Source organism: Reichenbachiella sp. MALMAid0571 (assembly GCF_040151475.1).
Lineage (GTDB): Bacteria > Bacteroidota > Bacteroidia > Cytophagales > Cyclobacteriaceae > CAXBNB01.
This window is the reverse complement of the sequence record NZ_JBDKWG010000133.1, coordinates 57,672-115,342: the sequence shown is the minus strand read 5'-3', so window position 1 is coordinate 115,342 and position 57,671 is coordinate 57,672. Positions and strand designations below refer to the sequence as shown.

Below are 57,671 nucleotides of genomic sequence, written 5' to 3'. Positions count from 1 at the left end.
TAACCTTGAAAGGTATGAGTTGCACGATTTGGCCAATGATTTGTCCAGGGTTTTCGAGGGTAATACAATTGAAAACATATTTGTGTTTTCTGCTCTTTCAAACTTCAATTCTGATTTTGAGTATCAGGATTTGAATTCTGATATGTTCAATGATCAGGTGTTTTTCAATGGTAAACTACTGTCAAGAATAGATCCACCAACTTATTCAGAAGTAAATGCTCTTTATAGTTCATCAGATGCCAGAAGAACGAAGTATTTCAGTATTAATGATGGAACTGAAACTGTTTCTTACAGAAAGGGCAATTTCCCACTGGTAAATAGTAGCTTTTTCAGGTATTCGGACATCTTGTTGCTAGGAGCAGAAGCCACTATGGTTACTAATCCTTCAGCTTCAGAGGACTTTCTAAATCAAGTCAGAAACAGAGCTGGACTTCCTGATTATGTAGAACTGGATGACGGAGCACTGGAAGAGGCAATTTTTACCGAAAGAAGACGAGAATTATATGGAGAAGGGCAAGACTTCTTTGATTTGGTGAGATTTGGTAAAGTATCTGAGAAGGTATCTACTATATCTCCTGCTGATGTCAGAGATGGGATAATTTACTGGCCTATTTCAAGTGAAGCATTTGATAACAATGCTTTGATGACTCAAAATCCTTTTTGGAATTAACTAAAATAGTACGAATATGAAAAATATATTTAAAGGAAAATTATTGCTCGTACTTGCAGTTGTGATTACTTCATGTACAGAGGACTATTTTATAGAATCCGGTACTGCTTCAGGAGTGGTTAATATGACAAGCTACGATTATTTGAGTGCACATCCGAACAATTTTTCAGAGCTGGTGAAGGTCATAGATCAGACAGATAGAAAAGCACTTGTCAATCAAGACAATGTCACATTGTTCGCTTTGCAAAATGAATCAATTCTTAACTACCTGGGTAGTATGGATTACGGTTCAGTTGCAGAAGCAAATGTGGATGATTTAGACTCTTTACTTCAGAAGTACATCATAGTGGATGCTAAAATGCTACGAAATAGCATTACCTCGGGACTTGGTGACGATGTAGTCACTGCCAATGCTATCAACATGAATGTGAAAATAGTATCTGGAGAATACAAAGGTGTTCAGAATGTAGGAGCTAAAAACATTATATACACTGATGCTGACTTATATGCCAGTTTGAAAGCAGATAAAAAGAGTACTACATCGGCAGAAGTGTTGGTTACCTCCGGTGATATTCAGACTACAAACGGTGTGGTTCATGTCTTAGATCATGAACATAAGTTTGGGTTTTAAATAAATTTTATATGAAAAAAAATATATTTAATATGAAGAAAATATTACTATTCATTTTACTTTCCGCCAGTATATCAAACCTGATATATGCACAGGGAAAAATTGTGAAAGGAAGGGTAACCGGAGAAGAAGGTGAAGGCCTTCCGGGAGTTTCAGTGATCATATCACCTAATGGTGGAGGTGCTGCTACTGACATAGAGGGCTATTACCAGTTGTCCTTGCCTGCTGGAGCCACTGCATTGGAGTTTAGATACATTGGATATGCCAGCCAGGTGATTACTATTGGTGCTCAATCTGTAATAGATGTAGCGATGGCTTCTGATGCAGAGCAACTCGACGAAGTTGTAATCGAAGTGGCTTATGGAGAACAAAAAGCGAAAGACAATGTAGGCTCCATTTCCAATATCAAAATGTCTGACCTGGCGGGTTCTCAGGTTGCTGAGAATATGGAAGGGATGTTGCAGGGTAGGGTTGCAGGTGTAAACGTTCAGGTAAACACAGGTGAACCTGGTGCTGCTCCGGTGGTGATCATCAGAGGGCTTTCGGCGGTGACTCGTGGAGGAAGCGAAGTAGCCAGTGAGCCGCTTTACGTGGTAGATGGTATTCCTATTTTATCACAAGCAACGAGTGAATTTAATGTTACAGGAACCAACGTACTTGCAGACATTGATCCCAATGATATAGAGAATATCACAGTACTTAAAGATGCTTCTGCAGCCGCCATTTATGGATCGAGGGCAGCCAATGGTGTTATTTTGGTCACTACAAAAAAAGGAAAACGTGGAAAACCACAAATTACCCTGTCATCTTTGGTAGGTATTAGTTTGGTGCCACAGTTGATCAATACTGCAGGAGGTGCCTTAGAAAGGAGACAAAAAGTGGCTTTGTACGACAGGTACAATCCTAACTTACCGTTACCTGCTATTTTGTCTGATAGCTTAAATCCTTATTACAATAATTCTACAGACTGGCAAAGGGAAGTTTATTCCATGGGTAAAACTGAAAATTACAATGCATCGATCAGAGGAGCAGGTGATTTTGGTAACTACAGTTTGAGTATGGGACATTTTATCAACAAAGGGATTGCCATCAATAGCCAGTTTCAAAGATCAAATATGTTGCTCAACAGTACATTTTTTGGTCTTGACAGAAAGTTGTCAATCAACTCTGTGGTTGGGATATCCCGAACCAACAATTCCAGACGACTTTCTCTTGCAGAGCCTGGATTTACCTCTTCCTTACTTCCTGCTCCTGACTCTCCGATCTTAGACGGTTTTAGTGATCAGGTGAAGTATGATGATAGAAATATCAACAACAGAATTCGAACCAACCTGAATATTTCTTATGAGTTTCTCAAAAATTTTACTTTCAAAACATCAGGAGGTTTGGATTATTCCAGATCAATGAGGGATGAGAAATATCCTGAAAGAATTGTGATAGCGGATGGAGGAGATGGTATTGACAGAACCTCAGAGTCGTCTTTGGGTGAAACACAAAATCTAATCTGGGACAATACGGTTACGTATAAAAATACCATCAACGACCACCATTATATTGATTTCTTGGTTGGGCAGGGAGTGCAATACACTAAATCTGAATCTACGGTAGCATCTGCCAATACCAGTCAGGAAAGTATAGCTGAAAATGTAAATGCTCCGGTAGCAGTGGCAGACGGAGGATCTAATTATTCTGCTAATGCCATATTATCTTATTTCTCCAGAATAAACTATATTTTCAACGACAGGTATTTGATCTCTGGTTCATTGAGAACAGATGGTTCTTCCAAGTTTGGTGAAAATAACAAATGGGGAGTATTTCCTTCAGGAGCTATAGGATGGACTTTTTCAAACGAGTCTTTTATGGATATTCCATTTCTGACTTTTGGAAAGTTACGTGCCAGTGTAGGACTCTCTGGTGGACAGTTTAGTGAGGATTACTTAGCCCTTGGTATTTTGGAGCCAACTGCTGGTTATGGAGGAAACGGTGGATTTAACCCGGTATGGACAGATGGTTACAAAAACTCAGAACTTACTTGGGAACAAACCACTATGTTTGATTATGGGTTGGATTTAGAACTGTTTGATGGTAAAATAAGTTTGGTATTTGATTACTATCATAAACTTACCAAAGGACTTCTATTGACTACAGATTTGCCAAATACATCCGGATATGTTCAGATCTTTAAAAATGCAGCCGATGTATTGAATCAAGGAGTTGAAGTAACATTAAATACTGTAAACATTCAAAATGAAGAATTTTCATGGTCAACCAATTTCAACTTTGCTTATAATAAAAACAGAGTAACCGCCATTGCCGGAGGTAATGAAGACATTATCAGAGATCAAGGTAGAGGTTCTATCATCAGGGTAGGACGCCCTTTAAATGGAATGTTTCAGTTTATTTCTGATGGTACTTATCAAAGTGAAGAAGAAGTGCCTGTCAATCCTGAAAATGGTGCCAAACTCAAAGGATGGGATGGAAAGGATTTAGTAGCTGGAGACAGAAGAATCATTGACCAAAACAAAGATTTTGTAATCAACGAAAAAGACAGGGTATATAGTGGCGACCCTAACCCAGACTGGGTAGGAGGATTTAGCAATAATTTCACATACCAAGGATTTTACCTCAATACACTGTGCTCATTTGTAGTAGGTAGAGATATCGTAAACACTGCCCAGCTTGATAGATTTCAGTTTGGTTCTGGTTTCGCTGGTGGAAATATTTCTGATCTGTCACAGTACAGTATTTGGAATCAGCCAGGTGATCAGACCAAATACCCAAGCGTAAATCCATGGAATCAGGTAGCACAAGTATTTGACAATGATGCCGCCTTTATTGAAGATGGATCTTACTTCAGAATTCAAACGATCACTTTCGGCTACAATTTCCCAAGAACCATTTTGGACAAGTTGAGCTTACGAAGCTTGAAGACCTACGCCACTTTAAATAATGTAGCCATTTTCCAGGACTATAGTGGTCCGGATGCAGAGGCAGTTTCACTTTCAGGTTATGACAATTCCGGTGGTTATCCTAAACCTCGCTACGCATTGTTTGGAATAATTGTAGGCTTATAAAATATAATTTTATGAAAAGTTTAAATATCAAAATATCAATTTTATTTCTGTTGTCATTAGCTGTCGCACCTTCATGCGATGACATTCTGGATCAGAGACCAATAAACGCTGTTACACAGAAGCAATTTTGGAGAAACAACAACGATGCTCAACTGGCAGTCACCAGTATTTATTCTATACTAAGAAGTTCCCTTGAGGGTCTAACTAAAACTGATGTACCTACATCAGCAAGAGGAAGTTCCTGGGGAGATTATATGATTTATGGAGACTCAAGGTCAGGAGATTGGGTAAATCCGGCTGACAATGATTCAGATTGGAAAAATATCATTGCCAACAACCTCAGAGCATTCCCTACACTTAGAGATTTGCATAACTGGAGGCTGTTTTACAGGGTGATAGAAGAGTGTAATCTCGTACTGGAAAATGTACCTGGTATTGTAAATAACATTACTGATGAGCAGAAAAAGCTGGCAATTGCCCATGCTCATTTTGTAAGAGGGTTCGTGTATTTTTATATGGTAAGGATCTGGGGAGATGTTCCATTGAATTTGAAGTCTGAGAACATTGAACCACTTGGCAGAACCGATATGAATATCATATTGGAACAGGCAGCTGACGATTTGAGGCTATCATTGGAAGATCTTCCTGAAGAGTATTTGGTGGATGGTGTTCCTGATCGATGCAAATCGAAAACTACGGCCACTAGTGGAGCTGCCAATGCTGTTTTGGCTCATGTATATATGTGGCAGGGAGAATATGCAAAAGCAGTTGACGCCATTGATGCTATTGAAAAAAGCAATGTTTACAGGTTGATGGAAACCGAAGAATTCCGTGAATTGTTTGATGAAGGCTGTAGCGATGAAGGCATATTCGAAATATTTTACTCATTTGAAAGCGGAGAGAGCCTGGGTTACTATGGCTCAGCTGTGAATTGGTATTTTATCCAACCATTTACTACAAGAGAGAATGGTTCTTTTGGAATTCCTAAGAGTAAGATTTTGGAAATGTACACTGACCTGAGTGACAAGAGAATTCCACAATTTTTTATGAGTATTGGCCCTCAGCCAAATTATGAAATCAATGCCAATCCTTTGGCTAATGATGAAAACAGGGTAATGTTTGCTAAGTATCAAAAAGCACCAAATTTCACTGCGCAGTACGATCATAACATCATGCTGTTTCGATACGGAGGAATTCTATTGCTCAGGGCTGAGGCAGCTGCCCGTCTTGGTGATACTGCAGATGCGTTGTTGCACATGAATATGGTAAGGGAAAGAGCGGGACTTGACGATTATGAGAACACTGATCAAGACCAACTAATTGGCGAGATACTTCAGGAACGAAGACGCGAATTGACAGGTGAATCTCATCGCTATTATGATCTGATGAGAAATGGCATCATACATGAGTTTACCGGATTCATTTCAGAAAATGACGAAAAAAATGGAGCGGCATTTTGGCCGGTGGCAGACGAAGCTTTCCTTAGCAACCCATCTATGACTCAAAATTCATTTTGGGAGTAAAATTCTAATAATTTAAGAGAGATATCAATATGAAAAAGAACTTAAATATAATAGCAATAGCCCTGGTGCTTCTGGCAGGCAGTTTAATGAGTTGTCAGGATGACTATTACTTTGATGGCGGATTGTCAGATGGTAAATTAAATGTTTCTACTTATGATTTTTTAGTAGAGAAGCAAAGGTACTTTGATACCCTGCTTTGGGTGATAGACGAAAACAATTTGAAAGACCTTGTGAATGCTGAGAATAGTACATTTTTTGCTCCTCAAAATGGAGCATTCAAACTGTTTATTGACAAACTTGAATTGGATCCGGTACCTAAATCACTGGAAGAACTTCCAGCTTCAGTAAAGGATACTTTGGGCTTATTGCTCAAGAAATACATGATTTCTGAAGAAGTGATGAGGGTTGATATTCCTGAAAAAGGAAAAATTGAGACAACAAATGCCAATGGTGAACCTGTTAGCGTGTTTTTTGCAAATAGTCCCAGAGGTGGTATTCCGGGATATGGGCCTAAAAGTGTAGTTTATAGTGCCACAGTGCAGGTTCCTAACATTAATACGGGAATACTTGAAGAACAGGAGCGATTTTCAGTGATGAGTACTACCGATCTGGAATCAACCAATGGTGTGGTACATATAGTCTCTGTTAGTTACACATTCGGATTTTAAATTAGAATAACATGAAAAGAATATTATATACTTTCATAACCCTTTGCACCATAGGTATATGGGGTTGTGAAGAGCCGGAAACGCAAGGTACCTTGTCTGTAGATATCAAGTATAAAGATAAGAAACAGACCATTGTCACCAGCTTAGGAGATGAATTGGGGGAGTTTCTGTCTTCTAAATCTTCTCTACCTATAAAATTTGAGATTGAAAGCGTAACCGCCGAGAATGGTTCTTCTACAGATGCGCTGTTTGAGTTGATCGAAGTACCTGTTTACACTCAGGCCATCACAGGAAATGAGTCTGCTGAAGCATTGGCATTGAAAACCAAAATAGCAAGTCTGCCCGCTGTAAGCGTGGGAGAATATACAGGTAAGCTTATAGTAAGAGAAGGCAATAACATAGCAGCTGACAAATATCATTTCAATATTAAGGTCACTAATGTATCAGGTTCAGCCATACTGGATGATGCCTTAATCTTAGAAGTAAAAGATTTTGATATCATTGGATTTAGCGATTTTCAAAGCGGAGTTCCTGTAATTGAGCGTATTGCAGATTCTCCTAATCAGATTCTATTTACAGCCTACGATGAAAATTCCGTTGTTATACCTGCTGATTCAATAGATTTTGTAGCCGAGAGGGCAAAGGGTTTCAAAGGCATTTTTGTTGACGATACCGCAGAAGGTGAACTTTGGGAAGTTGATTTTCCAGTCCGTCCTGCAGATACTTATGTTTATCTAAATGAAGACCAACGGTACATCAATTTTGCACTTGGTAAGCCTGGTAGTTACAAAGTCACTTTTTACAAATAAAATATTTGAGATATGAGATTTAAAGTTTTACTCACAATATCGTGCCTGATGTTTGCAATAGGTAATGTATTTTCACAAAGTACACCTAAGTTTTTAATCATCAGTTTGGATGGTATCAATCCAAAGGCTTGGGAAGTAGCACATACACCCAATATAGATTTGTTGATACAAAACGCCACATATACCTATTCAGGTCTTACGCTGGCTCCTACTTATAATTCTACGACCTGGTCGTCTTTACTTACTGGTGTATGGCCGGCTAAACATAAGGTTGAACAGCCGACTTTTACTCAAAATGATTATGCCACTTACCCACATTTCTTTGACTATATAGAAGCAGCAGGCATCAAAACGGCTTCATTTGTAAGCAATGATTCTATAGCAACACAAATACCATCCAACATTAGTCACAATGTGTCTTTTGATTCTGATGATGAAGTAGTTGCTGAGGCATCTGATTATATAAAATCGAATCAGGATGTGGGTGCATTTTTTGTTCAATTGGATCAGGTGTTTCATGAAGCTTATGGTGAAGGCAAAGGCTTTGACGCCAGAAGAGCTGAGTATATCAAAGCTATCCAATATTATGATGAACAGGTTGGCACTGTTATCAGTTCTTTGGCAGCCAGATCAAGCTATCAGAATGAAAACTGGATGATTGTTTTAACCACCAACCATGGAGGAACAATTGACGGAAAAATTGGTGGAAAGAGTTTGGATGAAATTTCTCCATTTATTTTTATCAGTGGTGATTTTGTTCGAAACAGAGAGTTTATTCTCGATATTTTAGATGCAGAAAAAGGCAAGGATAATGCAGTGTTTTTAAGACCTGGAATTAATGAATATGTCAAAATTGATAAGACTGGCACCAAGCTTGAAAATATGAATGATTTCACCGTTGAATTGAGAGTGAAGCCAAAAGATGCCAGTTCTGATCCAAGTATTATCGGAGATAAAGACTGGAACAGTGGTGGTAACCCGGGTTGGGTGTTGGCAAGAGGAGGATCTTCCTGGCAATTCAATGTAGCAGATCAGAATGGAAACAGAAAGGATATTGATTTGGATGCATCCAAATGGCCTATTGAAGATGATTTGTGGCATCATTTGGTGCTTAGTTTTGATAAGGATGGAGATGCGATTCTTTACACAGATGGTTTGGAGTCTGGTAGGACACCTTTGGGGTATGGTGACGATGCTTCTATCAGAAGCCCTTATGATTATCTGGCATTGGGTGAAGATGGTACATTAGCTTACGCCAATGGGAGTAATCAATGGAAAGGGGTATATGATGAAGTAAGGATTTTTGACAAGGTACTTGATCCTGCGACTATAGCTGCCTGGAAAGATGAAAAAAATATAGAAAACAGACACCCGGACTGGGATCATATTATTGCTTATTGGAAATTTGATGAACATGAAGGAAAAAAAGTAGTTGATTCGAGCGGTAATGGGTATGATGGTGAGCTGGTCGGGACAAAAAGAGTACCTGCAAACGGATCTATTACTCATGTGGATATCGCTACAACCTTATTGTCACACTTGGGAGTTGATATAGATTCTGATTGGGGCTTAGATGGAAATATTGTTGATTTGGTAATTCCTAACATTGTATTGGGGACTGATGTAAGAATGGAGACGAAAGATGTTGCTATCTATCCTAATCCGGCGAGTGACAGGCTTAATTTTCATTTTAGTGAAACCTTGAAGCCCGGTAATGAAGTGACTGTTTCTGTTTTTAATTTGAATGGTGAAAAAATCCAATTTGAATCATTGACCACAGGATATTCTGATATTTCACTTGATGTTTCTTCTCACAACAAAGGTTATTACCTGTACCATATTCAGGGAAAGACCTTCAGTTACAAAGGGAAATTTGTTATTAAAAATTAAACGGAATTATTATGAAAAAATATACGATACTGTTATTGGTAATAACATCATTTTCAATGAGTTGTACCGAAGATAAACTGTCTGAGCATGAGTTTACGGATCAGCAAATAGCAGCAAAAAATTTAGCGGGTGACTGGGGTGCAGCGTTTAATATTGTGGCTCCTGATATAGAGTCAGCTGATGCCATCCGTTTGTTGACACTATTATTTACCGTAGATGAGAATGGAAATCCTGATAAGTTTTTGTCTGACGGATCATTGTCCACATTCGGAAACAAAACAGGAAGTTGGGCCTGGGCTGATGGTACTACTACTACCGATGTAGTGCTTACTGAAGTAGGTCCAATCACTTCATTTACTATTAGCTACTCTGATAATATTGATACAATCACTATTCTATTCAATGCTGTAAATGCAACAGGAAGAGGTGATGCCATAGGGAGCTATCAAGTGTCATTTCAAAGATTATAATTATTTACAATAACCAACCTAAGTTACGATTCTCAAGCAACTACTTTCAAGTATGTTGTTTGAGAATTTTTAGTTTAAATCGTTATCATCAGTTATAAGGTTTATTGATTTATAAAAAATGAATAGTTTCCAAAACGGCAAATCTGAAGTTGTAGTAATAGGAGCAGGAACAATTGGGTGTGCCATTACCTACTATCTTGCAAAAAAAAGTGTAAAAGTAAGGTTGCTTGAAAGAAATACAATTGGCTCTGGAAACACCAGCCTTGCTGCTTCTTTACTCACCAAAATCCGAAGCAAACCTGATATCATACCCCTGGTACAGGAAACTTATCATGCGATGGATAGCCTGAATGATGAAATTGAAAACAAATTAGACATTCAGATGGTTGGTAGTTTGCACCTAGCTGCTTCGGATAAAAGTGTTGAGGATTTGGATCAATTGACTTCTATTGCTGATGATTTCAATATTTCACACTCTTACATTTCAAAATCAGAGATGCAGGCTATGGTGCCATGGCTAAAAACGGATGAAATCATAAAGGCTTCTTTTATGCCGGATGATGCATTTATGGATGCTTATGTTTTGACAAATGCCTTTGCGGAAGCAGCCAGAAAGCATGGAGCAGTCATACAACAATACACTAATATAGAAGGGTTGGTACAAGAGGGTGACTGTATAAAGGGAGTGAAAACCAAAGATGGAATAATAGAATGTGATTATGTTGTTGATGCTGCAGGTGCCTGGTCTAATCTACTTTCCTTACAAGTAGGAATAGGATTGCCGGTGACTCCAGTAAGGAGTAACTATTGGATTACTTCTGCCAACCCTCAATTGTTTCCTGCAACTCAACCGATTGTGATATTGCCGGATGCCTCTGCTTATACCAGACCGGAATCGGGTGCTTTGTTGTTTGGATTAAGGGAATCAAAATCGGTGCATTTCAATCCGGAAAAATTACCATCCGATCTGACTGGTTATGTTTTTGGGGATCCTGAAGACCGATGGAATATCCTTTTAGAACAAGGAGAACGGTTGCAAAGATTTTTTCCAAAATTCGATGAAATAGAAATAGCACATTATATAGCTGGTGTATCGACTTATACCCCTGATGGGATGTTTGTTTTAGGTGGGCTACCTCAGATTAAGGGTTTTCTGGCTGCTACCGGGTGTTCGGGAGCCGGAGTAGCAGTATCAGGAGGCATGGGCAGAATAATTAGTGAAATCATTACAGGCACAAACCCATATTGCGATATCAATCCTTTTAAAATTGATCGGTTTGGGGCTTTAAATCCTTTGAGCGAAGAGTTCAGGCAGAGATGTGCTGATGCCAGATCTCATAAAAAGTCTGGATGACTTTAAATTGATCATTTATTTGATTGAAATATGGCCTGTTTTAAGCTGGTTAGATTTCAACTCCAGCACAAGGTTGTATATTCCCGGAGGAATGTCTTTCACATCAAAAGTCATTTTCTCTTCCAAAATCATTTTCTGCTTGGAAATTTTTTTGCCCGTGTTGTCATAAAGAATAGCTACTGCTTTTTGGCCTGATTTATTGCCTGAATAGATGAGATTCAAACTCTGTCCATCATTTGATGGATTTGGATATACCATTAAATTTCTTGCTTCTAAATTATCTGACAATGAGGCAATAACAGGTTCTACGCAAGTCACTCCAACAATTTCTCCATCGAGCTTCCAGTCGGGATCGATTGGGATGCATAGGTATTCCAACGCTGTGGCAACAACATCCACTTGTCTGGGTGTTTCAGAATAATCATATTCTATAATAGTTTCACTATCAGTAGCATCTTCCCAGATAGCTCCTGTGAGAGATCCGTCTAATTTTGAGCTACTTAAGTCCGCCACGGTGGTGACATTTTCTCCATCTACCAACCTCCAATAACCAATCAGGTTGTCGTACTTACTATGAGTATTATCTAACTTTTTACATTTCCAGGTGTCTATATCAGTTGCGTCCAGAATATTGTTAAAAACCCTGACTTCAGCAATGTAACCTTTATAATCATAGGCTTTCAAACCATCAGCTCCTATCGAAAATGGTAATCCGGTAGTAATATCACCAATATTGGTCAATGACTTACTTCCTGCCAATGTCCCGTCCTCATATATTTTTAAATCTCCATCTCGGTCAAAAGTGGCACTTAGTGTATGCCATTCATTGTCCGATACATTATTTCCATTTATATCCACACGGTTGCTGAATCCTCCATCACCGACATTTACTTTCCAGGTGCCACTACTAAAAGAGAACACAAAACCCTTGTTGCGACCTGTGCCCCAGTCTTTATTTCCAACTATGCTTACATCTGCTGCAGTTGCGGTTCTGATCCGTACTTCTACAGAAAAATCCTGAGAGGTACCAAAATCTAAAAGAGGCGACTCAGGTATTTGAATGTAATCGTTATTTCCATCGAAGTATAATTCCACAGGGTCATTTAAGCAATTTTCAACGGGTTCTATTATTTTTTCTTCACCAGGAGATTTTTCTGTTTTTTTCTTCTCTACATTGTCACCACTTGCTATAAAGAAAATATTGCGTTCTTCTATAGAATTTCCCCCATGACTTTGACCCAATCCACCATGATCGGTAGTCAAAAGTATCAGCCAATTTTCATTGTCTCTTTTGGGCCTGGATGCCAGTGCCTCAAGCATTTTTCCTATAGAAGTATCTACAGCCTCAAGTGTTGAAACATATTGAGGTACGTCTGATGAAAAACCGTATCCATGACCAGCACCATCTGGAGAATCCAAATGGACAAACAAAAGGTCTGGGTTTCCAAACTTTAGGTAAGAAATCACTTTTGCTTCAGTATCTGCAGAGCCAGTTGTGTTGATAGTTTCGTCGGCATAATTGCCTACAATTGAATTGTTAATCGGACTCCATTCGCATACAGAAACAGTAAACAGTTGTCGGTTGAAATCTTCTATGTACTTGAACAAAGGAGGGTAAGTACTGTAGTTGCTGCCGGAAAAGGAATTGTCATTTACTCCGTGCTTGTTTTGCCATACTCCGGTGAGAATATTTGACCACCCTGGCCCACTGGAGGTAGTGCCTTCATTCAGTGCATCCCATGAGTAAGTGCCATTGGCCGTTAATGCATCTATGTTGGGAGTATTTGCAAATTGGATGGCATCTGGCCTGGCCCCATCTAATCCGAAAATCAAAACCTTGTTTACTTTTTGAGCCTGAACAGCGCAAAGATTAGAAATAATGGTGATGAGTAAAATAAATAGCTTTTTCATAAAAGTATTAAGGTTCACTTCGTACGTATTGTTCATCTCTCTTAATATATACTGATATAGGAAAAAATTGACTTTGAGGTAGGTTGATTTGTCTTTTTTCAAGATAAAAACAATAAAATATAATAGAAACCTAAAGGTAAGTATATTTACATATATTATATATGTGTTTTAAAAATTTACTAATATTCAAAATACAATTAATACTATTTTATCGATAAAATGTAAAATATAAACTTTATTTTTCTACGAATTAAGATTTTTTTTAAAGTTTGATTATTAAATATTAGATTGGTCAAGATGATAAATATTAATTAATATTTAGTTTCATTAATTAATGGAAGGTTGACTGCCTTACTGTTCAGATTACTGTGATCACTACAATGGATGGTACAAATGTTTTGTACGAAAAAAAATGAAATGGAATTAATAAGAGAGCAATCACAAGAATTTCTGATCCTGGTTCAAGAGATCAAAGACAAAGGCTATAAAATGCATGAAATTTCCCAAATTCTGGGACTTCACCCTCCTGTTTTGTCTGGTTTGTGCAAAACAGTAATTCCTGCCATTATCAAACCCAAAGTAAAATCACATTCGGATGAAGTGGCAATTGACAAAGCTTTTGATTTGGTCAATAATATTTCAAAGGAAAAGACCATAAGAAATATTTCTTCTTATATCAAAACACTTAAATCAGTTTCGAATGAAACTGTCATAAATCAGAATTCACAATTTTATGATCCATACAAGAAAGTTATAGCCAATTCTTATGAAACAATAAATTCTCATTTTTTAGGATTGTACGATTGTTTCACTCTTTCTTCTAATTCTAATACCATAAAGCATGAACCTTTGCTTGTGAGTAACAACAGTTTGAAAAAACATGTGGAAGTTTACAAAGGGAATCAGCATTCACAGTACCCATTTGAAGGTTTCATGTTCCTATGTGGCAGCCACATGATCAGCATGCATTTGATTGACTCAAGAGACGATATACAAGAAACTGGTTTGATTCAATTGATTCAACCGTTTACGCGAAAGTTTAAATTGTTGAGGGGAATCTATTTGTCTTTGGGTTTTTCTAAATCTCCAATTGCCAGAAGAATTATTCTAACCAAAGCCAAATCGGAATGCAGCTTGGATGAGTTCAACGAAATTCCTACCAAATACTACCAGAAAGACGATTATCCTACAGATATCAGCAAGGAAATAATAGACTACATAAGTGGTGAAAATGACCTGGTAGAATGCTTGATCTTACCTCATCCCACGTTTGATGTTCAGGACCTTGTAAGAGAAAAAAGTATGGTATCCAAGTTCAGAGCTGAGTTATAATTTAATCTCTTTAATGTTGAGAAAAATCAAGTAGGTTAAATGCTTCTTGAATTTTAATGGTACTTTTTCAGGTGGAGTATTTATTTACCTGTTCTGCTATTATTAACTTTAGCCATATACCTGGCTTTGATGTGTTAAAATTACTTTACTAATAGTAAATAAACATAACATTAATTTAATATATATTCAATTTTTGGAATGAAAATTGATTAGTTTTGTTGTAGCATGAAGTGGTTTATTATACTGAAGGAATTAAAATACAGGAAAGCCAATTTCTCATTGGCTTTGTTAGCTTTAGTGCTTGCTGTGGCTCTTTTTGTGTCGTTTTTCACTTTAGGTCAAGCCTTAAAAAAAGAGACGATCAGACTGACTCGGGATATGGGTTTCAACCTGAGTATTATTCCTGAAGCTACAGACATGAACGACTATTGGATAAGTGGCTATTCTAAGGTCACAATGCCTCAGGAATATATTAAATCTTTGGTTCAATTTAAGGATTTATCTTACGCCCACCTTACCGCCACTTTACATCATACCATCCAGTGGAAAGACAAAGATGTAATTCTTACGGGAGTTTCTCCTGAGTTGGAAGTTGAAGGCAATCGAAAGAAAACCCCAATGTTGTTTTTGGTGCCGGAAAATTCTGTGTATTTGGGCTTTGAACTGGCCACTCAGTTTGGTGTTTCTCCCGGTGATAGTATTGATGTTTTGGGTAAGCAGTTTTTTGTGGAAAAAACACTGGTGGAAACAGGAAGCCAGGAAGATATAAAAATATATATGGACTTACCGGAACTGCAAAAGCTGGTAAACATGGAGGGAAGGATAAACGAAATCAAGGCACTTAACTGCTTGTGTTTAGCTGAAGGAGTAGATCCTACGGAATACCTGCGAAAGCAACTTGGGCAGGTACTTCCCAAAGCCAAAGTGATTGTAAATAAAACCATTGCCAATGCCCGTAAACAACAGCGGCATACTATTGAAAACTACTTTGCTGTAATTTTACCAATTGTGATCATTGTTTGTTTTATCTGGATAGCGGCCTTGGCAGTAATCAATGTAAATGACAGGAGACAGGAGATAGGAATATTCCGTGCGGTTGGTTTCGGATCTTTTTCTATTGCATGGTTGTTTATAGGAAAATCTCTGATTATTGGTGTTTTAGCGGCCATTTTGGGGTATGTTATTGGTGTGGTATTGTCAATGCAACTTGGTCCGGATATTTTCAAAATTACTGCATCCTCTATTCAAATGGACTACACTTTGCTGCTATGGTCATTGTTGATTGCTCCGGTTGGAGCTGCTGTGGCTACTATTATACCATCATTGTTGGCTATTTTGCAAGACCCTTCAACTACTCTTAGTCATGAATGAGATTGTAAGTCTTCATAACCTGGAGAAATCCTACATAAAGGATGGTCATCAAACTCAGGCACTTAGAAGTATTGATCTTAGTGTGGAAAAAGGAGATTTTGTGCTGGTGAAAGGAGCAAGCGGTAGTGGGAAAACAACCATGTTGTTGGTTTTGGGTGGTATGTTACAACCAACTAGTGGAAAAGTTCAAATTTCAGGAAAGAATCTTTATGAGTTACCTGAAAAGCAGAAAATAAGATTTAGAGCAAATAATATTGGTTTCATATTTCAGATGTTTCACCTGATACCTTATCTCAATGTCAGGGAAAATATCTTACTCAACAATGAAATTGGAATTGATAAGATTAGTGAACAGGAACTGATTGACCTGACAGACGAACTTGGTATAAATCACCGCCTGAGACATTATCCATCGGAATTGAGTGCAGGGGAAAAACAAAGGGTTGCTTTGGCACGAGCCTTGATCAAAAAACCAGAATTGATCCTGGCCGATGAGCCAACAGGAAATCTCGATGCTGAAAATTCACAAATTGTACTGGAAAAATTAAAAGAATATTGTAGCAAGGGAGGGACTGTAATTATGGTGACCCATGACGATTATCCTGAAGTTTATGCTAATAAAAAAATAATCATTGACCAAAAGACCGAAAACATCAATACAATATGAAAAATATACTACGCAATAGCTACATCATGTTAATTGCACTATTGTTGGCTTGTAAGGGACAAGGTAATAAAGAAGCTGCCGAAGAACTAACTATGTATTGTGCAGCAGGTATGAAACCAGCTGTAGAACAGATTGCTAAGGCTTATCAAAAAGAATATGGTGTGAACGTGAATCTACAATATGGTGGTTCCGGCACTCTTCTATCAAATATATTGGTTGCCAACCAGGGAGATCTTTATCTGGCAGCAGATGAGAGTTATATCCAAAAGGCACAGGAAAAAGGATTGCTCGATGAAACACAACCTTTGGCCTATTTGAAACCAGTGATTGCAGTGAAAGCAAACAATCCGTTAAAAATAAAATCACTTGCTGATCTGAAAAATAAAGACATCAAACTGGCGATTGCCAATCCTGAAGCTGCCTCAATTGGCAAGGTATTAAAGAAAATATTGACTCAAAGTGGTGAATGGGAAGAATTTAAGCCATTCATTGAAGTGATGAAGCCAACAGTGAACGAAGTGGCAAATGATGTTAAAATAGGAACAGTAGATGCTGGAATTATTTGGGATGCGGTAGCCAATCAGTACCCTGAATTAGAATACATAGAAGTACCTGAGTGGCAGAAATATACACAACAGGTAACCTTTGGAGTATTGAAATCCACAAAGAACCCGACAGCCGCTTTAAAATTCATGAGGTATTTGTCTGCACGTGATAAGGGTTTAACAACTTTTTCCTCTTTAGGTTATGAACCTATAGAAGGAGATGTTTGGAATGAAAAGCCAGAGATTTTATTTTATAGTGGTGGGGTTAATAGATTGGCTGTGGACAAAACCATTCAGGAATTTGAAAAGAGAGAAGGAGTAGAAGTGGTAAGGGTATATAATGGATGTGGTATTTTGGTTTCTCAAATCAGATCTGGCCAGAAGCCTGATGCTTATTTATCTTGCGATGTGACCTTTATGGACCAGGTGGAAGACTCTTTTCAGGAAATCAACAATGTGTCATCAACTGACATAGTTATAGTTACCGATATTGATAATAGTAAAAAGATAGTTGACTTGGAAAGTCTTACAAGATCTGGATTGAAATTGGGTGTTTGCAATCCCAAACAAAGTGCCTTGGGAGCACTTACTGTCAACATGCTGGATAAAGTAGGATTGACGGAGGATATAATGAAAAATGTAGTGGTTCAAACTCCGACAGCAGATTTGCTTGTCAATCAGCTTAGAACAGGAGCACTAGATGCTGCTATAGTATATGCTGCCAATGTTGCACAGGTTCTTGATAAAGTCACCGTTGTAAAGATAGAAAGGAAAGAAGCTACTGCCACTCAAAATATTGGTATTAACACCAGTTCCAAGTACAAATACCTCACAAGAAGGCTATATCAAAAAATCACGAGTGAAACTTCTCAACAGTCTTATTTGGCTAACGGATTCAGTTGGATTAGTCCTGAAAAGCAGCTTCTTCAATGATAAAAAACAAACAATCAGATACTTTTAAAGTACGCTCCGACCTTCCGTTTTATTTGATAATGGGAGTAATAGGAAGTGTGTATATCGTACTGATTGTTGGAATGATTCTGGCAGACCTTACTTACACTTCCGGGAATCATTTGTTAGAGGCATTGAAAAGTGAGGAAATACAGTATGCCATCAAATTGAGCTTGTTTTCATGCACAGCAACTATGATTATCTCAGTAATAGTTGCTATTCCCATTGGGTATGCGTTGGCAAAGTTTGATTTTTTTGGAAAAAAAATTCTTGATGCTATTATAGATATTCCTATCATTTTGCCGCCATTGGTCATTGGTCTGAGTTTGTTGATTTTGTTTCAAACTGCACCTGGTAAGTTTATCGAAGAATACGTTACTATTACCTATGCCATTCCCAGTATCATATTGGCTCAGTTTATGGTGGCATGTGCCTTTGCGGTACGTACCATGGCCATTACTTTCAGTAGGATCAACCAACGTCAGGAGCATGTAGCACTCACGTTGGGATGTAACAGAGGACAAACATTTTGGTACGTTGTGTTGCCTCAGGCTAAAGAAGGAATATTGGCTGCCGCATCACTGGCCTGGGCCAGGGCGATGGGTGAGTTTGGTCCGATACTTATATTCTCTGGTGCTACCAGGATGAAAACCGAAGTGCTTTCTACGACAGTTTTCCTGGAAATGTCTGTTGGGAATATTGAAGCAGCAGTTGCCGTATCTCTTTTGATGATAATTGCAGGCTTTTTGATTCTGATGATTATCAGGCTTTCAGGAGGTAGTGAGAAAATTAAAAATCACAGACTGGCATGATCGTAGGAACGAACATATATATCAGGCAAGGTAATTTTGAATTGAATGATTTATCATTTTCCATAGAAACAGGGGAATATGCATGCCTGATTGGTCAGACCGGAACAGGAAAAACAACCATACTTGAAGCTATATGCGGATTGAAAAATGTAAAATCCGGAAAGTTTGAGCTGGATGGTAAAGACATTACCTTCTTAAAACCAGCTGAACGTAAGATTGGGTTTGTACCACAAGATGGTGCTTTATTTGAAACTATGACCGTTTCTGAAAATATTGCTTTTGCATTGAAAATAAGAAAATGGTCAAAAGCAGATCGGGCAAAGCGAGCTGACGAGCTAGCAGAGTTGTTGTCTATTGGGCATTTACTTAACCGAAAGCCAATCAACTTGAGTGGAGGTGAAAAACAAAGGGTAGCACTGGGTAGGGCTTTGAGTTTTTACCCTGCCATTATATGCCTCGACGAACCAATGAGTGCATTGGATGATAAAACAAAAAGGAATCTTTATAGTCTCATTGAGGACATCAGGAAGGAAGTAACCTTTACGGCATTGCACATTACCCATAATATAGAAGAAGTTGAACATCTGGCGGATAAGGTCTTACACTTGAAAGACGATGAGTTATCGACCTATAAAAAAGTTGATTTTTTAGAAAATAAAGATGAATTGATATTTAACAGGCCTTTAGTTGAAAAATGAAGATAAAAATAAAATATACCGCCCAACTGAAAAAAGAAGCAGGTACCGGAGAAGAATGGAAGGACATGGAAGTGTCTGTTGAAATGGAAGACTTGCTAAAAGAACTAGTGAAAGGAAAAAATGAAAAGTTTCAGAATATTTTATTTGACGAAAACAACCACAGGAGACAGTCAATTTTGGTGATCCATAACAACGAGCAGGTAGTCTCAAATCAGGCAATGGAATTGAGTGAAAACGATGAAATATTGATAATGTCACCAATAGCCGGAGGATAATTATGACGCAATTGACGGACAAAGAAAAGGCAGTTTATGAGTGGCAACTTACTGTGCCTGGGTTTGGAGAGGAAGGGCAAAAAAAGTTGAAAGAAGCGACCGTACTCATTTCAAGGGTAGGAGGTCTAGGAAGTGTAGTAGCGTATGAACTGGCTGCAGCCGGAATTGGAAAAATGGTGTTGGCTCATGGCGGAAATGTCAAACCCAGTGACCTCAATCGCCAGTTGCTGATGACTGATTCGTGGTTGGGTAAACCAAGGGTGGATTCTGCCAAACGACGGTTGCTTGAGTTGAATCCAAGGTTGGAAATTGAAACTGTCAATGCCAATGTAAGTGAGGAAAATGCAGCAGAGTTGGTGTCAAAAGTGGATGTGATAGTTGATTGTGCTCCATTATTCGAAGAACGTTTCTTAATGAACCGAGAGGCGGTAAAGCAAAAGAAACCTTTGGTGGATTGTGCCATGTATGAACTGGAAGCACAGATTATGACCATTTTACCCGGACAAAGCGCATGTTTATCGTGCCTTTATCCTGATTGGCCAAAAGCCTGGAAGCGTGAGTTTCCTGTTTTTGGAGCGGTTTCGGGTGCGGTGGCATGCCTGGGAGCTATGGAAGCCATCAAAGTTATTGCAGGGTTGGGAGAAGTATTATCCGGAAATTTGTTGAGCATGGATTTGCGTGACATGTCATTTTATAAAACTAAAATAAACAGGCGGGACAACTGTCCGATCTGTAGTTAATAGTATTCAAACTTAATCATATTGATGATGAACTTTCAAAGAATTACTTTACTGTTTGCAGTCCTTACACTTGCACTCTCAGCTTGTGAGACTCCCTACGTTACAACGGAAAACGATTGGCCTCAGTACCAACGAGACAACTACAGGAGTGCTGCCACCAATGTTAACATCAAGGTGAAAAATCTGAGCCAGGCCTGGGAGTATAATTCTGTGCAGGAGCCTGTACCAGCGTGGTTTGGTCCTGCCAAATGGGATGCTTATGCCAAGGTAATTGCCTTGCCCTCTATGAGGAATTACGATCCGGTTTTTCATCCGGTAATTGTCCGAGACAATGTGTACTTTGGTTCTACCGCTGATGATGGGTTACATGCTTTGGATGTAAAGACAGGTGTAGAAAAATGGGTATTTCCTGCTGGTGCACCAATTAGAATAGCACCTGCCTACAACGACGGTAAGTTGTATTTTGGAGCTGATGACGGATATGCTTATTGTATCTCTGCCAAAGATGGTAAGTTGATTTGGAAATATAGTCCCTCCGAAGGGGAACAAAACCTGTTGCACAATGACAGAATGATATCAAGATGGCCGGTACGCACCGGTGTAATCATAGAAGAAGGTACTGCCTATTTTGCCGCTTCGATGTTGCCGTGGCAGGTATCCTATGTTTGTGCAGTTGATGCCAAAACGGGAAAACCTACAGGGGAAGGGAGGTATGTGAAAGAGTTCAACGACCTGACGATGGAAGGGCCAATTGTTTCTTCCGGTGAAAAAATCATTATTCCTCAGGGAAGAATATCTCCATTAATTTTCAAAAGAAAAACAGGTGAGAAAGAAGGAACACTGCCGGGAAGTGGGGGGTGTTTTGTATTGATCACTCCTGAAAAGAATATCATCCACAACCCAAATTCGAAGAAGAATTTTATGATGGAGACTTCCACTGCCGAAATGGTAAAGGAGCCATCAGTAATGAGCTATGAGCATGGCAAGGGAATGGTTATTTCAGGAGACACGGCTTATATCATGGCAGATTACTCTATTTCTGCTTTTCATAGAAAAAACAAAAAGACACTTTGGGTAAATAAAAAATATGGTGCGTTGAGCATAGTAAAGGGTGGTAATGCACTATACGTTGGAGGTGTGGATACGGTCTATGCGGTCAACCCTCAGAGCGGTGAGACCATGTGGAAGCAAAAAGTGACCGGGATGACTTATGGCTTGGCTTTGGCAGACAGTGCCGTTTTTGCCAGTACCAATGAGGGCAACATGTATTGCTTTCGGCCAACAGAAGGTAAAATATTTTCTGATAAAGCAATGGTTTCAGAGAAAGTGGATACCTCTACACTCAAAATGCTTAATAAACCAAGGCTACAAGAGGCGCAAAAAGTCTTTTTCGAAGAAGTTGAAAAAGGGTTTCAACTTGAGAAAAGTCCTTTGGCCAATTTTACCAAAAAAGATGAAGCTATCATTAGATATCGAACGCTCAGGCCTTCACCAACTATAGTACATTATGGAGTTGATGAATTGTCGCAGGTGGCACAGAGTGAAGTGAAAAAAACGGAACACGAAATTAAGTTAAAAGGTTTAAGAAAAAACTACAGCTATAATTATAGAATTACTGTCGAGGAAAATGGTGTTGAGCATGTGACCAGGGCATTTGAATTGGATAATTTTTTTAATCATCACAAATTTAGCATAGCTGACGATATCAACCCGTTTATCGGAAGCAAGTTTCAGAAAGCAGCCAGTGAGGAGGCTGCTAAATTGTTGAAAGACAATAATTCACAAGGCATGTGCTTGGTTTTTGGTTTTGATGGTGGAGAGTTGGCTTTCGAAATAGCCAAGCAAGGTGGCTATCATGTTATTGGTGTTGAGTCTCCTGAGTACGTGAATGGAGCGAGATTGACATTGCTAAAACATGGAGTTTACGGTAAAAAAATATCTATTTGGTCATCTGATCAACTGGACAAATTACCTAAAGAGTTTGCTAACCTGGTAGTGGCAAGTAAGTCAGTGTCAAAATATGAGAAGGAAATATCGGATGCGGTGATTCCTAAAGGAGTGGTTATGATCCGTTCTTCGGAGTTGAATAAGTCAGGCAAGGAGGACAAGGTGTTTGTCTTTGCAAGTTATTCTCAAGATGAAGAAGAAAAAACCTGGACAAAATTGAAGAAACCAAAGCTGGAAGATTCCGGTGTTTGGTCTCATCAATATGGTAAACCGGATAACTCGGCTTACGGAGGTGAAAGCCTCTGGGGAGCCACTACCACTTCCGATTTTCAAGAGAAGTGGATTGGCCGTCCGGGCCCACGTTTTCAATCTGACAGAAATGCAAGGAAAACCTCTCCCTTGGCCATTAATGGACGCCTATTCGTTCAGGGGTTAGAAAGAATTGCAGCGATAGACTCCTACAATGGAACTTTCCTTTGGACCAACAGTCAGCCTGATTTTCGACGTTTCAATGTACCAAGGGATTGTAGCAACTGGTCGGCAGATGATGATTTTCTATACACTGCTGTGGGCAAGTATTGTCATAAGGTGGATGCAGCTACTGGTAAGGCGGTTAATAGTATTGTGGTATCTCCACGAACAAGTACCGGAGAGCAATTCGACTGGGGTTATCTTGCAAATATTGAAGGACAAATTATTGGGAGTGCAGTTAAGCCAAATAATATCTATACAGAATTTACAGGTGGAGAGAGTTGGTATGACGCTATCAAGGGAGATTTGGCCCGAAAGGTATCAAGCGACAATTTGTTTTCCCTTGACAAATCCAACAATCAATTGCAGTGGCAGTACGAAGGTGGCATGATCATCAATTCTACCATCACCTTGAGTGACGACAAAGCATTTTTTGTAGAGTGTCGTGATTCAAGAATAATGAGTTCTGACAACCGAAGGTTGGATTTAGAGAAACTAAACAACAAGCTTTATATGGTGGCTTTGGATGTGAGATCAGGAGAGAAGCTGTGGGAACAAAAACTTGATGTAGTTGCCGGAATTACCGTTTTCTTCCTAGTTCACAGTGCTGATAAATTGGTATTGTCCTCTTCCAATAGTGGTAAATATCATATATATACTTTTGATGCAGAAAATGGAAAACCAGGTTGGACAGAAGAAATGAGCTGGTACAGTGGTGACCATGGAGGACACATGTCCAAACCAGCAATTACCGGAGGTAAATTGATCATGAGACCTGCTGTTTTTGACCTGCAAACTGGCAAGCGTCTGCCAAATGATATGCCTAAGGGTGGTCACGGTTGTGGAAGTTACGCTTGTACCGATCAGTCTCTGTTTTACAGAGGCGGGAGTGTAACGATGTGGAACAGTGAGAGCAATGATTTATCAAAATGGGAGCGTCTGCGTCCTGATTGCTGGATCAGTACCATTCCTGCCGATGGAATGATTTTGTCTCCGGAAGGAGGGGGAGGGTGCAGTTGCGGTTCCTGGCTGGAAACCTCGATTGCTTTTGCTCCGAAATCCCGTGCACCCATCATGTTCGATACCAAAGGGAAAAGTGAATATGTAGATGAATTGGAATTGAAAATGGTGCTGCGTGAAGGACAAAAAGGAATGATACGATACACTCTGGACGGGTCTGTTCCGGATAAAAACTCGACTGTTTATAATGAGCCTATTACTTTGAAGTTTAAATCAGAAGTGACTGCCACTATTTACGATGAAACAGGTGAAAATATAATAGATATCCGTCGCAAAAAGTTTAAACGTAATTTTCCTGCACCTGCCATTACAGTGGGTAAGGAAATTATAGAAGGTAAAATGAAAGTTGTGATTAAATCCGAAAGCACTACAGGCAAAACAGTATTTACGCTTGATGGTTCTAAGCCAACGGTCGATTCTCAGGAATATGAAAAGGAACTCTTACTTGCAGATTCTACAGTTGTCAATGCCATCACTTTTTGGAAAAATGATGAAGGAGTCTGGGTCTCAGGTGAACCTCGTCTGTTTAAAGTAGCAATTCCTGTTTTGAAAAAATCAGTAAATATGGATGGATTGGTGTCAGGTATTTCTTATCAATATTATCAGGGTGCGTTTAAGTCTGTTAATGATTTTGGGTCATTAAGCGTACTCAAAGAAGGTGTAGAACCAATGGTATCACTTGCACCAAAATTGAGAGATGAAAACTTTGCTTTGAGATATACAGGGTTTATCAAAGTAGAGAAAAGAGGTATTTACAACTTTGCAACCGTTAGCGACGATGGTAGCACAGTGCTTATTGGAAATGACCTGGTGGTAGATGCCGATGGTTCACATTCAGCAAAATTCATTTCGGGAGAGGTAGCCTTAGAAGCAGGATTGCATCCGATTATCATTAATTATTTTCAGGGAACCGAAGGTAATGCACTGTCACTGCATTATGAAGGGCCGGGTCTTGAAAAACAGGAAGTACCAGCCGAAGCTCTATTTTACCAGAGTAATAAGGAAGTACAATAAGTCTATTTACACAGATAAGCCGATATGAAAAAGAGAGAAAAAAGCATTGCAAATAAAAGGTTGTTGCTTGTAGGTGGTGCTATGATTCTGCTGGTGAGTATGGCTTGTCGCTTCAATATCAGGGAAATTGGGTTTGCTGAAATAGCTCCCAATCCCTATATTATGTATTATTTCTATGATGCCCAAACTAAGAAGGGTGAAGTTTTACAATTCGAAAAAAGTGCAGAAAAAATCTTTCAGTATTCCAATGTAAAATCTAAAGCGGTAAGCATTTCTGACAAAGGGGATCCAATATTGAATTACTTATCAGAAAAAAAGGACAGGATCTTTCCAACAACAGTGTTATTGTCACCTGATGGTAATTCAGTTGAGTTGCCTGTGCCAAAGGATGGGAGTTCGATTGAAGGTTTGTTGAGGTCGATAGTCAACTCCTCTTTTAGAAGCAATATAAAATCCATGCTGGTGCGCAAATATGCTGTGGTTTTACTGTTAAGTGGAGTGGATGTTAAGGAAAATCAGGTGGCATCAGAATTTGCCAAAAGAGACGTGTCCGAACTGGAGAAAATCATGCCCCGTATGCCCAAGCTGATTAAAGAAGGGCCTGAGCTGGTGACTCTTTCAAGAGATGAAATGGAAAAGGAAACCACACTATTGTGGAGCTTGGGAATTGATGCATCAAAAGTAAAGCGGCCAATGGCAGTGATCATTTACGGAAGAGGCCGGATAATGGGTGACGTGATTCCTTATGAAGAGATCCAATCTAATTCTATTTTTAAGCTACTGAACATAATAGGTGCAGATTGTGAATGTGGGTTGGATCGAAAATGGATGTTAGGCAAACTCATCCCAATGACCTGGGATCCACATCTCCGAACGGAGCTGTATGGCCTTTTAAAGTTTGATGTAGAAAATCCCATGATCCTGTCTGAAATGAGTCAGATCATTTCCATAGAAGCAACCAAGTCCGGTGGCAATACTGAAGACTTAGAACTGTTTCAACCTAAGGAATATAGTTTAAGTGAAGATGTTTCGTTATCATCCATACCGGAAGTTAATCATATAAGCAGTGACGGCACTGAAAATGAAGTGGAATATGACAGTAAGCTTATGAATTCCGGATTGTATGCCATACTTGGATTGGTGGTTATAGTGCTTGTTGGAGGCATTATTTTGATAATAAAAAAGAGAAGGCAGTAGAGTTATTTTAGACATCAAAAACGGGTTTCTTAATTTCCGGTTAAGGATTTTCACTTCTTTGTAATTTGTGAATACACAAAAAGGATGAAGCACCCTATACACTAATGGTTCATTCATTCAAATTTTCTGTCTCTCCTCTAATTTTTTTGAACATTATAATTTTTTTCCAATTATCGATGGAAATAAACCATTCATCGAATTTTTTCAATTAATACTATTTGAGCTTGTATTTTTACAAAAAAAAGTATATTAATGATTCAATATGTCGCAATATTGCGTTTATAAAGACATTTGTTTTATTTGTAAATACTTATTTTTGCTTGCAATAATCCAACTAGACAAGTCTGCGAATCAGAACGTTACAGATTTATAACCATGAGAAAACTGACCTTATTCCTATTTTTGGCATTTGTGACCCTTTTGTCATTTAAGTCTTTAGCTCAAACCTATGCTACTCTTCCATTTACTGATGATTTTGAATCTGGTTCATTAGGGGCTTCATGGTCTACTACCAGTAGCAATGCCGGACAGGTGTTAGTTACAGGTAATGACTCACCCAATGGTAATTATCACATGACCATGGACACAGACGAAGATAACGAATATAGCACAAATGAAGCATGGTTGCATGTAGATCTGTCGGGATTGACAATTGTAGATTTGTCCTTTGCTTGGAAAGAATTTGGTGATGAAGATAATACAACAGATGGGGTATACTTCTCGGATGATGGTGGAAGTAATTTTACGAAGGTATATTCACTCACCGGAGGAAATAACACCTATCAGACCATCAATTTGGATGTAGATGATTTGGCAAGCAGTAATGCACTTAGCCTGAATGCGACATTTGTTATTAAGTTTCAGCAATACGACAACTGGCCAATTGACGATGACGGTTTCGCTTTCGATGACGTTAGCGTGACAACTCCTGTATATGCTACACTTCCATTTACTGACGACTTTGAATCAGGGTCATTAGGAGCTTCTTGGTCCACTACGAGTAGTAATGTTGGACAGGTATTAATTACAGGCAATGACTCGCCCAATGGTAGTTATCACATGACTATGGATGTAAGCAGTAATAATAATTACAGTACCAATGAAGCCTGGTTGTACTTAGATCTTTCAGGAAAAACTACTGTCGACTTGTCTTTTGAATGGAAGAATTTCGGTGACGAAGAGCATACTGAAGATGGAGTATTCTTTTCCGATGATGGTGGGAGTAGTTTTACTAAGGTATACTCACTTGTTGGTGGTAGCACGAGTTACGAGACTATTGAACTTGACATATCGGCTCTGGTGACTGCAAATGACCTTAGTCTTAGTTCTACATTTGTAGTGAAATTCCAACAATACGATAACTATGGTATTGCAAGTGATGGTTTTGCTTTTGATGATATTAGCGTTACAGGAACGGGTTCCGGTTCTTCCAGCAAAACCTGGTATTCTTACGAATCTGGAGATTTTGATAACCCTTATACTTGGACTCTGGATCCTTCAGGAACTACCTATGACAATGGTTTAGAAGAATACCCTTCCGCAGGAGAAGAAATTGTTATCCTAAATGGCTTTACCGTAACTGCAAATATTTCAGGTCAAAACCTGTCTTCTACCACGATTGAAGCCGGGGGTATTTTGGATATGGCTACTACTACAGGACAAAATCTGGGGGTAATATCCGGAGAAGGTACATTGAGGGTTAAAGGTACCGCATTGCCTTCCGGTACTTACACAGATTTTGTATCCACACTTGGTGGCACCATAGAATACTACGACACAACTGGAGATTTACCTACTGACCAGACTGAATACAACAACCTGAAAATGACCAATAGTTCAGGTAGTACCACTTTTACGCTAGTAAGTGATTTGACTGTGAATGGTACTTTTTCAATATCTAGCACAGATGATTTAGGAACCACAACATGGCAAATCAACGATAATTCTGGTACGCAACGCACTATTACGTTAAATGGAGATTTAAATGTAGCCGCATCTGGACGTATCACCGTTGGAGCTGGAAATGAAAACAGCACGAGCCAACATGACCTTTTTATGTATGGCAATATTACAAATGAAGGTGTTATAAAATTTTATGATCCAACAGATGGTGAGTTAGACGAAAATGATTACGGTGATTCTTACCCAATCCCTGATAATCAGGATGATGATTTACATAGAAATGAACTTCAGGGAAATGCTGTTAAGGTAACATTTTCATCTAATACTGACCAAACAGTAACCTGTAACAATACAACAGATTTTTATCGATTTATTGTAGATAAGGGAACCGGGCAACAGGCCATTGTTACAGTAAACTCAACGGACACCGATTATTTCCGCTTGTTTGGGCCATCAAATATAGCTACAGTTACGGGTGGTGGTGTTTCAGCCGATGAGGAAGTTTCCGCCAATGCCCTGTCAATTGTGAACGGTACCCTGGAGCTAACGGGTAGCATCGATATTCCAAACCTTTGTCTTGGCCTGGGTACATCGGATTATTTCCCAATACCGACATCTGGCGCACTATGGTTAAATGGCGATGATGTTACCATTCAGCTTTCCGATCTTAACCCTGCAGGAACCAATAGGGACTGTAGGATCTTGATGAGTGGACTTTTGCGTGTTACGGCAGGCACCCTAAATGGAGGGTTTTCGAAAGGACTTGGATCTCAGGGTGGGGGGGCTTATCTGCAAGAAGGAGGTACTGTTACAGTGTGGCAATTTAGACCCAGGGCTCTTGGAGGCGATATCATTTTTTCCTTCAACATGACAGGGGGTACGCTCAATGTGGGTTATAATTATGCACTTTCTGGTGCTACAATTGACCAATATACGGACGCCTACCATAGATTTGATATGGCACTCGCCAGCAGTACATTTCAAATGTCTGGAGGGATTTTAAATGTGGCGAAACCAACTAACAACAATAACAGCAATGGTGGTTTGTTTCAGGTGACTTCATCCGAAGGAAATTACAATGTTACAGGTGGAACAGTTAACCTCTATACAGGTGAGCAGGCAAGCGGAGCATCATATCCTGGCTATATCAATACTACAGCCCCACTTTATAATCTTAATATTTATGAGGAATCCAGCACTACTCAAAACACACAACTTCAGTCCAACCTTGTAGTCTTAAACAACTTTACTATCAATACCAGCAACTCTCCATCCTTTATTAATAACGACTATAATGTAACGGTAGGTGGAAATTTTACTATTAATTCAGGAACGACTTATACACCAGGAACTGGGGTAACGACATTGAATGGAACGGGAGCACAAATCTGGACTCACAATGGGACAATTACCAGTCTGCCTAGCGTGGTGATGAACAAAGTCGGTGGCACACTGACCCTGGCAGGTACTCAGACTTTTCCTAATATTACCACAGCCTTAACCCTCACATCGGGAACACTTGCAGATGGAGGAAAGACGCTCACTGTGAGCGGAACAGGGGTTCTTACGAATAATGCTACGCATTCCGGAACTGGCCTTATTAACTATACAAGTACAGCTGCCACAATAAATGGTAGCAATGGTACCTTCGGAAATTTAACTATTGCCACAAGTGCAACCATTGCCACTACAGGCAAGCAAACGATTAGTGGAAATCTGCGCCTTACAAACACAAATACTACACTTAATATCGCTTCGAATGCCTTAGTGGTCAATGGAGGTATTTATAGTGATGGAACTACCGGTGTTGGGTTTGGTACAAATAAAAGAATTTTGACCAGTGGCCTCCACAATGCAGGGGGCTTAACGAGGCAAGGTGCTGCTGGAGATTTAATATTCCCAGTAGGTACCAGCGCAGGCTATACTCCGAATACCATTAACGCAACGGCATCAGTGCATGGTAAAATTACAGTAAGACCAGTTAACAGCACTCACCCTATAGTAACAACATCTAGCCAGAGCGTAAGGTATTATTGGAGGGTGACTAGTTCTGGATATACGGGAATCACAGGGGTTATTCATAAATCATATAATTACGGTTCTGCAACAGAGGATGGAGCTACTTATCGGGCAGCTCGTTATGATCCAGCTACCTATGCGTGGGGATATGCAAACACTACTTTTACAACAGGTAGCGCACCTCCAATACCTAATTTTAGCACGGGAACGAGTTGGACGGGAGTAACTGGAGATCAGCTGGATGGAGAATACACGGCTGGAAATTTAGCTGCCTTTGGTACTGTAACAGCATATTTTAGTCGCCAAACTGGCAATTGGAATGTAAGCTCCACCTGGAGTACAGACAAAACTTTGAAGCACACAGGAGCCGTAGCATCCAGCAATCCGACCTCTTGCTCCTATTGTCCTGTAGTGATTGGTGACGGGGCATCTGCAAACCATACGGTAACCGCAGTTGCAAACAGTACATGCGGCACGCTCAGCATAAGTACGGGTTCTACACTTGATGCAAGTACGTTTACCGGGCACAACTTTGGAACGAGCATCGGGGGAGCAGTTCTTGGAAGGGGTACGCTACGTATTGCTGCTGCGGTTTTCCCAGCCGGGGATTTTACTAATTTTCTTGGAGAAAATGGAGGAACGGTGGAATGGTACGGCACATCAAAAACCCTCCCTACAGCTGGCCCTGCACCACAAAGCCTTCCATTGACTAAGTATTATAATCTAATCCTGAATCCTAATTCTGGTCAAACAATCATTCTACCTGCTACAGATCTGACTGTTTATAATAATTGGACGCAGCAGACAGGTACAGGCACTGTAAGAAATAATGGAGCAAGGACACTTGCTATTGGTGGGAATTTAACAGTATCGAGCGGTACATTTAGTCTGACAAATTCTGGCAATACAACCATAACAGTAGAAGGAAATGTATCTAATAGCGGAACATTTAGTACAACGAGTGGCACACACACATTATCTGTTATTGGAGGGTTTACCAATAATGGTACGGTTAATTTTCGCAATACTGGCACAGTAGCCCTTACATTTACCGGAAGTAGTAATACGAGTTTTACTGGTGCAGGTACACCAACTACAACTTTATCTACGCTTACGATCAACAAAGGAACATCAGCAACGCCAACTTTGACTTTCAATGTTCCTGGCACGGTTAACACCACTGCCGCTACAGGAGGCTGGCTTACCATTACTAACGGTACATTTAATTGGGCAACATCAAATACTACCAGCTTAAGCTCCACTTCTTATACAATTCAACCAACTGCTAAATTAACCGTAAGCGCAGGAACGGTTAATACTACGAGTGGGGATAATGATGCTTATGACTTATTTCTGAATGGTGCCCTGGAAGTTTCTGGAACAGGTATATTAAATATTGGTAATACAAGTGTGAATGGAAATAATGTTGACTTGGAGTATGGCTCTGCCGGAGTGCCGTCAATCATAGTATCCACTTCACAATCGATGTGGGTAAAAGGATCAATCAGACGGTCATCATCCACTTTAACAGGAGCACTTTCATATACTCAAACAGGCGGAACAGTTACAGTGGGTGGTATCAGTTCTTCTGATGTGGACAATAGAGGTGTTTTTGAAGTAGCTAACAATGCCGGAAGTAATTTTACTTTAACCGGAAGCAGTACATTGAATGTTCAAAGACAAACCGGAGGAACAAGCTATACGGATTTGTATATTAATCCTAAAACCAGTAATATTTCCACTACCAGTACAATAACGGTTGGACTTGGTTCAGCAGGGACTACTCAAAGTAATTTCAGGATTAATGTAGCTCCGAGTATTGGAAATTTTAGCATACAAAATGGAGGTGGCAGTAATGCACAAACGGTGAATATGTTCTCGAATGGACTGATTGTCGGAGGAACATTAACTGTTCCTACTCCTTCTGTGTTGAATACCAATTCTCTGGATGTTACCATTTCAGGAGATTTGGTATGTACAGGTACCTATACTGGTGGTACAAACAATACTACATTTAACGGATCAGGAGCACAATCTGCCACCTTATCTGCTTTAACTACCTTTAATGATTTGACAATTAGTAAAGCTGAGGGATCAATTCTTACATTGGACGGGACATCTCCAACTTTGCAGAATCTTTATATTTACTCTGGTATTTTGGATTTAGATGAACCAACCCAAAATCTATTGGTACAAAAGAATATAACAAATAATAGTTCTCAGACAGGAACAGGAACTGTCCTGATTGAATCTACCAATGAAATTAGCAATACAATTACGAGTAATTCAGGATTTTTTACTAACCTGACGTTGGGTGGAACAGCTACAACAAAAACAGTGACAGTAAATGGTGATATGACGATAGAAGGTGTACTTAATTTTGATCATGACAATCGTTATTTATTTATCAAATCTAACCGCCTGACCTTCGGTGAAAGTGCTAGTATAACAGGTGCAGATGAAGATGAGTTTATTAAAACAAATGGAGTTACCAGTGATTTGGGAATAACAAAAAATTGGGCTACAGGATTGGCAAAAAGTTTTATATACGAAATAGGAACTTCTACCAATTATACACCTGCTTCTTATTTATTTGCCAGTGTTACTGCATCCGGATCACTCACAGTTGTGCCAGTGAATAGCGTTCACCTTACTTATAATCAAAGTAGTAACGAAAAAATACTAAACTATAATTGGATTGTATCTCGGGATGCCAGTTTGGACTTTACACTTGTTGGTGTACATACCTATTCATATCCTTCGGAATTAATAGCTTACGATGATGATCCTGATACTGATATTGGTGTTTTAGCTGCCGGTTATTTGGATCCTAATAGTGATCCCTTGGGATGGGAAACCAATGGTCACGGTGGTATTGCTACTAGTACTAACATGATATTTACTAATTTATTGGCTAGTAACCTTCCACCCTTGGGTGGTACTTATGATTATTCTGTAGGTACGTCCAAAAATGAAGTGGATGCAGAAGCAGATGAGGAAACATTACCCAACCCTATATTACCTCTTTATAGCAGGTTATCTGTTTCTAATGTGGCCGATACAGATATAGGTGGAACTTGGATATCTGCTAGTAATTGGACATTTGATTCAAGTGGCGACCCCTTAGGTATGAGTCCCTCTGTTCTGGTACCAAAAGGAATTCCGGTTGTTATTTTGGACGGAACCAGAATCAATATATCAGATGCCAATACCAGAGGTTCTAAAGCCTACAAGTCAACCATTGATGGAATTCTAAATGTGGGTACTGTAACTGGTCATAACTTGGGTATTATAAGTGGTACGGGTACTATGAGGGTACTGACCAATACCTTTCCTGCTGGAAATTACACGGATTTTGTGGCATCTGGCGGAGGTACCATAGAGTATGCTGGTACAATGACAATGAACAACAGGGATACCTACAACAACCTAAAAATTATGGAAGGGTCATTTGCCACGGTGACAATGACCGCTTCTGACCTTACTGTTAATGGAAAGGTTACCATTCCTTCTGGTACAACGTTACAAAACAGAACCAACGATGCAGATATATCTGTTATGGGAGGTTGGAATAATAGTGGTACTTATAATGCTGGTGATGGAACTACTACAATCAAAGGATTGCTGGACAATGCCGGAATCATAAATGCTGATAATGGGAATATTCGGGTAGAGGGTGACTGGGACAATAGTGGAACTTTCAATGCCGACAATAGTACAGTTATCTTTGGAGGATCCAATGCACAGATAACCACGGGGGCACTTACATTCAATAACCTTACCATGGATAAGTCATCCAATACTTATACTCCGGGTAACATAATTACTGTAAATAAAGCATTGACTATGGCCTCAGGAATCCTTACGTCAAATTCGTTTCCCGCTTCTCCGGCGAGATTACAACTTACGGCCACAGCAACAACGTCGGGAGGGTCGTCATCCAGTTTTGTAGATGGTCAAATTCAAAAAGCAATGAATAGTGGAACGGATTTTACTTATCCAACCGGAAATAATTCAAGATACCAGCCTGTAATACTTGAAAATACATCAGCAACGGATACCTGGACTATATCTTATGTAGGAAGTGACCCCACTTCAGGTGGATATAACAAGAATGCATTTGATGATGAGGTATTTAAAAAAATAAGCCAATATGAGTATTGGCAAGTAGCGAGGGCAGGATCTGCTGCAGCTGATATGACATTGTCTTATGGATCTGGTAGTTATGCCAGTGGGGTTGGTGTGGGAGCTCTGGATAAATTAAGCATAGTTCACTGGGATGGATCTGAATGGGTGGCTGCCAGTGGAGAGGGCACAGACCAGTCAGGTGATGAATTTTCAGGTTCTTTTACAGTATATCAGCAAAGTGCCTTTAGTCCACAAACTTTCGGTAGTAGCGACGAAGAATCGGGGCTGCCTGTTACCTGGTTGTCTTTTAGTGGCAAGCGAGAGTCTGCTGGCATAGGGTTGTTATGGCAAACAGCAACGGAAATCAACAACGATCATTTTGATGTTGAGAGGTCTGAGGATGGTGTTACTTTCGAAGTGATAGGATCTAAGAAAGGAGCTGGAAATACCAATTTAGTTCAGTCTTATCAGTTTTTGGATACAGAAGTATCAGTTTTTACTCAATATTATTATCGCATAAAACAGGTCGATTATGATGGACAATTTTCTTATAGTTCTACGATAGTGGTACTTCCTGTTACTACTTCTGTTCGTTGGGGCATATACCCGAATCCGGCAGAACAAGGTGTGGATTTGACTTTGGCAGAATTGACTTCTTCGGTACAGCGTTCTGAAAAAATAAGGATGCAAGTGGTTACAAACGATGGCCGTGTTATATTAAGTGCCAGTGGTGCACTGGAAGAGTTGAATGAAGAGATGAATAAGGCATTGAACCAAAGTGCAGAGGGGATGTTCTTTGTTCAAATAGTCGATGGAGACTACTATCAGATGTTTAAAGTAGTTAGAAAATAACACTATAGCCTTCTGAAAGAAAAAATCCACATTACTTTCATGCTTACATTTTTACTTCTGCCTTTACAAGGCCGGGTGTAGTATTATACAAATTTTCACTTAATTTTGCGACCTTAATTTTAATGTGACAATATGTATTTAAGCGAGCAGGAAATAGTAAGGCGACAAGCCAGAGAAGAACTTCTTGAATTGGGAACAAATCCCTATCCATCAGAATTGTTTGAAGTGAATGTAACAACTAAGAACATTCATGAAAACTATGAAAGAAGTAAAACTGACTATAAGAATATTTCCATCGCAGGAAGGCTAATGAGCCGACGTATTATGGGTTCAGCTTCTTTTGCCGAAATACAAGATTCCAAAGGCCGTATTCAGATTTATCTCCGAAGGGATGACATCTGCCCGGGTGAGGATAAAACGCTTTACAACACCATTTTCAAAAAGAAAATGGATATAGGAGATATTATTGGAATACAGGGCTTTGTGTTCACTACTGAAGTTGGGGAAATTTCAATTCACGTCAATAAGCTGACTCTTTTAACTAAATCTCTAAAGCCACTTCCTATAGTGAAAGAAGCAAAGGACGATCAGGGTAATATGAAAACCTATGACGCTTTTACCGATTCAGAATTGAGATACCGTCAACGTTATGTGGATTTGATAGTAAACCCACAAGTCAAAGATACATTTATCAAGCGAACCCAGTTGGTCAATTCCATGCGTGAGTTTTTGTCAGGAAATGGCTATTTAGAAGTAGAAACACCTATTCTTCAGCCATTGTATGGTGGAGCAGCTGCCCGGCCATTTAAAACCCATCACAATACATTGGATATGACCTTGTATTTGAGAATTGCCAATGAATTGTACCTCAAGAGGTTGATTGTAGGTGGGTTCGATGGGGTTTTTGAGTTTTCTAAAGATTTTAGAAATGAAGGAATGTCCAGATTTCACAATCCTGAGTTCACTCAGGTAGAATTGTATGTAGCCTACAAAGACTACAATTGGATGATGGACTTAGTAGAGGAAATGGTCGAAAAAGTAGCGATAGATTTACATGGTACTACTGAAGTGCAGGTTGGTGAGCATGTGTTGAATTTTCAGAGGCCGTGGAAAAGATTTACCATGTTTGAAGCCATAGAGCATTTTACGGGAATAGATATTTCCGAAATGGATGAAACTGAATTGAGGGCAACTGCCAAAAAGCTAGAAGTTACTGTTGATGAAACCATGGGTAAAGGCAAGTTGATAGATGAAATTTTTGGAGAAAAGTGTGAAGGAAAGTTGATACAACCGACCTTTATTACAGATTATCCGGTGGAGATGTCTCCATTAGCGAAAAAGCACAGGTCTAAAGAAGGACTGGTTGAAAGATTTGAAGCAATTGCCAATGGCAAAGAAATATGCAACGCATTCTCTGAATTGAATGATCCAATAGACCAAAGAAAAAGATTTGAAGAGCAGCTTGAACTAGGAAAGAGGGGAGATGATGAGGCAATGGTTTTGGATGAGGACTTTCTGCGGGCTCTTGAATATGGAATGCCACCTACAGCTGGCCTTGGTGTAGGTATTGATCGTTTGTCAATGATCATGACCAACTCAAATTCAATTCAGGATGTGTTATTTTTTCCTCAAATGAAACCAGAGAAGAAAGATCAATACCTTACAGACTCTCAATATCAGGCTTTGGGAGTGAGGACGGAACTGATCCCTGTTTTACAGAAAGTGGGTATGATATCTATTGATGCTTTCAAGGAAGCAAAGGACAGCAAACTTTTCAATGATGTTTGCGGAACAAAGAAGAAACTGAAGTTGAATGATGTGAAAAATCCTACATTGGAAGAGGTGCAGGGCTGGATCGAAAAAGCAGGGTAAGGAAGAAACGAAGTAGAAAAGAAAAAGCCTCAAATATTTATTTGAGGCTTTTTCTTTGAAATCATAAAAATGAATGAGTTTACCATCCGGTATATTCTCTTTTTACAAATTGGTTGGCATCATCGAAGTTCTTGATCTTCATAGATGGGCCATCCCAGACAAGCTTAATACCCCTACCCGGATAATTGAAGTCTTTGCCATCTGCTGTTGGCGTTCTCAAATCAAAACTTCTAAGCGCAAGGTTACCCATTAGAATGCTCTCCGTTAATGGCCCTGCTATATCAAAGTCTGAACTACATTCTTTTTCCTTATATCCGGCAATACAAGCATTTACCCACTGTAGATAATGACCTTCGGGTACACGTGCTATGGTTTCAGGTACATTGATGTACTCGTTTACATCAGTTGGTAACAGCCTTGGTTTTTTACCATATACATCACACATCATTTTTCCTTTTGTACCAATCATAAGTACTCCGTTACCTCCGTCACCCATTAGTTCGTTCGGCCCTAATTCTTCAGGTCTGGCTGGTTGAATGCCACCATCCATCCAGTGAAGTTTAACAGCTGATTTTTCATCTCTTTCAGGAAATTCCAGAATGGTATGCGACGAAGGAGGACAACTTTCGGGACTATATACACGTCCCCATACTCCTACGTAGCTGGTTCCTACACTACATTCCACACTTGTTGGATAGCCTAGTTGCAACGTTTTGAAAGCTGGCTCAATAATGTGGCATGCCATATCTCCAAGTGCCCCGGTACCATAATCCCACCATCCTCTCCAGTTAAATGGCAGTAAGCCATCTACATAGTCTTTACGTGGAGCAGTTCCTTGCCATAATTCCCAATCCAGTTCTTTGGGTATTTTACTTTTTTTCGATGGCCAGGCTATTCCTTGAGGCCATACAGGCCTGTTTGTCCAGCAATACACTGTGTGTACATCTCCTATCAGGTTTGCATTATACCATTCCTGCATTTTACGCACACCATCACCTGAAGCTCCCTGATTACCCATTTGAGTAACTACTTTGTATTTTTGCGCAGCTTCTGTTAACTGTCTGGCTTCAAATATATCATGTGTCAGAGGCTTTTGCACATATACATGTTTGCCCAATTGCATTGCAGCAAGAGCCTGAGCTCCATGCATGTGATCCGGAGTGGAAACTGATACAGCATCAATGTTGTTTTTTTCTTTTTCCAACATGATGCGGTAGTCCTTGTAATACTTTGCATCAGGGAAATTCTCTCTACTTGTTTTTGCTTCCCTGTCATCTACATCACATAAAAATGCAATTTTCACGTTGGGGCTTTTTGCAAAATTGACAATATCTGATTTTCCTTTACCGCCGGCTCCAATCCCAGCGATATATAGAGTGTCAGACGGAGCTACAAATCCATTTCCTCCAAGTACAGACCTGGGTACAATGGTAAAAGCTGCTCCGGCAATACCGAGGCTTTTAATGAATTTTCTTCGTGAATCCGAAGTAGTTAATTTCTTGTTTTTATTGTTTTCCATTTATGAATTGTGATTTTATAGAAAGAAGCGATTAAGATAATAATGTAATTTATTTATAACAAAGCTTCATGCAAATAAGATGCCTTAATAGGATTAATTAAGCCATTATTTTGGCCAATAATCAAAAAAATGGAACAAAGAGTATATATATTATTAGAGGTATAATGGTTTCATTTTGAGTTCATGACAAATGTCCTGCCGGCATGTGCTGTTTCAAATTTTTCAATAAATCCTCGGTCCTGTAGGGTTACAAAACACGTCTTTCCTTCCGATCCTCCGAAAGCGATATTTGATGGTTTTTTACCTTTAAGGGTTACTTCGTTAATTTTTTCTCCTGATGGGGATAAAATAAGAATCGTTCCTTTTCCATGTCTGGTTATATAAAGGTTGCCTTCAACATCACAACGCATACCGTCCATCCCAAAGTCTTTCACCTTTGCCAATAATCTTTTGTTCGAAATATCACCAGTTTTGCTAAGATCGTAAGCCCAAATATTTCTCTGGACACTTTCGTTGACATATAACGTTTTTTCGTCCGGACTCACTTCTATTCCATTAGTTGTACCCATATTGGTTTCCAGTAGTGTGAATGTTCCATTGGTGTCTATACGCCAGATTTGCCCGGATTCATTTTTCCAGTCAGGATCGGAAGCAAATATGATATTGGAAGAAGTAATAGCAATATCATTGGGTTGGGTCATCCCATCATTGTGAGCGTAAACAGTTATTTTTTTATTAGTCATATTTACTTGCAGTATATTATGACCAGTGTAGTCAGCTATGTACATCATCCCCCGGCTTCCAAATCGAATACCATTGCCTGTACTGCCTTCGGGTAGCTGATCAATAAACATTTGAAATTGTCCTGGAGGATCAAACATACCAATAGAGCCTGATTTGAATGGATTTACAAAATATAAATTACCGTTAACATCGACCGCAGGGCCTTCTAAGCCGGATGTAACATCACCCAGATTGTACTCAATATCAGTAGTTTTATACAGATTATTTTCGACGTTTTTTGTTTTTTGTTGATCGCTTTTACAAGAATAGAATAAGGCAATAAGAATCAACGGAAAGATGTTTTTCATAATACTAAACTTAGCTGTTTTATCAGTATTCAATATTGAGTACAATTTATATCATTATATCCAAAAAGTATTACGCAAATAGCAGGTAAGTGGAGATTAGAATTATTTACTAAATATTAGTCTGCATTTTGAGAATATTATCAAATTAATGTGTTTATTTGCGCATTCGTTCTTTAAAAACATTTTGACTTATCAAGAAAGGTGGAGGGATATGGCCCTAAGAAACCTTGGCAACCTATTTTATAATAAGGTGCCAATTCCTACCCTGAAAAGGGATCGATAAGAAAGTAGAGGATTCATTAAAAGAAATTATATAATCCCTTCTGACTTATCTCAGAAGGGATTTTTTTATGGGTAGAGTTTTGGAAAATTAAATTTTATTCCATTATCAAACCCGACGATACCTTTTGAGAGTTGAGATAGAAAAGAGCAGTGTTGAACTTAAAAGTTAGTGGTCGTGTATAAAAATTTTGAAACAATTGCCATAAGAACGCAGGAGAAAAGATCCGAGAACAGAGAACATTCTGTTCCATTATATCTTACTTCCAGTTATGTCTTTGATGATGCAGAGCAAGCAAGAGCCTTGTTTGCAGATGAGGAAGATGGAAACATCTATTCCAGATTTACCAATCCAAATACTTCTGAGTTTGCTTCTAAAATGGCTCAATTAGAAGGTACAGAAGATGCTTTTGCTACCGCTACCGGTATGGCTGCAGTATTTGCAAGTATCGCTCCGTTTTTAAAATCCGGGGATCATATTTTGGCTTCAAGGTCAGTTTTCGGAAATACGCATAAAGTCATTACCGAAGTACTTCCTGAATGGGATATCACATATACCTATGTGGATATTAAGAAGCCTGAAACCTGGGAAGCAGCCATTCAGACCAATACAAAAATGATCTTTGTTGAAACTCCTTCAAATCCTGCTTTGGATTTGATAGATCTGGAATGGCTGGGTAAGCTTTCAAAAAAGCATGGGTGTTTGTTGAATGTTGACAATTGTTTTGCGACACCTTTTTTACAACAACCAGCCAAATGGGGAGCGGATCTTATTACGCATTCTGCTACCAAATACATTGATGGACAGGGGCGTGTAATGGGAGGTGTTGTTTTAGGAAACAAAGAGTTGATTGCTAAAGTAAGAACTTTTGCCAAACGAACAGGGCCATCTCTTTCTCCATTCAACGCCTGGGTACTTTCCAAGAGCCTTGAAACACTGGCTCTCAGAATGGAAAGACATTGTGAAAATGCCCTTCGGTTAGCGGAATATCTGGAACAACATGATGATGTGGCTTCTGTGTCGTATCCATTTTTATCAACATATCCAAATTATGAACTCGCAAAGAAACAAATGAAATTGGGGGGGGGATTGGTCTGCTTTGAATTGAAAGGTGGACTAGAAAGTGGGAGGAAGTTTTTGAATGCACTGGAAATGATTTCGTTGACAGCAAATCTCGGTGATACCCGGACAATTGCTACTCATCCTGCTTCAACAACACATTCTAAACTAAGTGAAGAAGAAAGAAGACAAGTGTCAATTGGTGCTGGTTTAGTACGGGTTTCTCTGGGATTAGAGCATTTTGACGATATTAAAAACGACATAGAACAAGCCATTCAAAAGTCAATTAATTAAAATCACTTATGTCTGCAAAGCAGTTTTATCAATACAATAAAAGATTTGAGCTGGAAGCCGGGGGGTATTTTCCCGACCTGACTATCGCCTACCATACCTATGGTAAAATGAATGCAGACAAAAGCAATGTTGTTTGGATTTGCCATGCTCTTACCGCCAATTCGGATGTTGAGGACTGGTGGCCTGGAATGGTCGGAGAAGGATGCCACTTTGATCCAGAGGATTATTACATAGTATGTGCCAATATGCTTGGGTCGTGCTATGGATCTACAGGTCCATTGAGTATCAATTCTGAGACAGGAAAACCCTACTATTTGTCTTTCCCGATGGTTACCATTAGAGATATGGTCAATGCCTATGACCTCCTGCGCCAGTATTTGAAAATTGATAAAATAAATACTGTGATCGGAGGGTCATGTGGTGGACATCAGGCACTTGAAATGGCTTTGTTGTTGCCTGATTTGATCGAAAACCTCGTGGTGTGTGTGTCTTCTGCTACAGAATCGGCATGGAGTAAGGCGGTGCATACAGCTCAGCGAATGGCTATGGAGGCAGATGGTACATGGGGAGAAGATAACGAAAATGCCGCTATAGAAGGAATGAAGGCGGCAAGAGGAATAGGGTTGCTTACTTACAGAACGATAGAGGCTTACATCCAAACACAAAATGATGAAGACAATGAAAAGCTGGATAACTACAAAGCATCGTCATACATCAAGTATCAGGGTGAAAAATTGGCAAAACGATTCAACGCTTATTCTTACTGGTATTTGTCTAAAGCCCTCGATACACATAATGTAGCAAGAGGAAGAGGTTCTTTGGTGGATGTACTCAATTCTATCAAAGCAAAAACCCTGATAGTAAGTATAGACTCTGATATATTAATTCCAGTATCTGAGCAAAAAACATTGGCAGAAAACATACCTGGATCGAAGCATGAGATTATTCACTCTGATTATGGGCACGATGGTTTTCTGATCGAGCATGAAAAAATAACAGCCAAGTTGAAAGATTTTTTTTCAAATAAATAGTAGTCAAATACGCTTAACTTTGTAAGCAGTAAGTGTGAATTTTTTAATAAATAGAAAATAAGTAATTGTTGGCGATGGATTTGTTTTAGGCATCATGCACCAATAATTATTAAGTAGAAAACTAAGTAGTATATGAAAGTTTTAAAGTTTGGAGGTACATCAGTAGGATCAGCTGAGAATATGAAAAGAGTATCTCAAATTGTAGAAGATGAAGAACCAAGATTTGTGGTATTGTCTGCCGTGTCAGGTACTACCAACGACCTGGTAGCAATATGTACATGTCTATATGCCAATGATAAGGAGGGAGCACGCAAGATCATTGAAAAGTTCAATTTCAGGTATGATGAACTGATAGAAGGATTGTATGACTCTGAAGAATATAAAATAAAAGGAAGAGAACACTACAGTGCATTTGTTGATCTTCTCAATGGGATAGTAGATTCAGATTTTTCTGAAAAGGAAGAAAAAGTAGTTTTGGCTCAGGGAGAGGTACTTTCAACCAAGTTATTTACCACAAAGCTTGAGGAGGAAGGTAAAGATGTGATGTTGCTGGATTCTTTGGAATTTATGCGATTGACTTCAGAAAGCGAACCGGATTTAGAGTTTAGTAAATTGGAACTGGATGCTATTTTGACAAGGCATTCCGGAGTGGATCTCTTTATTGCTCAGGGATATATCTGTAGAAATAGCAAAGGAGAGATAGACAATCTGCAAAGGGGAGGGAGCGACTATTCTGCATCATTATTGGCAGAGGCAATAGATGCTTCTGAACTCCAGATTTGGACTGACATTGATGGTATGCACTACAACGATCCAAGGATAGTCGAGCATACCAAAAGTATTCCTAAGCTCTCTTATGAAGAGGCTGGTGAACTGGCATATTTTGGAGCTAAAATATTACACCCATATTGTCTGCTCCCTACCAGACGAAAAAATATTCCCGTGAGGGTTAAAAATACTATGGATCCTTCTGCCATTGGTACCTACATCAGTGAAGATACTTCTGAGTTTGGAATCAAAGCCGTAGCAGCGAAAGACGGGATCATAGTAATAAAAATAAAATCGACCAGAATGCTTCTTGCTTATGGTTTCTTAAAAAGGATATTTGAAGTATTTGAAAAGTATGAAACCTCAGTTGATGTAATTACTACTTCTGAAGTAGCAGTGTCGTTGACTATTGACAATGGTAAAAGCCTCAATAAAATAGTAGATGAATTGGAGATATATGGAGAGGTGCATGTGGAAAAGGATCAGTGTATCATATCAGTAGTTGGTAATTTTATAGCCGACGAAAAAGGTACTGCATCTGTTATTTTTGATTCTTTGAGAGAAATTCCATTAAGGATGATATCATTTGGAGGCAGCAAACACAATGTTACTCTTCTTGTAAATGCCAAGCATAAAAAAGAAGCATTGAATGCTTTGAATGATAGTCTGTTTAGTAATAAATAGAGCAAATAGCAAAAAATATAAATTCAATATAATATGCTTCTACGGATTGTACTATTTAGCTTATTAATTCCCATACTTTTCTTTTCATGTGTATCTCAGAAGGAACAAAGCACTGAATTAGTTTCGAAAGAAGACAATGAATCATGGAGATTTGTAGTGACAGGAGATTGTCGCAGTGGGAGCGATGGGAGTGGAGTGAATGAAGTGATATTGGATAAGGTAGCACGTGCAGTTTCGAAAGAAGACATAGAATTTGTCCTTTTTACCGGAGATTTGGTTTATGGTCATGCAGACAGGAAAACCCTTGGGGATGAGGGAGCACTTCAGCGGCTGGAGAAGGAGTTGCTTTTGTTTAGAAACACTATGGAACCTGTTTATTCAAAAGACATTCCTGTGTATTGTGTAAGAGGAAATCATTCTGCAACACAAAGATATCCAGACCATGCAGGTCATCCGGATCACAGGCCTATATGGCCGGAAACTAAAAAGGTATGGGACAAAGTGATGTCAGGTAAATATTCAATGCCCAAAAATGGACCGGAAAGAGAAAAAAATGTAACTTTCTCTGCGATACATCATAATGCCATGATAATTGGCTTGGATTTATATACTCCTAATCTGGATTCAGCAGCAAATACTGATGGTAGCTACCCGAAAGATGCTTGTCGCAGGGTAAACCAATTGTGGTTGGATGAACAACTAAAAAACAAACAAGAACACTTGTTTGTTTTTACCCACGAGCCAGCCTTTAAGGTGCAACACAATGACTGTATGCATGGAGACTCTTCTTATGGGATTGATTTTTCAAAGTACAGAAATCGCTTCTGGGAAAGCATAACTGCTGCTGGTGCCAGAACATACTTTTGTGGGCATGATCACGGATACGCCCATGCCAGAATAGACGATGGAGATGGAAATTTTGATAATGACATCCATCAATTTGTAGTTGGAACTGCCGGAGCTGGAGTGAATATAGTTCCGGAACACAATGGTTTCAATGCTCCGTATCTGCCAGTAGCCCAAGAGCATGCTCAAAAATACGGTTATGTTGTTGTGGAAATCACGGGAGCAAAAGTTGACCTGGAATTTAAATACCTGGATGAGTCAACAGATACATTTGAAACCGTTCCTATTTTGAGTTATTATAGCCGATCGAAAAGTCAATAAGTCTTTGATAGGATTGACTAAAAGTACCAAATTCATTTTTTTACTAAAGGAGAAGGGCAAACGTATTAAAAAGCGAAAGCACCTTACCGCACTCGTTGCGGTATCTTTTAGAGTTACAGCTAACCCTAACAGACCCCAAAAACTTGCCTAAAAGACGGCAGTCAGGAAGCTGGGTACAGTAGAATTTTTAAATGTGTTTGCCCTGACTAAAGGAGATTGAAAAGTAATAAAGAGTTATTTTTCAGTAAATTGGCACATTCATAAATTGATATTTAATTCTATGTTAATAGAATATTAAAAGATATGTGTTTGTGTTTAAAATATATATTTGTGGCATTTGGCTTTAAAAAAGATTGGTTACTTTGTTGTTTCTTAGGAAATAGACACTGGATTTAGATATTAGATTGAATGGCAGGAGAGGCATCTCAAGATTTGGAATTATGGGAAGAATTTAAACAAGGGGAATCCAAAGCCCTTGATAAAATATATATGGAACAATTTCCTTCTATGTATAGTTATGGCCTGAAAATCCACAATGACCATGATTTTATTATTGATAGCATTCAGGAGCTTTTTGCTGAATTGTGGGCAAAAAGAGAAAGCCTGGGAGAAGCATCTTCTATAAAATTCTATTTGTTGAAGTCAATCAAGCGAAAAATAATAAAAAAACTTAATAGGCTCAGTCCTACCAGTTCGTTGAACAACATCAATGAACGTTATAACTTTGAAGTAGAATATTCAATAGAACATGATATTATTCTTAGCGACACTTCCGTAGAACAATCTCAAGGGTTGATTAAGGCGTTGAACAAACTTTCAGACAGACAGAGGGAAATAATATATTTAAGATTTTACCTAGGGCTCAAATTTGAACAGATTTCAGAAATAATGTCCATTAAAAACCAATCAGCAAGGAATTTGCTCTTTGATGGTGTCTCCAAATTGAAGGCAATTTTGATCTCTTCTCTAATTATTTTCTGTATTTTTTAAAAAAAAATAGTTTTCATCAGTACATTTTTTTTTTCAGAGCCTATATATAGGTGTAGAGAGTAAATGAATCTGTAGATGACAAATAAAGAACGTTCCGTAGAAGACTATTTAGATGATGAAAATTTCGTAAAATCGGTGTTGTACCCCGATGAATTGAATTCTACTTTCCGGAATAAGTTGGAGGAAAACAATCAAGCCAATTTAAGGAATATGGAATTGGCAAAGAAAATTATATTGAGCCTAAAAGTAGAAGAGAAAGAAATTCGTATTGAAACGATAAAAACCAATCTGGCTGCTTTTAGAATTATCAACAACGTTTCTGAAGGCAATAACAACAAAAACAATTCTAAAATACATAAACTAGTATCTGGTTATTGGGTGAAATGGGCAGCTGCTGCCGTGGTAGTATTTGCCGTAGGAATTGCTGTTTTTTATAATAATACAAACCAATCTCCTGATTTGATTTCAGAATCATCTACCGATGAATGGATTATTAAATCAAATCCAAAGGGGCAAAAGTTAGTAGTTTCTTTAGAAGATGGGTCTATCGTGAAACTCAACGCTGAAAGTACTTTAAAATATCATGCTAATTTCAGGACATCCAGAATGGTAGAGCTTACCGGAGAAGCATTTTTTGAAGTGAAAAGAGATACCCTTCATCCTTTTGTTGTGAAAACTGAAAAAATTCAAACGACAGTTTTGGGTACATCCTTTAATGTGCGAAGCTATGATGATGAGCATAAATCCAGTGTAGTTGTAGCAACAGGTAAAGTAGCTGTGGCAGACAATGAAAGTCAAAAACAAGTAATTCTTTTACCGAGTCAAATTGTTAATTTTCATGATGATGAGGGTTTTGATGAAGCCAGGGAAATAGACTTGATCAACCATATCGGATGGAAGGATAATGTATTGGTATTTGAAAATGCAGATTTTGGTAAAATAGAAAAGGAATTGAAACGGTGGTTTAATGTTGACTTTGAGTATGACAGCAAACCCATCATTACTTCATTTAATGGAGAGTTTAAAAATCAGAGTCTTGAAAATATCCTTGAAGGCGTTCGCTTTTCAACAGGATTAAAATATAAACTGGATAAGCAAAAAGTAATAATCCTTCATTAAAACCAAGCGAAGAGTAAGTATAACAAAAACCAAAACCATATGAGAAACAATACAAGCTAATCAAAAAAAAGCCCCTAAACTGAACCCGTTTGGAAGACATAATTCAGTTTAAGAGCCCGCAATTTGCAAACCTATGTTTAAACAAATCATGTAAAACTATGTATAAATTATTACAGCGTCAAATATTTAAAACGTTGAAAATCACATTACAAGGCATACTGCTACAAAGTATTTTCGTCAGCCTGTTAATTGCCAATGATAGCAATGCCCAGCGTCAACGTTCGATAGAAGAAATTTACATCAATGTGAATTTTGAAAATGCGACATTAAAACAGGTTTTGAATGAAATATCTTCAAAATCAAAATTAAATTTTTCTTATGAAAGGAGTAATATTCCTCTTAAGAATAGAATAACCGCACAGGCAGATAATGAATCTGTTGCTAATATTCTTCGGGACATTTCGAAATCTGCAAATGTAAAATTCAAAAGAGTAAACGGAAATATTTTTGTTGCCACATTGAAAAGTGAGAACATCAGCATTGAAGAAGAATTTTTACAGGATGTAGATGTTTCTGGAAAAATAGTAGATGAAACTGGTCAGGGATTACCAGGAGCAAGTATTGTTATCAAAGATACCTCAGTTGGTACAACTACAGACCTTGATGGAAATTTTGCATTTTCAGTTCCTGAAGATGCCATTTTGGTTGTATCCTTTGTAGGGTACAAGTCACAGGAAATAACCTTAAATGGAAGATCAAAGATAGACGTTGCTTTGGAAGTGGATGCTGAGACTTTGTCGGAAGTGGTTGTAATAGGTTATGGTACCCAAAAGAAAAGTGACCTTACGTCATCTATTTCTCAGGTATCTGGTTCAGACATTGAAAGATCACCAGTTTCTAATGTAGCTATGGCCTTACAAGGACGTGCTACAGGTGTAGAAATGCTCAATGATGGAACTCCGGGTAAAGCACCTAATATTCGAATCAGAGGTGTGGGGACATTAAATAATTCTGAACCTTTGATAGTTCTGGATGGTGTAATGATCAGTGCGGATGTATTGTCCAAAATATCTCCTTACGAGATTCAATCTGTTGAGGTATTGAAAGATGCCGCCTCTGGAGCAATTTATGGTACCAGGGCTGCTAATGGTGTGGTATTGATTACATCAAAAAGTGGTAAATACAACCAAAAAACCACAACACGATTTAATGTTGCAACAGGTGTAAACCAGTTGATTAAAAAATACCCTGTAGCCAACGGCGAGGAAATTTTCATGCTAAAAAGGGAACGATATACTATGGATGGCATTCCTATCGTGTATCCTTGGACTGATGAATATTTCAATAAAACAAGAACAGATTGGCAGGATGAAATGTTTAGGACTGCATCTTTTCATGATTACAATCTTCAAATTGGCGGAGGCAATGACAATAGCACATTTCACGCCAGTGTAAATTATAGGAATGAAGAAGGAACAGCATTGAATACCTGGTATAAGAGACTTGGCATAAACCTCAAATCGACACAAAAGGTATCAAAACGATTTTCAACTGAAGAGAACATTCGCTTAAGCTGGTCAAAAGACAGATTATATAATGAGGGTGATGGTACATCAGTAACTATGTATCCAGCATACAAGTACCCTCCTTCACTTCCTGTAAAATTTGACGCCAGTAATGTAAGACCCGGCCAGGAAATAGGCGGCTGGGGATCAGGTAAAGAATCTGATGAGTTTGGGGATATGTGGAACCCTGTTTACAAAGCGTTAGAAGAGTGGAATTATACAACGGATCTGAATGCTTTGATAAACCTCAAAGGAATTTATAAGGTCAACGATAACCTTTCAATAGTTGGTACAGGATCTTATACCCATTCTGTTGGCTCTTATGAAAGGTTTAAGAATGTGACTCCCTTACAAAGCCGAAGTGAAAGTTCTCCCAATCTGGAAGAAGGAACAAGTGTAAATTCGTTAATGCTTGGAGAATTGTATGCCAGTTACCAAAAGAGTAGTAATGGCCATAATATTTCGGCAACTGCTGGTACATCAACACAACTAGTTAGAGGTAGCTATATGGATATGACCGGTATTGGTTTTGCTTCAACTTTGGAAAGCCAATTGGTAATGAATAATGCTGATGTAGTCAATGGAAGAGCAGGTGAGAATGATACGCAAGGCTTACTATCTTATTACCTGCGTGGTACCTATAATTTTGAGAACAAATATTATGTATCGGCTACAATGAGGGCTGACGGATCTTCTATTTTTGCTGAAGGGAAAAAGTGGGGATATTTTCCTGCTGTTTCAGCTGGATGGAGGATATCCAATGAAGCATTCATGAGCGGTTCGCCAGTTATATCCAATATGAAACTTAATGTTGGTTATGGTGAATTGGGTAATCAAAATGTTACAGCTTTTCAATACTTGAATATCTATAGGAAGGATAGAAGATACCTCATTAATGGAAATCCTGTTACCGGATCAAGACTTGGCTCATTTGCAAATCCGGATATTACCTGGGAGACTGCCAAAACGTTAAACATATTACTTGAAACCTCATTTCTTGATGATAAGCTGGTATTGAATGTAGCATACTTCGACAAAAAGACTTCTGGCATGCTAGTATCGCCTGTAAGAAATTTTACTGCTGGGAATGAAACAGCAATACCTCAACAAAACTCTGGCGAAATGAGCAATAAAGGATTTGAATTAGAATTGTCTTATGGTAATCAAAAAGGTGATTTTGGTTATAATGTTGGTATGAATGCAACATTCTTAAAGAATAAATTGTTGGCGTTAAGTGATGGTATTCCTTATTTGGAATCAGGAGTTTCTCGAACTTATGTAGGTGAACCAATAGCTTCCTTCTATGGTTGGAAAACGGCTGGAATTTACCAAAACCAGAGTGAGATAGACAATGATTCTAACATATCGGAGGATCCCCGCAAGGGAAGCATTACACCAGGTGATGTTATTTTTGTGGATACCAATGGAGACAAACTGATAAATGATAAGGACAGAGTGAATATTGGCGATGGTAATCCCACTGCTCTTCTGGGATTTTATGCTGATTTTTCATACAAAGGGTTTAACCTATCGCTACTGTTTAGTGGTGCTCTGGGTCAGGAGCTTTATGATGAAATGATGATGAGGGGTATTAATGCTCCTGAGACTGATGGTACTGATAAAGTAATGTTGGAAAGATGGACTGGAGAAGGAAGTACCAACAAATGGCCAAGAATGTCAACCACTGAATTCAATCAAAACTATCGTTACTCCGAATTGGGATTGAAAAGTGGAAACTATGTGCGTATGAAGGATGTTTCATTCAGCTATAGACTCCCTACTGCATTTTTAGATAAGTTAAAATTGGGACAATCGAAGGTCTTTATTTCTGGACGTAATCTACTGACTTTCACAAGTTTTGATGGAACTGATGTAGAAGAAACAGGACGTAGTAATCTTTCTCGGGGTGTAATTTATAATAATTACCCAACCTCGAAGACGATTACATTAGGATTGGACATATCATTTTAAATATAAAAGACATGAAAAAAATAATAATAATTTTATTTTTAATGAGCACAGTGTGGTCATGTTCAAGTGTTCTTGAACAAACCCCTGTTGGAAATCGTACAGATGAGGCATTTTGGAAATCTGAAGCCGACATGCAAGATGCTATTGCAGGTGCATACTCCTTACTTGCTTCACGTAATCTAGGCATGCATGACCTGTTTTTTGATAATCAGAGTGATGATCACTGGAGAGCTGGTGATCACTCAGAAGATGAGGATATAGAGACTGGTAATTCCAATACTGATAATTATAAAATCCTGAGAACATATTATGATAAATACGAGATGATTGGAAGAGCAAATAGCATCATTATTAATGGTCCTAAAGTGAAAGATTTAGGAGAAATCAGTGATGCTACCTACAATGCTATTATAGGAGAAGCCTATTTTTTGCGCGCCTGGGCTTATTACAGACTTTTGGTAATTCACGGACAAGTGCCTATTATTTTGGAAGAAAATGTATTGGCAAATGATTATAATGTTCCAAAATGTGACTCTCCAGACCAGTTGAGAGATTTGATTATTAGTGATGTGGAAACGGCTATTCCTCTTTTACCAATTACCTATGAACAAGGGAGAGCTAACAGAGGTGCTGCATGGGCATTGTCTTGTTTGATTCATTTGGATCATGCAGAAGATTACGCAGATGCTGCGCATCTGAATAAAGTAATCGAACATGGTGAGTTGGTAATTGCCAACTATCCGCTTGCTGAAGATTATGAATCAATATTCCGATTGGGTAATGAAGTGTTGCCGGAGTTTCTTTTTGGTATGATGAATGACCCAACATGGATAAATGGCAGGTTTATGACAAAGCATAGAGGTCCTCGTCCTTGGGGGATGTATAGTTTTCAGGAGCCCTTGACTGATTTAGTAAATGAATTTGAAGAAGGTGACATTAGAAAAGGGGTTACCATTATATCTGACGGAGAATTCGCACAGGTTGGGCCAGATTTGTTAGAGCATACTTCTACTCTTTCTCAAACTGGACACAGTTATTATAAATATATGTCTTGGCGTGATGATGGTGAGATGATTAGTTGGACAAATGTCCCTATCCTTAGAGTTGGTCAAACATATATGAATGTGGCAGAAGCGAAAATCAGACTGAATGGAGCAGGTGCTGGTGATACTGAAATTAATGAAATTAGAGACAGAGCTGATTTAGATCCAATTTCTGGTGGAGACATTGACGCCTTGATGCACGAATCAAGAACTGAGGAAGCTGGAGAAAACATGAGATACCAGAATCTTTTGCGCTGGCACAAGGCTGGGATTATTAACCTGACAACTTTCTTCACTATTGATAAGATGTACCCTACCGATTTTGGAAGAAAAGTCTGGAATGCACCTAAGAATTATTATCAGCCATTACCTCAAGCTGACATAGATAACGGTAATGGAATTTTGATTCAAAATCCAGCTTGGGTGGCAGGAAATTAATAAAAACTGCTTTTTGATATAGTAACTTTATAAAAAAAGAGCGGTAATAATAAATCACCGCTCTTTTTTCTTTTCTGAACTTGTGGTCTGAAGTCGGATTCCTGAGGTTTTCATCCAGTCTATATAGAATCAAAATGTTTTCTCATAGGATTTTCATGTTAGAAACACTCACTAAAAAAAAGCTATGAGTCAAATTAAGTGTAATTCAATTCGCTTGTTGAGCTTTTGTATATCTGTGTATTTCTTGACGGCTTGTCAAGAAAGTAAGAAATTATCGACACAAACTGCACAAGAAATAAAACGGCCTAATATTTTATTCGCCATCTCAGATGATCAATCATGGTTGCATACGGGTGCTACAGGAAAAGATAGCTTGTCTAGCATTCTCATGGCACATTTAAAAACTTCTGGCGATCCAAGAGCATCTGGTCAAGACCCATGGCAGGACTATGTTTATCATCAGTATGATGGTTTTGGTGCCGTTTACAATAAAATATTACCAAAAAGTGTACGAAACAGAGCACGGTTCCGTCCGAGTCACCAACCTAAATGGGTGATTGAATAGGACGAAGGATTAGGGAATTTATAAAAAACACAATGTATAATTTTAAGATCATGAAAACACAAAAGATAATTTCAACTATTTTTTCAGTTTGTTTACTCCTGGCTATTACTTTTAATACTCATGGAGAGAAAAAGAAAAAACCTATCAAACTTAAAGTGGCTGCCTACAATGTAGAATTTAGTGATAAAGGATCTGCACAGGAAATAGGTGAAAAACTAAAGCCTTACAATTTCGATGTGGTTTGCTTTTCTGAAGCCCCTGGTGGAGACTGGACAAAACAAGTAGGAGCAGTTATGGGATTAAATTATGTGGTAGTGGGAAAATACTCTACTGCTGGTCACAAAGATAAATATAAAACAATCGCCAGTAAAACACCATTGGCCAATTATGAGGAAGTGTTGATGGCAGATACACTGCATACCGTTACCAGAGCTACTACTAAGGTAAAGGGTCAGGAAATTGCTGTTTATGCCGTACACTTCCCATTTGGATGGAGAGATCAGGCGCATATTGACGAAACCACAGGAAAGGTAACAGCTTTTGTTGATTACCTTAAAGAAAGGCAGTCCGATGAATTGTCAATTGCTATGGGCGATTTCAATTTCGTTTTGTCCAGTGATGTTTACAAAAGCCCATACTATGAAATGTTTGTAGATATCGGACTGGATGTTTCCTGGAGAGATTTAGGAACTGATGTAACCAAGCTTAGTTCGATGGTAAATCGATCCAAACGAGACACTACAGGAAAAGGCAGGGTAATTGACCACATAATGTATCCGACAAGTAGAATTAAGGCACTGGAAGGAGAGATAATAGAGATGGACAAACCTCTGTCTGATCACAAACCTGTATGGGCGTTATTGCAAATAGATTAGCAACAGTTGGCTAAATAAATTCTTGTGTTTCACTAAGCAGTAGGAATCGAATCGATACCGAAGGCACTTAAATATTATTAGTATATGAAGTTTCAAATAAGTCGTGGAAAATTTATCAAAATAAGCTCTGTTGCAATGGCTGGTGCTATTATGAGTGATTTAGCAATTGCCGGAAGTACGGTTTTTAATGATAAGACAAAAATTGACGATCAGCTAATGAAAAAATTGATCCTGCACAATGACATCAGGGTTAAACGTATTTTGGACGAAGAACAAGTTAAAGATGAAAACTATCAAAGTAGTTTCCGTAGATTGGCTGTTATAGTGTCGTGTGTCTCGGGTTCACTGTGTAACTCAGATTCTGAATATTACAAATCCCAGAAACTAATAAATATATTAGAAAAGGTATTAGACATCATGTTGAGTGCGCAATATTCTGATGGTACACTTGATTCAGGAGGAAACAGGCAGTCACCTCCAGATACTGGCTTCATCTTAGAGCACTTATGTTCAGCCTCTGTAGTATTGAACCGTTTAGAATTTCAAAATTTGTTACAAACAAAAAACAAGCTTGAAAAATTCATAAAAAATGCGGCGGTTGCCATGGTGACAGGTGGTGTACATACCCCAAACCATAGATGGGTAATCTGTTCAGCACTTGCTCAGATCAATGAACTTTATCCAGATACTAAATATGTTGAAAGGATAGATGAATGGCTCGCTGAGGGAATTTATATCAATGAAGATGGGCACTTTCCGGAAAGAAGTGGTAACTATTCTGCCGTAATTGACAGAACATTGATGACAATGTCACGATTGCTCAACCGACCTGAGTTATTGGATCCTGTTCGTAAAAACCTTACTACTTATTATTTTTATACTGAACCCAATGGAGATTTAGTATCGATTGATTCAAGAAGGCAGGATCAATGGTACACATCAACAATTACTAAATTCTATTTGCAATATCGGCAGCTGGCAATTAATGATAATGACGGCATGTTTGCATCAATTGCGAAGACCATTGAGAGCCTACCGGATTTTGAAAATGAGATATTATCTAATTCATTAATTTATTTCATGGAAAATCCTGACCTGCAAAAGACTCTTCCGCCTTTAGTGAAAGCCCCTGATGATTTTGAGAAGTTTTTTAAGTTGGCAAATTTAGCTAGAATCAGACATGGAAGCACTTCAGTTACCATATTTGGAGGCAATGATAAACCGGTGATTGTTTCGTCGGGCAGATCCTCAAACCCAGATTTCTTAACCTTTCGAAAGGGTATGTCTATGCTGAAATACATGCGCTTGTCAACTTCATTTTTTAGAATGGGGTATTTCAGAGGCGATGGTTTATCAAATGAAGGGCAGAAGTACACGCTAACCGAAACAAAGGAAGCATATTATTACCAGCCTATGTCGAAGGAATTGAGGAAAACTGATGGTGATTATGAACTGTCTCAATCCATTGATAGAAGGTTCTGGAATAAAATGGATTTTGACTCACGAGAAAAGTCCAATATAAAAAAGCTTGATACAATTATTGAAATAACCGAAAAAGATGGAACTCTCAATTTGGATTTTAAAGTAGATGGGCCTCCAAATGTTGCAGTTACCATTGAGATGTGCTTTAACGAAGGTGGTAAACTTGTCAATACTGAAAAGCATGGTGAGGATAATTACCTTTTAAAATCCGGATTTGGAGAGTATATAGTAGGGGACGATAAAATAACATTTGGGCCAGGTAAAAATGAACACCAACGAATTACACGGTTAGAGAGCGAACAATATAGTTATCATCAGGGGAGCTTGAGAACAGAAGGAGTACATGTGTACTTAACCGGGCATACACCATTCCGTCATAAAATGACAATTGGTTAATAATTGCAGAATAAAAATGATTGAAATGAGGACTATTGGCTTCAATCAGAGGATGTCAGGTAAGTAATTCACCATCAATCATCAATAAATTCCTTTTATGAAAAATAAAAACGGATTGGTAATAAACCACATTAAATTGTTACCAATCAGTTGTAAATCTTTCTGCCAAGCTGCATTTAATCAAATTTGCCATGTTAAGGAATTACCTCAAAACTGCCATCCGAAATTTACTGAGACACAAGACTTTTAGCTTTATCAATATACTGGGGCTTACAGGTGGACTCACGTGTTGTTTGTTGATTTTTGTTTTCGTTGCTGATGAGTACAGTTACGACAAGTTTCACACGAAAAAGGATCGGATATACAGGATTCATTACCTCATTGGAGACTTCAATATTGGTAGGATTCCTCCTGTGATGTCCGAGCATATCGCCACTTATTTTCCTGAAGTGGAAAAGACAGGTCGAATGTTTTCACGAGGAGTAAGTGTGCAAGTACATGGCAATCAGGATGGCGTTCTTCAAAAGTATGAAGAGCCCAATATCTATTTTGCAGACTCTTCTATAATGGAAATGTTTACTTTCGTTCCTGTGAAAGGTTCTTTGAAATACGCACTGAAAGAACCCTTTACTGTGGTACTCAATGAGGAGATTGCTGCAAAGTATTTTGGTGATCAAAATCCTATAGGCAAACAGATTATCATGGAGGGGAACACTACTTTTAAAGTAAGTGCTGTGGTCAAAGATTTTCCGTCTAATTCTCATATTCACTTTGACATGTTGGTGCCGTATGACAACATGTACGATATAGAACCGGAAAGCCTTAGAGAGAATATCAGGGGTAATTTTAAGATAAACTGGATGGTTTCTCATTCTATCACTTATGCTTTGTTGAAGCCGGGAAGTAATGCTGCCAATGTGGATGCTAAGTTTCCTGAGTTTGTCGCTGAAAAAATTCCCAAGAATATGCAAAAGGGTCAGAGCTTTAAACTTCAACCTTTGGAAGATATTCACCTGAATGCCGATATTCAGGCTCAGGCAGAGCCACCAGGCAGTCTTACATTTCTTTATATATTTATGGCTGTTGGTGCGCTTACTTTGCTCATTGCATGCATCAATTTTATCAATCTATCTACTGCCCGGTCACTTCAAAGGACGAAGGAGATTGGTATGAGAAAAGTACTTGGTGCGTTAAAGTCCAATCTTATTTTCCAGTTTTTAGGAGAATCTTTTGTGCTTACGTTTTTTTCTTCGGTGCTCGCATTGGTTTTTACAGCTTCATTGTTACCCGTGTTGAACGATTTGACTGACAAATCCCTTGCACCAGATGTTTTGTTGAGTCCGCAATTGATTGTTGGTTTTTTTATATTGTTCATTCTCACAGGCTTTCTTGCCGGATTATATCCTTCATTTTTTGTAACCAGGATTTCACCTGTTTACAGCCTGAAAGGGATTGCTTCCAACCAAAACAATGGAGGGCTTTCTTTTAGAAAGACGCTGATTGTTACCCAGTTTTGTGTGTCGATGGTGTTGATTTCCAGTACCATAATAGTTTTTGATCAACTCGATTTGCTACGAAATAAACCTTTAGGGTTTAAAAAAGACTTAATGATAAATGTTCCGGTGCAAAGCCAGAATTTTAATAATGTTTTTGGAGGAGTAGATGGGCAGAAACGCCAAACTATGAATTCATTTGAAGATGCTTTGGGGACAATTCCGGGAGTAGAAGCAAGTACTGCTTCGGCAAATGTGCCCGGGTTCGGAGTAGTGCATAGGAATATTATTCCGGAAGGGTTCACAGTGGAAGACAACATGCTTGCACCTGTTTTTTCAGTAGATTATGATTTCAATCAGGCTTATAAAATAGAAGTAGTGGAAGGGAGGGATTTTTCTAAAGAGTTTGGAACTGATCATGAAAATGCTTTTTTGATCAATGAATACGCCGTGAAGCAGTACAATTTTGGAACTAACACTGAGGCCATAGGCAAAGAAATTAATGTGGAAGGAAAAACCGGAAAAGTAGTAGGTGTGGTAGCCGACTTTCATTTTTTACCTTTATCCGAACCGATGGGACCGTTGGTCATGGAGGTCAATACTGCGCAGTTCAATGTGTTTTCCATAAGAATCCATAACCAGAACATACCTGAGACTCTTGCCAGAGTGGAAGCCAAGTACAATGAATTTTTCCCCAGCGAATCATTTACACACACATTTCTGGATGAAAATCTGGAGCAAGGCTATAGGAGTCAGGAGCAACTCGGTACTTTGGTGGGATATTTTGCGATACTTGCTATTATTATATCTTGTCTGGGTTCTTATGGATTAATTATGTTTGTGGCGTCACAAAAAATGAAAGAGGTAGGCATTAGAAAGGTTTTGGGAGCATCAGTGCCCAGTATTGTGGTTTTGTTATCGGGTAGGTTTATCATTCTTGGTGCAGTAGCGATGGTCATATCTGTGCCACTTACTATATGGGCAGGAAGCAAATGGCTGGAAGAATTCTCCTATAGAATTGATATTTC

36 protein-coding genes and 1 riboswitch (2 of these 37 cut by a window edge) are annotated in these 57,671 nt (G+C 38.7%); of the genes, 33 read left to right on the top strand and 3 right to left on the bottom strand.

The window, feature by feature from the left end:
- The 9 genes from AAOP42_RS13260 to AAOP42_RS13220 form a co-directional block, all read left to right on the top strand.
- Nucleotides 1–670, top strand: the end of a protein-coding gene (locus AAOP42_RS13260; protein WP_349529011.1) for a RagB/SusD family nutrient uptake outer membrane protein. 737 nt of this gene lie to the left of the window's left edge; 670 of the gene's 1,407 nt are visible here — the last part of the coding sequence; its start codon lies off the left edge, out of view; the stop codon is at nucleotides 668–670.
- Between the two features lie 16 nt (nucleotides 671–686).
- The gene (locus AAOP42_RS13255; protein ID WP_349529010.1) at nucleotides 687–1,301 is read left to right on the top strand and encodes a fasciclin domain-containing protein; all 615 of its coding nucleotides are present in this window, start codon (nucleotides 687–689) and stop codon (nucleotides 1,299–1,301) included.
- Between the two features lie 32 nt (nucleotides 1,302–1,333).
- Entirely contained in the window at nucleotides 1,334–4,375 is a 3,042-nt protein-coding gene (locus AAOP42_RS13250) for a SusC/RagA family TonB-linked outer membrane protein (protein ID WP_349529009.1), read from the top strand.
- A gap of 11 nt (nucleotides 4,376–4,386) precedes the next feature.
- On the top strand, nucleotides 4,387–5,898 hold the full coding sequence (locus tag AAOP42_RS13245) for a RagB/SusD family nutrient uptake outer membrane protein (protein ID WP_349529008.1): 1,512 nt from the start codon (nucleotides 4,387–4,389) through the stop codon (nucleotides 5,896–5,898).
- A gap of 29 nt (nucleotides 5,899–5,927) precedes the next feature.
- The gene (locus AAOP42_RS13240) at nucleotides 5,928–6,566 is read left to right on the top strand and encodes a fasciclin domain-containing protein (RefSeq protein WP_349529007.1); all 639 of its coding nucleotides are present in this window, start codon (nucleotides 5,928–5,930) and stop codon (nucleotides 6,564–6,566) included.
- An 11-nt stretch (nucleotides 6,567–6,577) separates the two neighbouring features.
- Entirely contained in the window at nucleotides 6,578–7,375 is a 798-nt protein-coding gene (locus AAOP42_RS13235) for a hypothetical protein (RefSeq protein WP_349529006.1), read from the top strand.
- Between the two features lie 12 nt (nucleotides 7,376–7,387).
- The gene (locus AAOP42_RS13230) at nucleotides 7,388–9,265 is read left to right on the top strand and encodes a LamG-like jellyroll fold domain-containing protein (RefSeq protein WP_349529005.1); all 1,878 of its coding nucleotides are present in this window, start codon (nucleotides 7,388–7,390) and stop codon (nucleotides 9,263–9,265) included.
- An 11-nt stretch (nucleotides 9,266–9,276) separates the two neighbouring features.
- The gene (locus AAOP42_RS13225; protein WP_349529004.1) at nucleotides 9,277–9,735 is read left to right on the top strand and encodes a hypothetical protein; all 459 of its coding nucleotides are present in this window, start codon (nucleotides 9,277–9,279) and stop codon (nucleotides 9,733–9,735) included.
- A gap of 118 nt (nucleotides 9,736–9,853) precedes the next feature.
- Entirely contained in the window at nucleotides 9,854–11,089 is a 1,236-nt protein-coding gene (locus AAOP42_RS13220) for an NAD(P)/FAD-dependent oxidoreductase (protein ID WP_349529003.1), read from the top strand.
- 15 nt (nucleotides 11,090–11,104) lie between these two features.
- On the opposite strand, the gene AAOP42_RS13215 is transcribed toward AAOP42_RS13220, so the two are convergent.
- Nucleotides 11,105–13,036: an alkaline phosphatase family protein gene (locus tag AAOP42_RS13215; RefSeq protein ID WP_349529002.1), complete on the bottom strand. Its 1,932-nt coding sequence runs from the start codon at nucleotides 13,034–13,036 to the stop codon at nucleotides 11,105–11,107.
- A gap of 381 nt (nucleotides 13,037–13,417) precedes the next feature.
- On the opposite strand from AAOP42_RS13215, the gene AAOP42_RS13210 reads away from it, so the two are divergent.
- The 12 genes from AAOP42_RS13210 to lysS all read left to right on the top strand — a co-directional run bounded on the left by AAOP42_RS13210 (nucleotide 13,418) and on the right by lysS (nucleotide 36,813).
- The gene (locus AAOP42_RS13210) at nucleotides 13,418–14,332 is read left to right on the top strand and encodes a hypothetical protein (RefSeq protein WP_349529001.1); all 915 of its coding nucleotides are present in this window, start codon (nucleotides 13,418–13,420) and stop codon (nucleotides 14,330–14,332) included.
- Nucleotides 14,333–14,557: 225 nt separating this feature from the next.
- Nucleotides 14,558–15,703, top strand: a complete 1,146-nt coding sequence (locus AAOP42_RS13205) for an ABC transporter permease (RefSeq protein ID WP_349529000.1) — start codon at nucleotides 14,558–14,560, stop codon at nucleotides 15,701–15,703.
- Nucleotides 15,696–16,370, top strand: a complete 675-nt coding sequence (locus AAOP42_RS13200; RefSeq protein WP_349528999.1) for an ABC transporter ATP-binding protein — start codon at nucleotides 15,696–15,698, stop codon at nucleotides 16,368–16,370. Before AAOP42_RS13205 ends, AAOP42_RS13200 begins: the two co-directional genes overlap by 8 nt.
- Nucleotides 16,367–17,848, top strand: coding sequence for a molybdate ABC transporter substrate-binding protein (gene modA, locus AAOP42_RS13195; RefSeq protein WP_349528998.1), 1,482 nt, complete (start codon nucleotides 16,367–16,369; stop codon nucleotides 17,846–17,848). Before AAOP42_RS13200 ends, modA begins: the two co-directional genes overlap by 4 nt.
- Complete coding sequence (locus tag AAOP42_RS13190) at nucleotides 17,845–18,678, top strand: ABC transporter permease (protein ID WP_349528997.1); 834 nt, start codon at nucleotides 17,845–17,847, stop codon at nucleotides 18,676–18,678. The genes modA and AAOP42_RS13190 overlap by 4 nt, the downstream gene beginning before the upstream one ends.
- Nucleotides 18,675–19,376, top strand: coding sequence for an ATP-binding cassette domain-containing protein (locus tag AAOP42_RS13185; protein ID WP_349528996.1), 702 nt, complete (start codon nucleotides 18,675–18,677; stop codon nucleotides 19,374–19,376). The genes AAOP42_RS13190 and AAOP42_RS13185 overlap by 4 nt, the downstream gene beginning before the upstream one ends.
- The gene (locus tag AAOP42_RS13180) at nucleotides 19,373–19,651 is read left to right on the top strand and encodes a MoaD/ThiS family protein (RefSeq protein ID WP_349528995.1); all 279 of its coding nucleotides are present in this window, start codon (nucleotides 19,373–19,375) and stop codon (nucleotides 19,649–19,651) included. The genes AAOP42_RS13185 and AAOP42_RS13180 overlap by 4 nt, the downstream gene beginning before the upstream one ends.
- 2 nt (nucleotides 19,652–19,653) lie before the next feature.
- Nucleotides 19,654–20,391 carry a HesA/MoeB/ThiF family protein gene (locus AAOP42_RS13175; protein ID WP_349528994.1) on the top strand — a complete coding sequence of 246 codons (738 nt, stop codon included), beginning with the start codon at nucleotides 19,654–19,656 and terminating at the stop codon, nucleotides 20,389–20,391.
- Nucleotides 20,392–20,415: 24 nt separating this feature from the next.
- The gene (locus AAOP42_RS13170) at nucleotides 20,416–24,843 is read left to right on the top strand and encodes an outer membrane protein assembly factor BamB family protein (RefSeq protein ID WP_349528993.1); all 4,428 of its coding nucleotides are present in this window, start codon (nucleotides 20,416–20,418) and stop codon (nucleotides 24,841–24,843) included.
- Between the two features lie 24 nt (nucleotides 24,844–24,867).
- Nucleotides 24,868–26,040 (top strand): hypothetical protein, encoded by a 1,173-nt coding sequence (locus AAOP42_RS13165; protein WP_349528992.1) that lies wholly within the window; start codon nucleotides 24,868–24,870, stop codon nucleotides 26,038–26,040.
- A 375-nt stretch (nucleotides 26,041–26,415) separates the two neighbouring features.
- The gene (locus AAOP42_RS13160; protein WP_349528991.1) at nucleotides 26,416–34,941 is read left to right on the top strand and encodes a beta strand repeat-containing protein; all 8,526 of its coding nucleotides are present in this window, start codon (nucleotides 26,416–26,418) and stop codon (nucleotides 34,939–34,941) included.
- 132 nt (nucleotides 34,942–35,073) lie between these two features.
- Nucleotides 35,074–36,813: a lysine--tRNA ligase gene (gene lysS, locus AAOP42_RS13155; RefSeq protein WP_349528990.1), complete on the top strand. Its 1,740-nt coding sequence runs from the start codon at nucleotides 35,074–35,076 to the stop codon at nucleotides 36,811–36,813.
- 79 nt (nucleotides 36,814–36,892) lie between these two features.
- Here the strand turns inward: lysS and AAOP42_RS13150 are convergent, their stop codons facing one another.
- Both AAOP42_RS13150 and AAOP42_RS13145 read right to left on the bottom strand, forming a co-directional pair.
- Nucleotides 36,893–38,332, bottom strand: a complete 1,440-nt coding sequence (locus AAOP42_RS13150) for a Gfo/Idh/MocA family protein (protein ID WP_349528989.1) — start codon at nucleotides 38,330–38,332, stop codon at nucleotides 36,893–36,895.
- 170 nt (nucleotides 38,333–38,502) lie between these two features.
- On the bottom strand, nucleotides 38,503–39,423 hold the full coding sequence (locus tag AAOP42_RS13145; protein WP_349528988.1) for an SMP-30/gluconolactonase/LRE family protein: 921 nt from the start codon (nucleotides 39,421–39,423) through the stop codon (nucleotides 38,503–38,505).
- Between the two features lie 186 nt (nucleotides 39,424–39,609).
- A riboswitch (SAM riboswitch) is annotated at nucleotides 39,610–39,709 on the top strand.
- A gap of 171 nt (nucleotides 39,710–39,880) precedes the next feature.
- On the opposite strand from AAOP42_RS13145, the gene AAOP42_RS13140 reads away from it, so the two are divergent.
- The 12 genes from AAOP42_RS13140 to AAOP42_RS13085 all read left to right on the top strand — a co-directional run.
- Entirely contained in the window at nucleotides 39,881–41,056 is a 1,176-nt protein-coding gene (locus AAOP42_RS13140; RefSeq protein WP_502947661.1) for a trans-sulfuration enzyme family protein, read from the top strand.
- Nucleotides 41,057–41,064: 8 nt separating this feature from the next.
- A complete protein-coding gene (locus AAOP42_RS13135) occupies nucleotides 41,065–42,087 on the top strand; it encodes a homoserine O-acetyltransferase family protein (protein ID WP_349528986.1) in 1,023 nt (340 codons plus the stop codon).
- A gap of 132 nt (nucleotides 42,088–42,219) precedes the next feature.
- Complete coding sequence (locus tag AAOP42_RS13130) at nucleotides 42,220–43,539, top strand: aspartate kinase (protein ID WP_349528985.1); 1,320 nt, start codon at nucleotides 42,220–42,222, stop codon at nucleotides 43,537–43,539.
- A 33-nt stretch (nucleotides 43,540–43,572) separates the two neighbouring features.
- Nucleotides 43,573–44,706, top strand: a complete 1,134-nt coding sequence (locus AAOP42_RS13125; RefSeq protein WP_349528984.1) for a metallophosphoesterase family protein — start codon at nucleotides 43,573–43,575, stop codon at nucleotides 44,704–44,706.
- A 408-nt stretch (nucleotides 44,707–45,114) separates the two neighbouring features.
- Nucleotides 45,115–45,696 carry an RNA polymerase sigma factor gene (locus tag AAOP42_RS13120; RefSeq protein ID WP_349528983.1) on the top strand — a complete coding sequence of 194 codons (582 nt, stop codon included), beginning with the start codon at nucleotides 45,115–45,117 and terminating at the stop codon, nucleotides 45,694–45,696.
- Nucleotides 45,697–45,771: 75 nt separating this feature from the next.
- Complete coding sequence (locus tag AAOP42_RS13115) at nucleotides 45,772–46,815, top strand: FecR family protein (RefSeq protein ID WP_349528982.1); 1,044 nt, start codon at nucleotides 45,772–45,774, stop codon at nucleotides 46,813–46,815.
- 158 nt (nucleotides 46,816–46,973) lie between these two features.
- Nucleotides 46,974–50,351, top strand: coding sequence for a SusC/RagA family TonB-linked outer membrane protein (locus tag AAOP42_RS13110; RefSeq protein WP_349528981.1), 3,378 nt, complete (start codon nucleotides 46,974–46,976; stop codon nucleotides 50,349–50,351).
- A gap of 11 nt (nucleotides 50,352–50,362) precedes the next feature.
- Nucleotides 50,363–51,832 (top strand): RagB/SusD family nutrient uptake outer membrane protein, encoded by a 1,470-nt coding sequence (locus AAOP42_RS13105; protein WP_349528980.1) that lies wholly within the window; start codon nucleotides 50,363–50,365, stop codon nucleotides 51,830–51,832.
- 184 nt (nucleotides 51,833–52,016) lie between these two features.
- The gene (locus AAOP42_RS13100) at nucleotides 52,017–52,397 is read left to right on the top strand and encodes a hypothetical protein (protein ID WP_349528979.1); all 381 of its coding nucleotides are present in this window, start codon (nucleotides 52,017–52,019) and stop codon (nucleotides 52,395–52,397) included.
- A gap of 50 nt (nucleotides 52,398–52,447) precedes the next feature.
- Nucleotides 52,448–53,272 (top strand): endonuclease/exonuclease/phosphatase family protein, encoded by an 825-nt coding sequence (locus AAOP42_RS13095; RefSeq protein WP_349528978.1) that lies wholly within the window; start codon nucleotides 52,448–52,450, stop codon nucleotides 53,270–53,272.
- Between the two features lie 84 nt (nucleotides 53,273–53,356).
- Entirely contained in the window at nucleotides 53,357–55,150 is a 1,794-nt protein-coding gene (locus tag AAOP42_RS13090; protein WP_349528977.1) for a P-loop NTPase family protein, read from the top strand.
- Nucleotides 55,151–55,341: 191 nt separating this feature from the next.
- A protein-coding gene (locus AAOP42_RS13085; RefSeq protein WP_349528976.1) for an ABC transporter permease crosses the window boundary here: on the top strand, nucleotides 55,342–57,671 show its 5' portion. The gene runs 118 nt beyond the window's last position; the window shows 2,330 of its 2,448 coding nt (coding positions 1–2,330); the start codon lies at nucleotides 55,342–55,344; its stop codon lies off the right edge, out of view.

Coding starts and splice junctions, on each gene's coding strand:
- AAOP42_RS13150 (WP_349528989.1), bottom strand. CDS start 38,332: ATGGAAAACAATAAAAACAAGAAATTAACTACTTCGGATTCACGAAGA.
- AAOP42_RS13135 (WP_349528986.1), top strand. CDS start 41,065: ATGTCTGCAAAGCAGTTTTATCAATACAATAAAAGATTTGAGCTGGAA.
- AAOP42_RS13125 (WP_349528984.1), top strand. CDS start 43,573: ATGCTTCTACGGATTGTACTATTTAGCTTATTAATTCCCATACTTTTC.
- AAOP42_RS13225 (WP_349529004.1), top strand. CDS start 9,277: ATGAAAAAATATACGATACTGTTATTGGTAATAACATCATTTTCAATG.
- AAOP42_RS13200 (WP_349528999.1), top strand. CDS start 15,696: ATGAATGAGATTGTAAGTCTTCATAACCTGGAGAAATCCTACATAAAG.
- modA (WP_349528998.1), top strand. CDS start 16,367: ATGAAAAATATACTACGCAATAGCTACATCATGTTAATTGCACTATTG.
- AAOP42_RS13095 (WP_349528978.1), top strand. CDS start 52,448: ATGAAAACACAAAAGATAATTTCAACTATTTTTTCAGTTTGTTTACTC.
- AAOP42_RS13090 (WP_349528977.1), top strand. CDS start 53,357: ATGAAGTTTCAAATAAGTCGTGGAAAATTTATCAAAATAAGCTCTGTT.
- lysS (WP_349528990.1), top strand. CDS start 35,074: ATGTATTTAAGCGAGCAGGAAATAGTAAGGCGACAAGCCAGAGAAGAA.
- AAOP42_RS13210 (WP_349529001.1), top strand. CDS start 13,418: ATGGAATTAATAAGAGAGCAATCACAAGAATTTCTGATCCTGGTTCAA.
- AAOP42_RS13245 (WP_349529008.1), top strand. CDS start 4,387: ATGAAAAGTTTAAATATCAAAATATCAATTTTATTTCTGTTGTCATTA.
- AAOP42_RS13115 (WP_349528982.1), top strand. CDS start 45,772: ATGACAAATAAAGAACGTTCCGTAGAAGACTATTTAGATGATGAAAAT.
- AAOP42_RS13165 (WP_349528992.1), top strand. CDS start 24,868: ATGAAAAAGAGAGAAAAAAGCATTGCAAATAAAAGGTTGTTGCTTGTA.
- AAOP42_RS13230 (WP_349529005.1), top strand. CDS start 7,388: ATGAGATTTAAAGTTTTACTCACAATATCGTGCCTGATGTTTGCAATA.
- AAOP42_RS13205 (WP_349529000.1), top strand. CDS start 14,558: ATGAAGTGGTTTATTATACTGAAGGAATTAAAATACAGGAAAGCCAAT.
- AAOP42_RS13220 (WP_349529003.1), top strand. CDS start 9,854: ATGAATAGTTTCCAAAACGGCAAATCTGAAGTTGTAGTAATAGGAGCA.
- AAOP42_RS13170 (WP_349528993.1), top strand. CDS start 20,416: ATGATGAACTTTCAAAGAATTACTTTACTGTTTGCAGTCCTTACACTT.
- AAOP42_RS13180 (WP_349528995.1), top strand. CDS start 19,373: ATGAAGATAAAAATAAAATATACCGCCCAACTGAAAAAAGAAGCAGGT.
- AAOP42_RS13250 (WP_349529009.1), top strand. CDS start 1,334: ATGAAGAAAATATTACTATTCATTTTACTTTCCGCCAGTATATCAAAC.
- AAOP42_RS13240 (WP_349529007.1), top strand. CDS start 5,928: ATGAAAAAGAACTTAAATATAATAGCAATAGCCCTGGTGCTTCTGGCA.
- AAOP42_RS13130 (WP_349528985.1), top strand. CDS start 42,220: ATGAAAGTTTTAAAGTTTGGAGGTACATCAGTAGGATCAGCTGAGAAT.
- AAOP42_RS13175 (WP_349528994.1), top strand. CDS start 19,654: ATGACGCAATTGACGGACAAAGAAAAGGCAGTTTATGAGTGGCAACTT.
- AAOP42_RS13120 (WP_349528983.1), top strand. CDS start 45,115: ATGGCAGGAGAGGCATCTCAAGATTTGGAATTATGGGAAGAATTTAAA.
- AAOP42_RS13145 (WP_349528988.1), bottom strand. CDS start 39,423: ATGAAAAACATCTTTCCGTTGATTCTTATTGCCTTATTCTATTCTTGT.
- AAOP42_RS13110 (WP_349528981.1), top strand. CDS start 46,974: ATGTATAAATTATTACAGCGTCAAATATTTAAAACGTTGAAAATCACA.
- AAOP42_RS13235 (WP_349529006.1), top strand. CDS start 6,578: ATGAAAAGAATATTATATACTTTCATAACCCTTTGCACCATAGGTATA.
- AAOP42_RS13105 (WP_349528980.1), top strand. CDS start 50,363: ATGAAAAAAATAATAATAATTTTATTTTTAATGAGCACAGTGTGGTCA.
- AAOP42_RS13255 (WP_349529010.1), top strand. CDS start 687: ATGAAAAATATATTTAAAGGAAAATTATTGCTCGTACTTGCAGTTGTG.
- AAOP42_RS13190 (WP_349528997.1), top strand. CDS start 17,845: ATGATAAAAAACAAACAATCAGATACTTTTAAAGTACGCTCCGACCTT.
- AAOP42_RS13160 (WP_349528991.1), top strand. CDS start 26,416: ATGAGAAAACTGACCTTATTCCTATTTTTGGCATTTGTGACCCTTTTG.
- AAOP42_RS13215 (WP_349529002.1), bottom strand. CDS start 13,036: ATGAACAATACGTACGAAGTGAACCTTAATACTTTTATGAAAAAGCTA.
- AAOP42_RS13185 (WP_349528996.1), top strand. CDS start 18,675: ATGATCGTAGGAACGAACATATATATCAGGCAAGGTAATTTTGAATTG.
- AAOP42_RS13100 (WP_349528979.1), top strand. CDS start 52,017: ATGAGTCAAATTAAGTGTAATTCAATTCGCTTGTTGAGCTTTTGTATA.